This is a genomic window from Mycobacterium sp. 1423905.2 (assembly GCF_001673155.1).
Taxonomy (GTDB): domain Bacteria; phylum Actinomycetota; class Actinomycetes; order Mycobacteriales; family Mycobacteriaceae; genus Mycobacterium.
Genome location: NZ_LZLE01000130.1, coordinates 1 through 54763 on the forward strand (window position 1 = coordinate 1; position 54763 = coordinate 54763).

Annotated in this window: 59 protein-coding genes and 2 pseudogenes (1 of these 61 cut by a window edge); 33 read left to right on the forward strand and 28 right to left on the reverse strand. The window is 64.6% G+C overall.

From position 1 onward, the window contains the following. The 4 genes from A9W95_RS07120 to A9W95_RS07135 form a co-directional block, all read left to right on the forward strand. Positions 1-336, forward strand: a 336-nt coding sequence (locus tag A9W95_RS07120) for a LysR substrate-binding domain-containing protein (protein WP_253851584.1), incomplete at its 5' end; no start/stop codon positions are given. 9 nt (positions 337-345) lie between these two features. Beyond that, a complete protein-coding gene (locus A9W95_RS07125) occupies positions 346-1044 on the forward strand; it encodes a hypothetical protein (RefSeq protein ID WP_067410140.1) in 699 nt (232 codons plus the stop codon). A gap of 27 nt (positions 1045-1071) precedes the next feature. After that, positions 1072-1512, forward strand: coding sequence for a PPOX class F420-dependent oxidoreductase (locus A9W95_RS07130; RefSeq protein ID WP_067410299.1), 441 nt, complete (start codon positions 1072-1074; stop codon positions 1510-1512). Positions 1513-1521: 9 nt separating this feature from the next. Further along, a complete protein-coding gene (locus A9W95_RS07135; RefSeq protein WP_067410141.1) occupies positions 1522-2277 on the forward strand; it encodes an enoyl-CoA hydratase/isomerase family protein in 756 nt (251 codons plus the stop codon). Here A9W95_RS07135 and A9W95_RS07140 read toward each other — a convergent pair. Further along, entirely contained in the window at positions 2258-2461 is a 204-nt protein-coding gene (locus A9W95_RS07140; RefSeq protein WP_067410143.1) for a bacterioferritin-associated ferredoxin, read from the reverse strand. The two genes, A9W95_RS07135 and A9W95_RS07140, sit on opposite strands and share 20 nt — an antisense overlap. 296 nt (positions 2462-2757) lie before the next feature. On the opposite strand from A9W95_RS07140, the gene bfr reads away from it, so the two are divergent. The 7 genes from bfr (at position 2758) to A9W95_RS07175 (ending at position 9784) form a co-directional block, all read left to right on the forward strand. After that, positions 2758-3237: a bacterioferritin gene (gene bfr, locus A9W95_RS07145; protein ID WP_067410145.1), complete on the forward strand. Its 480-nt coding sequence runs from the start codon at positions 2758-2760 to the stop codon at positions 3235-3237. A 112-nt stretch (positions 3238-3349) separates the two neighbouring features. Next, positions 3350-5434 (forward strand): MDR family MFS transporter, encoded by a 2085-nt coding sequence (locus tag A9W95_RS07150; RefSeq protein ID WP_067410148.1) that lies wholly within the window; start codon positions 3350-3352, stop codon positions 5432-5434. A gap of 42 nt (positions 5435-5476) precedes the next feature. Then, on the forward strand, positions 5477-5971 hold the full coding sequence (locus A9W95_RS07155) for a carboxymuconolactone decarboxylase family protein (RefSeq protein ID WP_067410150.1): 495 nt from the start codon (positions 5477-5479) through the stop codon (positions 5969-5971). 37 nt (positions 5972-6008) lie between these two features. Next, positions 6009-7361, forward strand: coding sequence for a glutamine synthetase family protein (locus A9W95_RS07160; RefSeq protein ID WP_067410153.1), 1353 nt, complete (start codon positions 6009-6011; stop codon positions 7359-7361). Next, positions 7358-8479, forward strand: coding sequence for an amidohydrolase family protein (locus tag A9W95_RS07165; RefSeq protein ID WP_067410156.1), 1122 nt, complete (start codon positions 7358-7360; stop codon positions 8477-8479). The genes A9W95_RS07160 and A9W95_RS07165 overlap by 4 nt, the downstream gene beginning before the upstream one ends. 31 nt (positions 8480-8510) lie before the next feature. Continuing rightward, on the forward strand, positions 8511-9344 hold the full coding sequence (locus tag A9W95_RS07170) for a lysophospholipid acyltransferase family protein (protein WP_067410159.1): 834 nt from the start codon (positions 8511-8513) through the stop codon (positions 9342-9344). Continuing rightward, entirely contained in the window at positions 9344-9784 is a 441-nt protein-coding gene (locus A9W95_RS07175; RefSeq protein ID WP_067410162.1) for an SRPBCC family protein, read from the forward strand. Before A9W95_RS07170 ends, A9W95_RS07175 begins: the two co-directional genes overlap by 1 nt. On the opposite strand, the gene A9W95_RS07180 is transcribed toward A9W95_RS07175, so the two are convergent. Beyond that, complete coding sequence (locus A9W95_RS07180) at positions 9781-10236, reverse strand: limonene-1,2-epoxide hydrolase family protein (RefSeq protein WP_067410165.1); 456 nt, start codon at positions 10234-10236, stop codon at positions 9781-9783. The genes A9W95_RS07175 and A9W95_RS07180 overlap by 4 nt on opposite strands. A gap of 65 nt (positions 10237-10301) precedes the next feature. Here A9W95_RS07180 and A9W95_RS07185 point away from each other — a divergent pair. Continuing rightward, positions 10302-11206 (forward strand): annotated as a pseudogene (locus A9W95_RS07185) (dienelactone hydrolase family protein). On the opposite strand, the gene A9W95_RS07190 reads toward A9W95_RS07185, so the two are convergent. The 6 genes from A9W95_RS07190 to A9W95_RS07215 form a co-directional block, all read right to left on the reverse strand. After that, positions 11203-12525, reverse strand: coding sequence for a cytochrome P450 (locus tag A9W95_RS07190; RefSeq protein ID WP_067410167.1), 1323 nt, complete (start codon positions 12523-12525; stop codon positions 11203-11205). The pseudogene A9W95_RS07185 and the gene A9W95_RS07190 sit on opposite strands and share 4 nt — an antisense overlap. A gap of 59 nt (positions 12526-12584) precedes the next feature. Further along, positions 12585-13007 (reverse strand): lipoprotein LpqH, encoded by a 423-nt coding sequence (locus A9W95_RS07195; RefSeq protein ID WP_067410170.1) that lies wholly within the window; start codon positions 13005-13007, stop codon positions 12585-12587. A 40-nt stretch (positions 13008-13047) separates the two neighbouring features. Continuing rightward, a complete protein-coding gene (locus tag A9W95_RS07200; RefSeq protein ID WP_067410172.1) occupies positions 13048-13878 on the reverse strand; it encodes an SDR family oxidoreductase in 831 nt (276 codons plus the stop codon). A gap of 32 nt (positions 13879-13910) precedes the next feature. Continuing rightward, complete coding sequence (locus A9W95_RS07205; RefSeq protein ID WP_067410175.1) at positions 13911-14366, reverse strand: SRPBCC family protein; 456 nt, start codon at positions 14364-14366, stop codon at positions 13911-13913. Between the two features lie 57 nt (positions 14367-14423). Next, positions 14424-14834 carry a transglycosylase family protein gene (locus A9W95_RS07210; RefSeq protein ID WP_067410302.1) on the reverse strand — a complete coding sequence of 137 codons (411 nt, stop codon included), beginning with the start codon at positions 14832-14834 and terminating at the stop codon, positions 14424-14426. A gap of 117 nt (positions 14835-14951) precedes the next feature. Further along, positions 14952-15515 carry a chorismate mutase gene (locus tag A9W95_RS07215; protein ID WP_156746061.1) on the reverse strand — a complete coding sequence of 188 codons (564 nt, stop codon included), beginning with the start codon at positions 15513-15515 and terminating at the stop codon, positions 14952-14954. Between the two features lie 140 nt (positions 15516-15655). Here A9W95_RS07215 and A9W95_RS07220 point away from each other — a divergent pair, with 140 nt between their 5' ends. Further along, complete coding sequence (locus A9W95_RS07220) at positions 15656-16264, forward strand: hypothetical protein (protein WP_216638138.1); 609 nt, start codon at positions 15656-15658, stop codon at positions 16262-16264. A gap of 80 nt (positions 16265-16344) precedes the next feature. Here A9W95_RS07220 and ag85B read toward each other — a convergent pair whose 3' ends face one another. Continuing rightward, positions 16345-17322 (reverse strand): diacylglycerol acyltransferase/mycolyltransferase Ag85B, encoded by a 978-nt coding sequence (ag85B, locus tag A9W95_RS07225; protein ID WP_067410181.1) that lies wholly within the window; start codon positions 17320-17322, stop codon positions 16345-16347. Positions 17323-17855: 533 nt separating this feature from the next. On the opposite strand from ag85B, the gene A9W95_RS07230 reads away from it, so the two are divergent. Then, complete coding sequence (locus A9W95_RS07230) at positions 17856-18992, forward strand: hypothetical protein (RefSeq protein WP_067410183.1); 1137 nt, start codon at positions 17856-17858, stop codon at positions 18990-18992. A 136-nt stretch (positions 18993-19128) separates the two neighbouring features. On the opposite strand, the gene A9W95_RS07235 is transcribed toward A9W95_RS07230, so the two are convergent. From A9W95_RS07235 to A9W95_RS07245, 3 genes are read right to left on the reverse strand one after another with little or no spacing between them, the layout of a single operon-like run. Then, entirely contained in the window at positions 19129-19677 is a 549-nt protein-coding gene (locus A9W95_RS07235; protein WP_067410186.1) for a YceI family protein, read from the reverse strand. 38 nt (positions 19678-19715) lie between these two features. Continuing rightward, a complete protein-coding gene (locus tag A9W95_RS07240; protein WP_067410189.1) occupies positions 19716-20729 on the reverse strand; it encodes an alcohol dehydrogenase in 1014 nt (337 codons plus the stop codon). A gap of 22 nt (positions 20730-20751) precedes the next feature. Beyond that, a complete protein-coding gene (locus A9W95_RS07245) occupies positions 20752-22023 on the reverse strand; it encodes a cytochrome P450 (protein ID WP_067410192.1) in 1272 nt (423 codons plus the stop codon). Positions 22024-22283: 260 nt separating this feature from the next. On the opposite strand from A9W95_RS07245, the gene A9W95_RS07250 reads away from it, so the two are divergent. The 3 genes from A9W95_RS07250 to A9W95_RS07260 all read left to right on the forward strand — a co-directional run bounded on the left by A9W95_RS07250 (position 22284) and on the right by A9W95_RS07260 (position 23299). After that, a complete protein-coding gene (locus tag A9W95_RS07250; RefSeq protein ID WP_067410195.1) occupies positions 22284-22691 on the forward strand; it encodes a hypothetical protein in 408 nt (135 codons plus the stop codon). A 14-nt stretch (positions 22692-22705) separates the two neighbouring features. Next, positions 22706-22999, forward strand: a complete 294-nt coding sequence (locus A9W95_RS07255; protein ID WP_067410198.1) for a hypothetical protein — start codon at positions 22706-22708, stop codon at positions 22997-22999. A gap of 81 nt (positions 23000-23080) precedes the next feature. After that, positions 23081-23299 (forward strand): hypothetical protein, encoded by a 219-nt coding sequence (locus A9W95_RS07260; RefSeq protein ID WP_067410200.1) that lies wholly within the window; start codon positions 23081-23083, stop codon positions 23297-23299. A gap of 11 nt (positions 23300-23310) precedes the next feature. On the opposite strand, the gene A9W95_RS07265 is transcribed toward A9W95_RS07260, so the two are convergent. Beyond that, positions 23311-24441, reverse strand: a complete 1131-nt coding sequence (locus A9W95_RS07265) for a nitronate monooxygenase (RefSeq protein WP_067410203.1) — start codon at positions 24439-24441, stop codon at positions 23311-23313. 172 nt (positions 24442-24613) lie between these two features. On the opposite strand from A9W95_RS07265, the gene A9W95_RS07270 reads away from it, so the two are divergent. Beyond that, positions 24614-25354: a glucose 1-dehydrogenase gene (locus A9W95_RS07270; RefSeq protein ID WP_067410206.1), complete on the forward strand. Its 741-nt coding sequence runs from the start codon at positions 24614-24616 to the stop codon at positions 25352-25354. 18 nt (positions 25355-25372) lie between these two features. Here the strand turns inward: A9W95_RS07270 and A9W95_RS07275 are convergent, their stop codons facing one another. After that, positions 25373-26149: a hypothetical protein gene (locus A9W95_RS07275; RefSeq protein WP_156746056.1), complete on the reverse strand. Its 777-nt coding sequence runs from the start codon at positions 26147-26149 to the stop codon at positions 25373-25375. 137 nt (positions 26150-26286) lie between these two features. Between A9W95_RS07275 and A9W95_RS07280 the strand changes: the two genes are divergently transcribed. Genes A9W95_RS07280 through A9W95_RS07290 form a run of 3 tightly spaced genes read left to right on the forward strand, consistent with a single transcriptional unit; the run spans position 26287 to position 30205 of the window. Then, positions 26287-28218 carry an NAD(P)/FAD-dependent oxidoreductase gene (locus A9W95_RS07280; protein WP_067410211.1) on the forward strand — a complete coding sequence of 644 codons (1932 nt, stop codon included), beginning with the start codon at positions 26287-26289 and terminating at the stop codon, positions 28216-28218. Between the two features lie 10 nt (positions 28219-28228). Beyond that, entirely contained in the window at positions 28229-29254 is a 1026-nt protein-coding gene (locus A9W95_RS07285; protein ID WP_067410213.1) for a zinc-binding dehydrogenase, read from the forward strand. 18 nt (positions 29255-29272) lie between these two features. Beyond that, on the forward strand, positions 29273-30205 hold the full coding sequence (locus A9W95_RS07290) for a carbon-nitrogen hydrolase family protein (protein ID WP_067410216.1): 933 nt from the start codon (positions 29273-29275) through the stop codon (positions 30203-30205). Here the strand turns inward: A9W95_RS07290 and A9W95_RS07295 are convergent. Together A9W95_RS07295 and dtd are read right to left on the reverse strand one after the other, a co-directional pair. Then, a complete protein-coding gene (locus A9W95_RS07295) occupies positions 30177-31097 on the reverse strand; it encodes a class I SAM-dependent methyltransferase (protein ID WP_067410217.1) in 921 nt (306 codons plus the stop codon). The two genes, A9W95_RS07290 and A9W95_RS07295, sit on opposite strands and share 29 nt — an antisense overlap. A gap of 29 nt (positions 31098-31126) precedes the next feature. Next, positions 31127-31558 (reverse strand): D-aminoacyl-tRNA deacylase, encoded by a 432-nt coding sequence (gene dtd / locus A9W95_RS07300; protein ID WP_067410220.1) that lies wholly within the window; start codon positions 31556-31558, stop codon positions 31127-31129. A gap of 40 nt (positions 31559-31598) precedes the next feature. Here dtd and A9W95_RS07305 point away from each other — a divergent pair, with 40 nt between their 5' ends. Both A9W95_RS07305 and A9W95_RS07310 read left to right on the forward strand, forming a co-directional pair. After that, the gene (locus A9W95_RS07305; protein ID WP_067410223.1) at positions 31599-31913 is read left to right on the forward strand and encodes an MTH1187 family thiamine-binding protein; all 315 of its coding nucleotides are present in this window, start codon (positions 31599-31601) and stop codon (positions 31911-31913) included. 20 nt (positions 31914-31933) lie between these two features. After that, the gene (locus tag A9W95_RS07310; protein WP_067410226.1) at positions 31934-33217 is read left to right on the forward strand and encodes a competence/damage-inducible protein A; all 1284 of its coding nucleotides are present in this window, start codon (positions 31934-31936) and stop codon (positions 33215-33217) included. 1 nt (position 33218) lies between these two features. Here the strand turns inward: A9W95_RS07310 and A9W95_RS07315 are convergent, their stop codons facing one another. Then, positions 33219-34481, reverse strand: a complete 1263-nt coding sequence (locus A9W95_RS07315; RefSeq protein WP_156746057.1) for a sialate:H+ symport family MFS transporter — start codon at positions 34479-34481, stop codon at positions 33219-33221. A gap of 71 nt (positions 34482-34552) precedes the next feature. Between A9W95_RS07315 and A9W95_RS07320 the strand changes: the two genes are divergently transcribed. Beyond that, positions 34553-35620, forward strand: a complete 1068-nt coding sequence (locus A9W95_RS07320) for an amidohydrolase family protein (protein WP_067410228.1) — start codon at positions 34553-34555, stop codon at positions 35618-35620. A 27-nt stretch (positions 35621-35647) separates the two neighbouring features. On the opposite strand, the gene A9W95_RS07325 is transcribed toward A9W95_RS07320, so the two are convergent. After that, complete coding sequence (locus A9W95_RS07325; RefSeq protein WP_067410231.1) at positions 35648-36430, reverse strand: enoyl-CoA hydratase/isomerase family protein; 783 nt, start codon at positions 36428-36430, stop codon at positions 35648-35650. Positions 36431-36657: 227 nt separating this feature from the next. On the opposite strand from A9W95_RS07325, the gene A9W95_RS07330 reads away from it, so the two are divergent. Further along, a complete protein-coding gene (locus A9W95_RS07330; protein WP_067410309.1) occupies positions 36658-37080 on the forward strand; it encodes an anti-sigma factor antagonist in 423 nt (140 codons plus the stop codon). A gap of 42 nt (positions 37081-37122) precedes the next feature. Here the strand turns inward: A9W95_RS07330 and A9W95_RS07335 are convergent, their stop codons facing one another. After that, positions 37123-37596 carry a hypothetical protein gene (locus A9W95_RS07335; protein WP_067410234.1) on the reverse strand — a complete coding sequence of 158 codons (474 nt, stop codon included), beginning with the start codon at positions 37594-37596 and terminating at the stop codon, positions 37123-37125. Between the two features lie 141 nt (positions 37597-37737). Here A9W95_RS07335 and A9W95_RS07340 point away from each other — a divergent pair, with 141 nt between their 5' ends. Next, positions 37738-38049, forward strand: coding sequence for a hypothetical protein (locus A9W95_RS07340; RefSeq protein ID WP_067410237.1), 312 nt, complete (start codon positions 37738-37740; stop codon positions 38047-38049). Between the two features lie 10 nt (positions 38050-38059). Here A9W95_RS07340 and A9W95_RS07345 read toward each other — a convergent pair whose 3' ends face one another. Together A9W95_RS07345 and A9W95_RS07350 are read right to left on the reverse strand one after the other, a co-directional pair. Further along, the gene (locus A9W95_RS07345; RefSeq protein ID WP_067410240.1) at positions 38060-38554 is read right to left on the reverse strand and encodes an SRPBCC family protein; all 495 of its coding nucleotides are present in this window, start codon (positions 38552-38554) and stop codon (positions 38060-38062) included. Then, positions 38554-39183, reverse strand: coding sequence for a nitroreductase family protein (locus A9W95_RS07350; protein WP_067410242.1), 630 nt, complete (start codon positions 39181-39183; stop codon positions 38554-38556). The genes A9W95_RS07345 and A9W95_RS07350 overlap by 1 nt, the downstream gene beginning before the upstream one ends. A 194-nt stretch (positions 39184-39377) precedes the next feature. Here A9W95_RS07350 and A9W95_RS07355 point away from each other — a divergent pair, with 194 nt between their 5' ends. After that, positions 39378-40076: a hypothetical protein gene (locus tag A9W95_RS07355; protein ID WP_067410245.1), complete on the forward strand. Its 699-nt coding sequence runs from the start codon at positions 39378-39380 to the stop codon at positions 40074-40076. Between the two features lie 4 nt (positions 40077-40080). Further along, a complete protein-coding gene (locus tag A9W95_RS07360) occupies positions 40081-41526 on the forward strand; it encodes a class I adenylate-forming enzyme family protein (RefSeq protein WP_067410248.1) in 1446 nt (481 codons plus the stop codon). Positions 41527-41528: 2 nt separating this feature from the next. Here the strand turns inward: A9W95_RS07360 and A9W95_RS07365 are convergent, their stop codons facing one another. Further along, the gene (locus tag A9W95_RS07365) at positions 41529-42488 is read right to left on the reverse strand and encodes a nitronate monooxygenase family protein (protein ID WP_216638139.1); all 960 of its coding nucleotides are present in this window, start codon (positions 42486-42488) and stop codon (positions 41529-41531) included. Positions 42489-42496: 8 nt separating this feature from the next. Further along, positions 42497-42889: a tautomerase family protein gene (locus tag A9W95_RS07370; protein WP_067410252.1), complete on the reverse strand. Its 393-nt coding sequence runs from the start codon at positions 42887-42889 to the stop codon at positions 42497-42499. 103 nt (positions 42890-42992) lie between these two features. Here A9W95_RS07370 and A9W95_RS07375 point away from each other — a divergent pair, with 103 nt between their 5' ends. Continuing rightward, positions 42993-43874 (forward strand): LysR family transcriptional regulator, encoded by an 882-nt coding sequence (locus A9W95_RS07375; RefSeq protein WP_067410255.1) that lies wholly within the window; start codon positions 42993-42995, stop codon positions 43872-43874. Between the two features lie 58 nt (positions 43875-43932). Here the strand turns inward: A9W95_RS07375 and A9W95_RS07380 are convergent, their stop codons facing one another. The 3 genes from A9W95_RS07380 to A9W95_RS07390 are packed head-to-tail and all read right to left on the reverse strand — an operon-like array spanning position 43933 to position 46179. Further along, on the reverse strand, positions 43933-44379 hold the full coding sequence (locus A9W95_RS07380) for an SRPBCC family protein (protein ID WP_067410257.1): 447 nt from the start codon (positions 44377-44379) through the stop codon (positions 43933-43935). 45 nt (positions 44380-44424) lie between these two features. Then, the gene (locus A9W95_RS07385) at positions 44425-45429 is read right to left on the reverse strand and encodes a zinc-binding dehydrogenase (RefSeq protein WP_067410260.1); all 1005 of its coding nucleotides are present in this window, start codon (positions 45427-45429) and stop codon (positions 44425-44427) included. A gap of 39 nt (positions 45430-45468) precedes the next feature. Beyond that, complete coding sequence (locus A9W95_RS07390; protein WP_156746058.1) at positions 45469-46179, reverse strand: hypothetical protein; 711 nt, start codon at positions 46177-46179, stop codon at positions 45469-45471. A gap of 48 nt (positions 46180-46227) precedes the next feature. Here A9W95_RS07390 and A9W95_RS07395 point away from each other — a divergent pair, with 48 nt between their 5' ends. After that, positions 46228-46947 (forward strand): MBL fold metallo-hydrolase, encoded by a 720-nt coding sequence (locus A9W95_RS07395; RefSeq protein ID WP_067410264.1) that lies wholly within the window; start codon positions 46228-46230, stop codon positions 46945-46947. An 88-nt stretch (positions 46948-47035) separates the two neighbouring features. Then, positions 47036-49336 (forward strand): isocitrate lyase ICL2, encoded by a 2301-nt coding sequence (gene aceA, locus A9W95_RS07400; protein ID WP_067410267.1) that lies wholly within the window; start codon positions 47036-47038, stop codon positions 49334-49336. An 8-nt stretch (positions 49337-49344) separates the two neighbouring features. Here the strand turns inward: aceA and A9W95_RS07405 are convergent, their stop codons facing one another. Further along, entirely contained in the window at positions 49345-52278 is a 2934-nt protein-coding gene (locus A9W95_RS07405) for a PPE family protein (RefSeq protein WP_067410270.1), read from the reverse strand. A gap of 541 nt (positions 52279-52819) precedes the next feature. Between A9W95_RS07405 and A9W95_RS27465 the strand changes: the two genes are divergently transcribed. After that, positions 52820-53245 (forward strand): hypothetical protein, encoded by a 426-nt coding sequence (locus A9W95_RS27465; protein WP_067410272.1) that lies wholly within the window; start codon positions 52820-52822, stop codon positions 53243-53245. A gap of 137 nt (positions 53246-53382) precedes the next feature. Continuing rightward, a pseudogene (locus tag A9W95_RS07415) lies at positions 53383-54554 on the forward strand (LLM class flavin-dependent oxidoreductase). A 38-nt stretch (positions 54555-54592) separates the two neighbouring features. On the opposite strand, the gene A9W95_RS07420 reads toward A9W95_RS07415, so the two are convergent. Next, positions 54593-54763: the end of a hypothetical protein gene (locus A9W95_RS07420; protein WP_156746059.1), read on the reverse strand. Its footprint extends 336 nt past the window's final position; the window shows 171 of its 507 coding nt (coding positions 337-507); its start codon lies beyond the right edge, outside the window; the stop codon is at positions 54593-54595.

The following is a 54763-nucleotide window of genomic DNA, read 5'->3' on the forward strand; positions in this document are numbered from 1 at the left end:
CACTGCCTGCGAGACCAGGCCCTGGATGTATGCCACAAAGCCGGGGTGCGCATCGACCTTGCCGACACCCGGGCCGCCTCACTGGCGACCGCCGTTCAGTGCGTCATGGGCGGGCTAGGGGTGACCCTGATACCGCAGAGCGCGGTGCCCGTGGAGGCGGTCCGAAGTCGCATTGAACTGGCGCAGTTCGCCGCGCCGCGGCCCGGGCGGCAGATCGGTCTGGTCTTCCGCGCGTCCAGCAAGCGCGATCAAGCCTATCGACGATTGGCCGGCATCATCGGCGACGCGATCGGCGCCGAACAGCCGGTCCGACCGGTAATGGAGGGCACACGTTAAGTTCGGCTCATGGAGAAGGTGATCGCCGTGCTGATGCGCGCCGAGCCGGACGACGAGTGGTGCAACCGGCAGCGCGGCGAAGTCGCCGATGCGCTGTTGGCGCTCGACGTTCCCGGCCTGGCGGTCAATGTCCGGGACAGCGCGGTGCGTGACTCGTTGATGACTTTGACGACGTTGGACCCGCCGGTCGCCGCGGTGGTCAGCCTGTGGACGCAACAGAGCTATGGCAGCCAAATGGCCGCAGCGCTGCGAACGCTGAGCCAGGAGTGTGATCGGCTCGCCGCATATCTGGTGACCGAGTCGGTGCCGCTGGCCCCGCCGGTCACCGAACCCGGCGCGCGGACAACCGGTTTGGCGAACGTCGCGTTGCTGCGACGGCCTCCCGAGCTAGACCAGACCACCTGGCTCAACCGCTGGCAGCTCGACCATACGGCGGTCGCCATCGAGACCCAGGCGACGTTCGGTTATACCCAGAACTGGGTGGTGCGGGCCCTCACCGCCGATGCTCCGGGAATCAGCGGCATCGTCGAGGAGTTGTTTCCGGCCGACGCGGTCACCGACTTGAAGGCCTTTTTCGGGGCCGCCGACGACGACGATCTGCAGGACCGGCTGACCCGGATGGTCGCCAGCACCAGTGCATTCGGCGCCAATACCAACATCGACACCGTGCCCACCAGCCGCTACTTCTACCGGACACCGTTTGGATAAGCGAGGGACTTGCCGATGAGCACATCGATGGCACTGCGCGATGCAGTGAGGCTGAGCGCGACCGAAAGCGGACTGGCGGTCGTCTCGACCGTTCGCGCCGACGGGACCGTGCAGGCCTCGTTGGTCAACGTGGGCCTCTTGGCGCACCCGGCCAGCGGCGAGCAAGTGCTCGGATTCACCACGTACGGCAAGGTCAAGCTCGCCAATCTGCGGGCGCGCCCGCAACTTGCGGTCACCTTCCGTTCCGGCTGGCAGTGGGCGACCGTCGAAGGCCGCGCCGAGTTGGCCGGTCCGGAGGACGCGCAGCCCTGGCTCACCGATGCCGATCAGCTGCGGCTGTTGCTGCGCGACGTCTTCACCGCGGCGGGCGGCAGCCACGACGACTGGGACACCTACGACCGCGTCATGGCACAGGAGCGTCGCGCGGTGGTGCTGATCGCGCCGACTCGCGTCTACAGCAACGGTTAGGCTCCATCCGTGACGCTGCTGATCGAGGACCTCAACCGCGTACGCACCCTCACCCTGAATCGGCCCCAAGCGCTCAATGCGTTCAACGAAGCCCTGTACGACGCGACCGCGCATGCGCTGCTTGACGCCGCCGATGACCCGCACGTCGCCGTCGTCCTCTTGACCGGATCGGGCCGTGGTTTCAGTGCCGGCACCGATCTCGCCGAGATGCAGGCACGCATCACCGACCCCGACTTCGCGCCGGGCAAGTTCGGGTTCCCGGGGCTCATCGACGCCCTCAGCGCCTTCCCCAAACCGCTCATCTGCGCGGTCAACGGCGTCGGTGTCGGCATCGGCGCCACCATTCTCGGCTACGCCGACTTGGCGTTCATGTCCTCGACGGCGCGGTTGAAATGCCCGTTCACCAGCCTGGGCGTGGCGCCGGAGGCCGCCTCGTCGTACCTGTTGCCGCAGCTGGTCGGCCGGCAGAACGCCGCCTGGTTATTGATGTCCTCGGAATGGATCGACGCCGACGAAGCCCTGCGGATGGGGCTGGTCTGGCGGGTGTGCGAGCCCGACGTGTTGCTGGCCGAAGCCCGTCGGCACGCCGAGATTTTGGCCGCGCGGCCGATCCCGAGTCTGATGGCGGTCAAGCACACGATGGTCGAACCGGTGCGTCCGGAGATCGCCGCGGCGACGAGCCGGGAGAACGCTCACTTCGTCGAGTTGATGGGCGCCCAAGCCAACGCGGCGGCGTTGGAAGACTTCAGCAGACGGCGTCGGTAGCTTCTCGCAACTCGGCGGTGTTGCCGGCCGCGGCGGCGATGATCGCGCGGATCGTGCGTCGGCACCGCCCGCAGTCGCCCCCGGCTCCGCACGCCGCAGCGATCTCTTTCGACGTCGAAGCGCCGCGAGCGACGATGTCACACACGGTCTGGTTGGTCGCTCCAACACAGAGGCAGACGTACATCAGCAAACCCCCATGCCCTGTCGGCCTACCGGCGAAGCGCATCCATCCATAGACCGCATATTAGCCGAGTCTAACCTAAGTTCGTTAGCGCAGTCTAACCTAACTCCACCGCTAACGGCCGTCGACCTGATTTCGAAAGACGCGCCGACGGTCCTGGACCGAATGCCCGCAGAGCCCTGTCCTGCACTAGATTTAGACGGCCAGCAAAAGGTGCTGCTAGAAGCGCGCGGGTGAGCTCCAGCCCAGCCACCCGAGGCGGTTCACGATGACAGCCTTCACACCCCCGAGGAGCGATCATGCAAGGCGATCCGGATGTTTTGCGCCTGCTCAACGAACAACTGACCAGCGAGCTCACCGCCATCAACCAATACTTCCTGCACTCGAAGATGCAGGACAACTGGGGTTTCACCGAGCTGGCGCAGCACACCCGCGCGGAATCCTTCGACGAGATGCGGCACGCCGAGGCGATCACCGACCGAATTCTGTTGCTCGACGGCCTGCCGAACTATCAGCGCATCTTCTCGTTGCGCATCGGCCAGACGCTGCGCGAGCAGTTCGAGGCGGACCTAGCTATTGAGTACGAGGTGCTGGACCGGCTCAAGCCGGGCATCATCTTGTGCCGGGAAAAGCAGGACAGCACCAGCGCCGTGCTGCTCGAGAAGATCGTGGCCGACGAGGAACTTCATGTCGACTACTTGGAGACGCAACTCGAGTTGATGGACAAGTTGGGTGAGGAGCTGTACTCCGCGCAGTGCGTCTCCCGCCCACCGAGCTGAAACCATTTCGGTCGCGGACCGGTCGACAGCTAGCCGCTGCCGTGTGATTGCCGTTGGCTCACAGAGGGCACTCGTCAGGATCTGACGCCCACCAGGGCCGAGAAAGGCAGGCATGACAAGCGCGACACCATCAGCCGTGACGGCGGCCCGTCCCGCCGACATGGCGCTGAGTAGCACGCTGATCAGCCCGCAACGGCGGAACCTGATCTTCCTGGCGATCGTGCTTGGCATGTTGTTGGCGGCGTTGGACCAGACCATTGTCGCGACCGCGCTGCCGACCATCGTCGCCGACTTGGGCGACGCCGGACGTCAATCGTGGGTGGTGACCAGCTACCTGCTGGCGTCGACGATCGTCACCGCGCTGGTCGGCAAGCTCGGTGATGTCTTCGGTCGCAAGCGGGTGTTCCAGGCTGCTGTCGTGTCGTTCGTCATCGGTTCGGTGTTGTGCGGGCTGGCCCAGTCGATGGCCATGCTGGTCGGGGCGCGCGCGCTGCAGGGCATCGGCGGTGGTGGGATCACCGTCACCGCCAGCGCATTGATCGGCGAGGTGGTGCCGCTGCGCGAACGCGGTCGTTATCAGGGCATTCTCGGCGCCGTATTTGGGGTCACCACGGTGGTCGGACCGCTGCTCGGCGGCTACTTCACCGACTACCTCACGTGGCGATGGGCGTTCTGGATCAACCTTCCGGTGTCGGTGGTGGTGATCTTCGTGGCCGCCGCGGCGATACCCGCGCTGACCGCAACCACCAAGCCGGTCATCGACTATGCCGGGATCGTGTTCATCGGCTTGGGTGCCGCCGCACTGACCCTCGCCACCAGCTGGGGCGGGACGCGGTACCCGTGGGGTTCGACGACGATCATCGGGCTGTTCGTCGGTGCGGTGGTAGCACTGTGCGCGTTCGTGTGGGTGGAAAACCGCGCCACCGAACCGATATTGCCGATCCGGCTCTTCAGCAGTCCGGTGTTCACCGTGTGTTGCGTGCTGTCTTTTGTCGTCGGCTTCGCGATGCTGGGCGCGATGACGTTCCTGCCGACCTACATGCAATACGTCAACGGCGTCTCGGCGACTACGTCGGGCTTGCGCACCCTGCCGATGGTCGTCGGCATGCTCATCACGTCGACCGGCAGCGGCACGCTGGTCGGCCGCACCGGCCGGTACAAACTCTTCCCTGTCGCGGGCACCGCCATCATGGCCACGGCCTTCGTGTTGATGTCGCGCATGAACCCGTCCACCTCCGCCCTCGTGCAGTCGCTGTACTTGCTGCTGTTGGGCGCGGGCATCGGCTTGTCCATGCAAGTCCTGGTCCTCATCGTGCAGAACACCTCTAATTTCGAGGACCTCGGCGTCGCCACCTCCGGTGTGACCTTCTTCCGCACCATCGGAAGTTCCTTCGGGGCAGCGATTTTCGGATCGTTGTTCGTCAACTTCCTCAATCGCCGAATGGGTCCGGCGCTGGCGGCCAGCGGTGCGCCACCCGATGCGGTCAGTTCCCCGGCGGCCCTGCATCGGCAACCACACAACGTGGCCGCGCCGATCGTGCAGGCTTACTCCGAATCACTGAGTCAGGTTTTCCTGTGGGCCGCGCCGGTGGCTGCCGTCGGCTTTCTGTTGGCGTTGTTCCTGCGCGAGGTTCCGCTGCGCGACATCCACAACAGCGCCGTCGACCTCGGCGACGGCTTCGGGATGCCAAGCACCGATACACCGGAAAGCTTGCTGGAGAACGCCATCGCGCGAATGCTGCGCGGTGACCCGGGTGTCCGACTGCGTAGCATCGCGATGCGGCCCGATTGCCGACTCGACGTCGCCGGCCTCTGGGGCGTCATGCGGGTCAACCGCTTCGGCCAATTCTTCGGCACCGCTCGGCTGACCGATATCGGCGACTATCTGCGGGTGCCCTTCGAAGTGCTCGAACCCACCTTCACCCGCCTAGCCGCCACCGGTTACATCCTGCGCGACGGCGACCGCATGTGGCTGACTCCCGCGGGCGTAGCCCAAGTGGAGTACGTGTACTCGCTGCTGCTGGGCTGGATCATGGACAAGCTGGAGCGTTCGCCCGGCTTCGCGGGTCGCCCGGACCGCCGCAGGGTGGAGGAGGCCCTGCAACATGTCGCGTATCGGCTTCTGGTGCAACGTGATTGGGGCGGCGACGCGCCGACCATGGCGATCGCCGGACCGCACGCCAAGGCGGCGACCTGACCGTTCGCCGGTGCCCGCTGGGCTCGGGCGTACCATCTCGCCATGAGCCGAATCGGAACCTTTCCTGACGACGACGTCTATGGCTGGATCCTGAAGTCTCCCGATCTGGGCGGTGCGATCGCCAACTTCAGTCAGGCGGTCTACACCAAGAACCGGCTGCCGTTGCGCACCCGCGAACTAGCGCGCGCCGTCATCGCCGACAACAACGAATGCGTCGTGTGCGCCAACACCCGCGACGCCGATGGACCGGCGGCCGGCGTCGACGAAGACCTCTACGAGCATGCGTCGCAGTGGCGCACCTGGCCCGGCTACAGCGAACAGGAGCGGCTGGCCGCCGAGTTCGCGCACCGGTTCTCCACCGAGCACACCGCCCTGCGCGACGACGAAGACTTCTGGGCCAGGGCGCAACAACACTTCTCCGAGGAGTTGCTTGCCGACTTGGCGCTGTCGTGTGCCCTGTGGGTCGGTATGGGCCGGGTCTTGCGCACCTTGGACATCGGTCAAGCCTGCAAACTCACCTTGCCCAGCCGCGCTTGAGAACACGCGGCTGACACCCGCGCTGCACAATGCTGCCATGACAGCCACTCCGCTTGCCGCCGCGGCGATCGCCCAACTGGAGGCCGAGGGCGTCGACACCGTCATCGGCACGGTGGTCAATCCCGCCGGATTGATCAACGCCAAGACGGTGCCGATCCGGCGGACGAACACCTTTGCCGATCCGGGGCTGGGCGCCAGTCCCGTCTGGCATGTCTTCGCCATCGACCAGAGCGGAATCGCGTTCACCGAGAATCTCAGCGTCGTAGGCGATCAACGGATCCGGATCGACCTGTCGGCGCTGCGCATCATCGGTGAGGGCTTGGCGTGGGCGCCGGCATCGTTCTTCGATCAGGACGGCGAGCCCGTCGCCGCCTGCAGCCGCGGAACGCTGCACCGCGTCGAAGCCGCGCTCGCCGATGCCGGCATCGAGGCCGTCGTCGGCCACGAGGTTGAGTTCGTTCTCGTCGGACCGGACGGGCAGCAGTTGCCCTCGACCTTGTGGGCACAGTACGGGCTGGCCGGCATCCTGGAACGGGAAGCATTCGTCCGTGACGTCATCGGCGCCGCCACGTCGGCCGGGGCGGCGATCGAGCAGTTCCATGCCGAGTCGGGGGCCAACCAGTTCGAGCTGTCGTTGGCACCGCACGCACCGGTGGCCGCTGCCGATCAGTTGGTGCTGATGCGCATCATCCTCGGGCGTGCGGCGCGCCGGCAGGGGTTGCGCGTCAGTTTCTCCCCGGCGCCGTTCGCCGGCAGCGTGGGATCGGGTGCGCACCAACACTTTTCGTTGTCCACCGCGGACGGTCCGCTGTTCTCGGGCGGACCGGGTCCGGGCGGCATGACCGCGGCCGGACAAAGCGCGCTGGCCGGCGTGCTGCGCGGACTGCCCCAAGCCCAGGGAATATTGTGCGGGTCGATCGTGTCGGGGCTGCGGATGCGGCCGCGCAATTGGGCGGGAGCGTACGCGTGTTGGGGCGTCGAGAACCGCGAGGCTGCTCTGCGCTTCGTCGAGGCCAACATCGGCAATCCGCGCGGCGGTAACGCCGAGGTCAAGATCGTCGATCCGTCCGCGAACCCCTACCTCGCATCGGCAGCGATCCTGGGGCTCGCGCTCGACGGCGTCCGGTCGCAAGCGGAGCTGCCGCCGGAAACAACCGTGGACCCCGCGCAGCTCTCCGAATCCGACCGCGTCAGCGCCGGAACCGTGCTGCTACCCGAATCACAGCGGGAAGCTCTTGCCGCACTGGAACATTCTCAACTGATGCGGTCCATCCTCGGCGATGCCGCAGTGGACTCGGTCGTCGCGGTCCGACGCATGGAAGACGAGCGTTACGGCGACCTGGATCCGGCGGCTCTGGCCGACAGATTCCGGATGGCTTGGAGCGTATGACCGGGCTGAAGGAATGCTCGGCGCTAGGGGAGCACATCGGGTCACTGCTGCTGGTCGATCAGCACATGCACGGCTGCTGGTTGACCGCGGGGGACCGGCAACGCTTCGAGAACGCCCTGAACGAGGCCAACACCGAGCCGCTGGCCGACTTCGACTCCGGCTTCGACACGCAGCTCGGTTTTGCCGTGCGCGCGCATTGCGGCCGCCTTCTCGGCTTACCGAAACATGCGGACCCGCAAGCCTATTGGGCGCGCCGCAGCATGTTCGACGAGGTCGAGTTGGCGCGCCGCTTCCTGCCGGCCGCGGGGGTGAGCAACTGGTTGGTCGACACCGGTATCGGATCGGATGTCACCGGGGTCGCCGAGCTGGCCGATTTGTCGGGCGGACCGGCGCACGAGGTGGTCCGCCTCGAACAAGTCGCCGAGCAGGCCGCGCAGGCCGCTGGGGACTACGCCTCGGCGTTCCAGGACATTCTCCAGCGTCGCACGGCCACCGCAGTCGGCACCAAGTCGATCCTGGCATACCGCGGGGGGTTCGACCGGGACCTGGCCGAGCCGGCGCCCGCCGAGGTGTCGACGGCCGCCCAGCGGTGGCGTGACCAGGGCGGGGTCGGCCTACACGACCGCGTCCTGCTCAGCTTCGGGTTGCACCAAGCGTTGCGCCTCGGCAAGCCGCTGCAGTTGCACGTGGGACTGGGCGACCGCGATTGTGACCTGCACAAGACCAATCCGCTGCATTTGCTCGACTTCTTGCGCCAGTCGGGTGATACCCCGATTGTCTTGCTGCACTGCTATCCCTACGAACGCGAAGCCGGGTACCTCGCCCAAGCGTTCAACAACGTCTACGTCGACTGCGGTCTGAGCGTGAACCACCTGGGGGCCAACGCGCCGGCGTTCCTTGCCCGAATGCTCGAGCTCGCGCCGTTCCGCAAGATCCTGTACTCGTCGGACGGGTACGGTCCCGCAGAGTTGCACTTTCTGGGTGCAGCGTTGTGGCGCAATGGAATTCATCGCGTACTGCAACGATTCGTCGACAGTGGCGACTGGAGCGAGCGCGACGCCGTCCGGGTGGTGGATCTCATCGGCCGGGATAACGCCGCCCGCATTTACCGCGTTTGACCACCGCCGACACCGGGGTATATAGGCGATCATGGCCACCCTCGGGGATGTCTTGGACTGGGCCCGCAAGCAAGTCGTCTCGCGGGTCCCCAAAGCCGACCTCGATCAGCGGGACCCGGACTACATCCGCGACCAGCTGCCGGGCACCTGGCTGCTGGCGTCGCTGTACTTCCGCGCGGACGTCCGGCACCTGGACCGGATACCCGCCGACGGACCGGTGCTACTAGTGGGAAACCACAGCGGCGGCAACGTCCCGCCCGACACGTTTGTGTTCACCCTGGCGTTCTGCTCCTATTTCGGCGTCGAGCGTCCCTTCTACCAGTTGGCTCACAACTTGGTGGTATCGGCGCCGCCGCTGGGCTGGCTACGCAAGTTCGGCACCGTCGCCGCCAATCATGACAACGCCCGATTGGCGCTGGAATCCGGCGCGGCGTTGCTGGTCTACCCCGGTGGTGACTACGAGGTGTTTCGCCCGTCGTGGGAGCGACACAAGGTCGACTTCGGGGGGCGCATGGGTTACGTGCGATTGGCCCGGGAGGCCGGCGTGCCGATCGTTCCGGTCGCCAGCGTCGGCGGGCAGGAGAGCGCATTGTTCCTCGACCGCGGCCAATGGCTGGCCAAGCTCTTGATGACCGATAAGTTGTTGCGGCTCAAAAGCATACCGATTTCACTGGCCTTACCGTGGGGTGTGAACATCAGTGACTTGGCGGGGCACATACCGCTTCCCACCAAGATCGTGATCGAGGTGCAAGATCCCATCGAGGTCGACGGTGATGATCAGGCGGTGCACGACAAGGTGCTGGGCAGCCTGCAGGCAGGTGTCGACCGCCTGGCCGCCGAGCGTCGGTTCCCGGTGATCGGCTGATGCGCGTCGAACGCCGTTGCGTGATCGACGCCGATCGCGACGAGGTCTGGAAGACGGTCAGCGACCCGGACTGCTACCCGTCGTTCATGAGCAACCTGGAGCGCTGGGAGGCGGCGAATGACCACCCGCCGGGCGTAGGTGCCCGCTATACCGTGCACTGGAAGATCGGTTCGGTGCCCGTTGGCGGCCTGATCGAAGTGGTCGAGTTCGACGAGGGACGCGACCTGGCGTTCGTCGGCATCACCGGGGTTACGCTGCGGGGCCGGATCCGGCTACGCGATGCCTCCGATGGCCGGACCAAAGTGACGTTTCGGATGTCGTATCAGGCACCGGGCGGCTTACTGGGGTATATCGCCGATCGCATTGCCGTGCGTCAGGTCGGGCGCACCCTGTCAGACACCCTCAAGCGCCTCAAGGGGCTCACCGAGACCGGCGCCTAGACGACGCCGGTAGCGTCGAAAACCCAAGAGGTGTCGACGGCCAGGTTCTCGAAGTGACTGGGCGGGGCGAAGGCCACCAGGCTGTTGAAGTCCCAATAGTCTTTCCACAGCGCGATTTTCCCGTCGAGCACCTTGTGTACCGTGACGAATCTGAGCACACCCTGCTCGCCGGTTTCGAAGGTCCACGTCTCGGAGTGCTCGTACATCACGTCGGCGCCGTTGGACAGCAGCAACCCGTCGTGATTGTCGTACCCGGCCAGCGGTCCGAGCCCGATCTTGAGTCGCGTCACGATGTCATCGGGTCCGCGTGCCGACACCGCGGGCACCGGCATGTCGACATACAGGCAGTCCGCGGCCAAGAACGTCTTGACTGCATCCCAGTCGCGGCGAGAAAGTGCACCCCAGAGCCCGAGCACGACCTCCTCGGCCGTGCTCGTCGAAACGTCGGTCATAGCGGTCAATTAACGCGGTCGACGAGCAGGTGTCAACCACAGCCAACGCGCGCATACTCACCAACGTGACCTCGCTACACCGCTACATCGCCGAGGAGATCGCGGCTGACCACATCGACGGTCTGCTGAACCGCCGAGAGGCCCTGCGGCGGCTGGCGTTACTCGGGGTTAATGCGGCGGCCGCGACCACCCTGATCGCCGCCTGCGCCACCCGAAAGGGCTCAGCGCCGATGCCGGCGGGTTCGGCGCCGTCATCTGTTACCTCGGTGGCACCGCCGGGGATGGCCAGCGCACTGCCGACCGAGCCGATCAGCTGGCGCGGACCGCAGGGAACGTTGCAAGCGGCATGGGCGCAGGCACCCCATGCCAAAGGCGCCGTGCTGGTGGTCCACGAGAACAAGGGCCTCACCGATTGGGTGCGGTCGGTGGCCGGGCGCCTCGCCGGAGCGGGCTATTCTGCCCTGGCCGTCGACCTGCTCTCCGAGAAGGGCGGGACGCAGGCGTTTTCCGATCCCGCCCAAGCAACCGCCGCGTTGGGTTCGATAGCACCCGAGCAGTTCATTCACGACCTGGACTCCGGTGTCGAGCAATTGCGGGTGCGCGCCCCGGGGCAGAAGGTGGCCGTCGTCGGCTTCTGCTTTGGTGGTGGGCTGGTATGGCAACTGCTGAAGGCCGGCGGACTCGGGTTGTCCGCCGCGGTCCCGTTCTATGGGCCGCTGCCCGACAACCCCAGTTTCCGCGGCGCCAAGGCCGCGGTGCTGGCCGTCTACGGCGCCCTCGACGCGCGAGTGACCGGGTCGCAGCCAGCGGCCAAGGCAGCGCTGGACAGTGCCGGACTGGCCAACGACTTCCTCATCGAACCGGCGCCGACCACGCATTCTTCAACGACACCGGCCCGCGCTACAACGCCACTGCGGCGGCCGATGCGTGGCAGCGGCTGCTGGACTGGCTGGGGCGATACCTTTCCTAGGACGTCACCATGGAGTGCGCCGGGCCCAGGCTAACCGGCAGGGTCGACCAACCGCGTAAGACTCGCGTGGGTCGCCGACTTCCGGTTCCGGCGGAGCGCGCCTGAGGGAAGCGGTCAAAGAAGGTGCGCAGCCCGACTTCGCCCTCGGCGCGGGCCAGTGCCGCACCCAGGCAGAAATGCCGGCCGCCGGAGAATGCAAGATGCCTTCCCGCGTTTGTCCTTTCGATGTCGAAGCGGTGCGGCTCCGGGAACACGGCGGGATCCCGGTTGGCAGCGGCCAGATAAACCACCACCATCTCCCCGCGCTCGATGGTGGTGCCCGCCACTTCGACGTCCGTGCGGGCCACTCGGGCGGTCAGCTGAACCGGAGAGTCCAATCGCAGGATCTCCTCCACCGCGTTGGGCCACAGCTCGGGCCGGTCGCTTAGCGTCCGCAAGTGATCGGGCCGGTCCAAGAGCATGCGGATACCGTTGCCCAGCAAGTTCACCGTGGTCTCGAATCCCGCCGCCAGCACCAAGCCCGCCAGGGCCTCGAGTTCGGTACGGCTCAATTGCGTTTCTGCCGAACCACTTTCGGCGGTCTGAAGCAACTGACTCATGAGGTTCTCGCCGGGGTTGCGGCGCAGGTGGTCGAGATGTTCGGTCAGCCAGGTGTTGAAGCCGGCAAGTCCCTGCTGCACACTGCGGTACTGGCGCCAGGGCAGGCCGATGTCCAGGCTCGGGGCGGCCAGCTCACCGAACTCGAGCACTCGCTGTCTTTCGCGCGCGGGCACTCCCAGGATGTCGCTGATGATCGCGACCGGAAGCTGAGCACAGTACTGGTCCACAATGTCGACCACGGCGGTGTTCGGCAGGCCGGCCAGCCGATCCAGCAGCTCGATCGCGGTCTGCTCCACTCGATCTCGCAACGCGGCGACGGCTCGCGAGGTGAAGACCGCCGACACGGTCTTGCGATAGCGGGTGTGGTCGGGCGGCTCGACGGCCAGCAGCGAGGGCGCACGCAGCGGATGCAGCAGGTCGTCTCGGGTACGCCGCTCCAGCCAGCGCACCGGCGCGGGCAAGTTCGCCCCCATGATCAGCACTCGGAAGTCGTCGGAGCGCAGCAGTTCGTGTGCCACTCCATGATCCACGGCCAGATAGTTGACCCGGGCCCGGACCAGGGGACCGAGCCGCCGTAGTTCGTCATAGAACGGCACCGGATCGGCGACCACTGCGGGATCGGCGATCAGCCGGGACTGGACATCGCCGCGCCGGACCCCGATGGCCGCGACTGCGCGGATGAACCCGTGCATCGCCAGCCAGTGCAGCGCTTCTTTCAAGGCTCCTCCATTGGTCGACGGGCCACCCGGTCTTGCTCAGGGTAGGCCGACCTCAGAGGTCAGCACTCGGCGGTGAGCTTGAAATCCTCAGTGATTGTCTTGTTGGGGTTGCTGCTGTTGATGCCGTAGGCACTGCCGGTGATGGTGTAGCTGTTCTTGTTCAGGTCGACGTGGGCGTCACCGACCCCGCCCTCGTAGTAGCTACCGGTGAAGCCGTTGATGTTCTGAATCTTCACCCACTGGGGAATCGCCCGGTCGCCACTGAGCATCACCACCGCCTGCACCTGCCCCTCGCGGTCGCGGATGTCGATGGTTCGGTAGGACTGCACTTGGCTGCAGGCGGGCGGGCGGGTCGTATGGGTGTTGCCGTCGAGCGTGAATCGCGCGGCCTTGCGCGGCACCGTCTGAACCTGTCCGCATCCGGAGACGCCGGCAACAACCGCCAGCGCGGCTCCGGTGACCGTAACCAACCGCTTTCCCACTAGCGACCTCCATGTCGACGTGAGCGTTGTCCAGGAGACATTACTGCCGTTCGGGCCCCAATGTGGGCAAGCTCTTCAGGATGCGACCGCGCACGAATTCCGGACTGACTCCCTTGAGTCGGTCGATCCAGCGGATGCCCTTGGGGACGTACCAATGCAACCGGCGCGGGTGGTGGTAGGCCCGCCAGGCCGCCTCGGCGACGCTGGATGCCGGCATCAACCGAAACATGCCTTTCTTCGGCGCGGTGGCGCGCAGCTCGTCCGCCGACATGGTCGCCGCTCCGGGCGCGGAGTGGTTGGGAGTGGAGGTCAGAATCGCGGTGTCGATCAGGCCGGGTAGCACGTCGGCAACGCGCACTCCGTGTCGCTGCCACTCCACGCTCAGCGCTTCGGTCAGTCCCTTGACCGCGTGCTTGGTCGCCGAGTAAACCGCCAAGCGCGGCATCCCATAGGTACCTGAAGACGATGAGGTCGAGAACATCAGACTCCCCGGCGCCCTCTTGAGGTAGGGGAGCGCAGCATAAGCCCCGTTGAGGACCGCTTTGAAGTTCACCTCGACCACCCGCATGGCGGCGTCGTACGGGACGTCCTCGAACCAACCGCTCTCGCCCACACCGGCGTTGTTCCACATCATGTCGAGCCCGCCGCCCGGGTTGCCGGCGCAGAAGTCGCGCAACGCGCCGTCCAACGCGGCCTTGTCAGTCACGTCGACGGTACGGCTCCACAGGCCAGAGCCCAGGTGCGCGCTCAGGGACGCGAGCCCTTCCTCGTCGCGGTCCACTGCGCCGACCCGCCAGCCTCTGGCGTGAAACAACAGTGCGCCTTCGCGGCCCATGCCGCTGCCGGCACCGGTGATGAATATCGACTTCATCTCGCCCTCAAACGATCGGATCGAGCCGCCCCTCAGCTAGCTTCGACCACGTCTTTGATGCGATGCAGCGTCTTGGTCATGTCTCTTATATTGCGACGTTTACGTAGAAAACCTCCTAACAGCCAATAGATGGGAACCCATGGGAGGTCATTGAGCCGGAAGGACTCGGTCACGTCGGTGCCGTCGCCGGCTGGCACCAGTTGGTAGTGCCAGTTGTTCACGGGTCGATCGCCGAGGAACACAGCAAACCCGAATTCACGTCCAGGCAGGCAGCCGGTCACCTCGCACACTGACCAGTAGACCGGTCCGACTTCGTTGCGGCGGACGTGGCCGCGGAAGCGGGCACCCAGCTCAGGGCCGGTAGCGTCGCCCAACCACTCCGCCTCGAACGTTTCGGGCGAGAATCGTCCGGTATTGCGAATGTCGGCGATTAAATCCCAAATTTTGTCGGCGGGCGCAGCCATATGAACGGTCACCGAACCCTGCATTTCACATTCCCTACGTGCAGACTGTAACGAAACGGAAAGTCGAAACGATATTCTTACTTACGGCGTGAAGGCGTCGATGATGCCGGCCACGGCGTGCTGCAGGGAGCGAGCGGGTTTCGGCAACGAGGCGGGGACCGGTGCCATGCCGCCGGCACTGCTGCACTTCGGCCACGCGGCAGGTCCCTGGCCGGCCAGGACGCGGTTGGCTACGGTGATTTGTTGCTGCTTAGAGGCTTTTGCCGGGTTTCCCACCCCACCGTATTCCTCCCATGTGGCTTGCTTGAACTGCAGGCCGCCGTACTTGCCGTTACCGGTGTCGGCCGCCCAGTTGCCATTGGATTCGCATTGCGCGACGGCCTCCCAGTTCATGGCTTCGGCCTGCGCGACACCCGCACTGAGCGACATCGATGCTGCGACGAAACCGGCGGCCAGGGCGGATTTGATGAGGGGCTTAGTGATGTTTGTCATGTCCGGCATTTCGCCGGCCGTGTTCGAAGTGTTACCGATTAGAAAAAGTTGTGAGATCAGAAATCTATCGCACCGAGATTGGTGCGAAGTGAAGCAAATAGTGTCCTATTGCACGAATCAGGCGGGTGCTGCGGACGAGCAGAACGAGCCGGTGGCGCTGGTAAGCGCCCGTTGGTAGAGGCTGTCGAGTAGACGTCTCCGTATCGTTTCGCGCACGGCGGCAGCCAGCTGCGGCCGGCAATCCGGTGCCTCCAGCAAACTTCGATTAAGAGCGATCTGAGACATAATCTTAGTGTTCAGCGAGTCGATCGCAGACCGCGGTACCGACAGATCCGGCGGCGCGGAAGGCACGGTCGCCGGGTTGAGCTTCCAGTCGGCGAACCGGGTGTACTCGATCGCGTCGATCGCGTCGATCTGATCGCGAAACACCCGGGCGACATAGTCCGGGTCAATACCTTGCGCGCGGGCCTCGTCGCCGAGCGTGGCCAGCTCTTGCTGTTCGCGTTCGGGATCCTCGATGGCGCGCTGGGCACTCCACTTATAGGCGGCCACCGGCTCGGCGGTGGCCAACCGTTGCGCGGCGGCGTCGACGAGTTCAGCCAGCGGGTTCGTCGAGTCCCCAGTCGCCGGGGGTGAGATACCAACCAGGGCGGCTGCTAGAGCTGTCAACCCGGCTTGCAGGAGCCTCGACGCCGACCTTGGTGCTCGTCTACCCACATCAGCGATTACAGCGCAGCGCAGTGAATCTTTCCGGCCGACTGCCCGATCGGCTATCCTTCGGGGCACTCGGCGACCGCCTCCAGAAGTTGCGTACACACTGCATGCGAGAAGACGACCCACTGCGTCAGAACAGTTCTCAACGACGCGCGTGGCTGCGCACGCCGGCGGCCCGAACACTGATCGCTGCGACCCTGTCTCTGTGTCTGTTGTTGAGCGTCACGACGATCGTGGTGGGACGGCTGCACCCCGGCCCTGGTGACACACTGGACAATCCAGGTGATCGGGCCAGCGACGCCGCGAGCCTGGCTCAGGTCATCACCTCCGCCAAGCAGGTCGTCGGCGTGGCCGATCTTCGCGCTATCACCGCCGGCTATTCCTTAGTGTCCTGCAAGGACCAGGACGCGCCGCCGTATCAAGGTGCCATCTACATGAATTTCGCTCTGCCCGCCGACGCGCACGCCGACGGCTACTTCGGTTTCGTCGCCGCGAAGTTGGTCGGGCAAGGCTGGACCGAAGGGCGGCCGACCACTCAACATGTCTTCGGCAAGGCCGTCGCCAAAGACGGTGTCACCGCGCTGATCTACCCGGACCACACCGACCGCCCCATCGGTGTCCTTCGGCTTTACGGTCAGTGCCGAAACATGAACAACCATCGCCGGGACGCGGCCGTGTGGACCGATGTCACCGGCGAGTTCACTCGCAATCCCTGAGTATCACCGGCGCACAAAGCACTACTGCGCTTGACGGCAATGCCGTCAAGCGCAGTAGTAACAGTGTTGCGGTGGTCTGCTCAGCGAGCGCCCAAGGCGCCCTGCAGGTCAGGCTTCATCGCGCTGAGCTGGGCTCCCCAGTACTCCCAGCTGTGAGTGCCGTCGGCGTCGAAGTTGAACACCGCGTTGTGGCCACCGGCACCGTTGTAGGCATCCTGGAACTTGATGTTGCTGCTGCGCACGAAGTTCTCCAGGAATTCTGCGGGCATGTTGGCGCCACCCAATTCCGAGGGCTTGCCGTTACCGCAGTACACCCACAACCGGGTGTTGTTGGAGACCAGCCTCCCGATCTGAACGGTAGGGTCGTTACGCTGCCAGGCCGGGTCACTCGACGGGCCCCACATGTCCGAGGCCTTGTAGCCACCGGCGTCACCCATGGCCAGACCGATCAGCGACGGGCCCATGCCCTGCGAGGGGTCCAGCAGCGCCGACAGCGAACCCGCGTAGATGAACTGGTCGGGGTGGTATGCCGCCAGGATCATGGCCGACGAACCGGCCATCGAGATGCCGACGGCGGCGCTGCCGTTGGGCTTCACGCTGCGCTGGGACTGCAGGTACTGCGGCAGCTCACTGGTGAGGAACGTTTCCCACTTATAGGTAGTGCAGCCGGCCTTGCCGCAGGCGGGGTTGTACCAGTCGCTGTAGAAGCTGGACTGTCCACCGACGGGCATGACCACCGACAGACCGGACTGGTAGTACCACTCGAACGCGGGGGTGTTGATGTCCCAGCCGTTGTAGTCGTCCTGGGCCCGCAGACCGTCGAGCAAGTAGACGGCGGGTGAGTTGTTGCCGCCGCTCTGGAACTGCACCTTGATACTGCGGCCCATCGCTGCCGAAGGAACCTGCAGGTACTCAACCGGAAGCCCGGGCCGCGAGAATGCTCCCGCTGTTGCGCCCCCGCCGGCGAGTCCGATTAGACCCGGGAGCGTCGCGGCCGCGGCCGCGCCGACTAGGAGCCGGCGGCCCCAGGCCCGTATCTTCCCGCTCACGTCTGTCATACCTGTGCCCCTGTCCTTAATTACTCATGCTCCCGGCAGAACTTACCGTGTGAGTAGGTGAAATGTCGATCTGGCCGCGAACTTATTCCAGTTCTGTATCGGTTCCCGCCGGGGATATAGCAGCTGTGCTATACGGTCCCGCCGGAATTACCGGATTCGATATAACCCCCCCAATGCGCCCATTCACGACACACACGCCCGTGCGTTATGCACGCGTTATGCACTTGCAACCGGGCAGATGACAACTCGTTTCGGGCGACGAGTACGACGCAATTGCGGCCGCGCCTTGGGCGCCCCGAGCAGAGTGCCTCCCGGGGCGGGCCGCGGCCGGACCGGTTTCTTCGGATTACCTGCGGGTTCACCGACCGGGGGAGCCGCCGTCGCGCGGACCGCGTAGGCTCGCTGCGAACAATCCGATGGAGATCATGCTGTCCCGGTCAGTTCCGCGCTCCCGCACCACCGCACCCAGGCCCCTAGGTGCGAATTCTGCTGGGCGAGGACGCAGGTTCGGGATCGATAGAGGTGCGGAAGTTTTGGATACGGTACTCGGGCTGTCGCTAACGCCAACCACCGTCGGGTGGGTTCTTGCTGAAGGGCACGGCGCGGACGGCACCATTCTCGACCATCGCGAAATGGCATTGCCCGGTGGCCGCGGGGTGAGTGCCGTGAAGACCGCAGTACAGGTCGCAGAGGAAGTAATGGGCGTCGCCGATGAGGCTGCGGCGCACGAGCAACGACTGCGGCTAATCGGCGTGACCTGGAACGACGAGGCTTCCGCTCAGGCAGCGCTGCTCATTGAAGCCCTGACCGATGCCGGTTTCGACAATGTGGTGCCGGTCCGGCAACTCGATGCCGTCGAGACGTTGGCCGAAGCGATCGCTCCGATCATCGGATACGACCGCACCGCGGTGTGCATTCTCGAGCACGAGTGGGCGACGGTGGTCATGGTCGACACCAACGATGGCGGAAGCCAAACTGCGGTCAAACATGTCCGAGGCGGATACGATGGGCTGACGTCATGGCTGACCGGAATGTTCGACCGCAGTGCCTGGCGGCCGGCCGGCGTGGTCGTCGTCGGATCGCATTCCGACATCAACGAATTCTCTTGGCATCTGGAGAACGTGCTGCCGGTGCCGGTTTTCGCCCAAACCATGGCGCAGGTGACCGTGGCGCGCGGCGCGGCTCTGGCCGCAGCTCGCAGCACCGAGTTCACAGATGCGCAGCTGGTCACCGAAACCGTCGCGGCGCCCGCCGTTCGCGCGCGCTCGATGCAATACACCGGTGCCGCAGCGGCGTTGGCCGCGGCCGCGGTGACCTTCGTGGCCTCGCTGTCGTTGGCCGTAGGCCTGCAATTGACCCCTGATAAGCACTCCGGAGCAGCACAGCATGCGGTGCGCACGTCTGCGCCTCCGGTCGCAGAAAGCCAGGCGCCTCTTCCCGTTCCGGCGCAGGTGAGGTCGACGGCGCCGGCGGCAGCACCCCAGGCGCCGGAGCAAGAGGAGCCGGTGCGTCTGACCTCTGGCGGCCAGGTGACTCAACCGAAACCAGGGGGCCAGCCCAGCAGTGCCGCGCCGCAATCGGATCCCAATGGCGGGCCGCTTCTGCTGACGCGAGTGCTGGAGCACATTCCCGGCAGTTTCGGCGAAACGAGTACTCGACCGCCGGAGTAATTAACGGCTTTGTTGGCCGACGTCACTACGGGCTCGGAATCGACGTCGTGGTAATTCTCGGCTAATGGTCCATGACGTCCCGATGAATTGGTTGCCGGTGACGCCGGCTATTCGAATGCCGGTCCTCGTTGGGTCGCTATTCACCTGTAGCGCGCACGGCGCTGAAGGAAACGGTCACGTCGTCGGCGACCCGCAGTGAGCCCATCAGCAAGGAGTAGGGCTTGACCCCGAAGGCGGACTGTCGGACGACGGACTCGGTGGACATGCGCCATGTCCCGTCCCGACGCTTGGTGTGCAGGATGACTTCATGCGGGCGCGTTTTTCCCCGGATCCGCAGCGTTCCGCTCAGCCGGTAGCTGTCCTCGACCGCGGCGATGGCCTCTGTAGTGAAGCTGATCTCCGGGAAGCGGCCGACGTTGAGGGCTTTCAACGCGTTTGATCGCACTACTGCCTTCTCTGGACCGGACAGGCCTTTGACACCGCCCTCGCCGCGCAGCACTACCAGGGAGTCGACGTCGACCACCAGTTCGGCGGCGTCGGGTGCCCCGTCGGTCCATGTCACTTGCGCGTGCCAGCAGGTCAGCCCAATGGTGAGCCGATGACCCATCCGCGCTGCCGGCCCGGCCACCCCGGTGTGAAGTGTCAACTCACCGTCGGAGGAGTCCAGTTCCCAGACGTCGGTCACAGAGCGACTGTATGTGTCGATTGAGACGGCGTTCCGGCTCAGATGGTCAACACCGTGCGGTAGCGGGTGCGGCCTTGCTCCATCGACGCGTAGCCGTCGGCCGCCTCGGACAGGGGCCGCTCCTCGATCCAGGTCCGCACACCGGACAAGACCGCGAAATGCATCGTCTCTTCAACGTCTTTGGCGGTGCCCGAAGGATGACCCGTCACGCTGAGGCCGGGTGTGATGAGTTGCACCGGGCTGATCGGCAGCGGCTCGGGCGTGACACCGATGGCGACCAATTCACCTTGCGGCAACAGTCCACCGACAGTTTCCGCCATGGCCTTGGAGTTGCCCGCAGTGCCAAGCACGACCGTCGCACCCCCCAGTGTGCGAAGTGCTTCGGCGACGTCACCGGCCGTCGAGTCGATGTAGTGGTGGGCGCCCAATTGGCGTGCGTCGTCGGCTTTTTCGGTGCCGCGGTTGATCGCGATGGTCTCGAATCCCATGGCGCGCGCGAATTGGATTCCGAGGTGGCCCAGGCCGCCCACCCCGAGAATGGCGACCCGGTCACCGGGCAATGCTTTGGTGTGCCGCAGCGCGTTGTATGTCGTCACACCGGCGCAGCCCATCGGTGCGGCTTCCGCATCGGACAGTTCGGGAGGTATCCGAGCCAGCGCATTGGATGGCACTGTCACTGATTCGGCGTACCCGCCGGGGTACTGCCAGCTGGGAACCTTGATGTTCGCGCAGTAGATGAAGGTGCCTTTACGACACGGATCGCAGCGGTTGCAATTGCCGCCGAACCAGCCGACGGCGACACGGTCGCCGACCGCGAAGTTGTCGACTCCTTCGCCGAGTTCGGCGATGGTTCCGGCGATTTCGTGTCCGAGAGTCAGTGGCCACGTCATGTTGGGAAAGCCGCCGTTGACGAAGGCCCGGTCGGTGCCGCAGATACCGCACGCGGTCACCGTTATGCGTACCTCGTCGCGGCCAGGAGGTGGCGTTGGCACCTCGACCAGTTCCATGGGCGCGCCCGCGGACTGGATCTGAACAGCCTTATGGGTGGGCATTTGCCTCCTCGGCGTGCGATCTCTAATGCGCCACAGGGCATTTGGCCGCCCCGTTGCTGTGGTAGTCGACCTGCCAGTGCTTGATTCCGTTGAGCCAGCCCGACCGCAGTCGCTCGGGCTGACCGACCGCTTCCACGTCCGGCATGACGTCGGCGATGGCGTTGAACATCAAATCGATCGTCATCCGGGCGAGGTTGGCGCCGATGCAGTAGTGCGCACCGGTGCCACCGAACCCGACATGTGGATTGGGATTGCGCAGGATGTTGAAGGTGAACGGGTCGTCGAACACTTCTTCGTCGAAATTGGCTGAGCGGTAGACCATTACCACCCGCTGACCTTTTTTGATCTGCACGCCGGACAGTTCGTAGTCCTCGAGGGCGGTGCGCTGGAACGAAGTGACCGGGGTGGCCCACCGCACGATCTCATCGGCCGTGGTTTCGGGTCGTTCCCGTTTGTACAGCTCCCACTGATTCGGGAAGTCGGTGAAGGCCATCATGCCCTGGGTGATCGAATTGCGCGTGGTTTCGTTTCCGGCGACCGCCAACAGGATCACGAAGAAACCGAACTCGTCATCGGAGAGCTTGTGCCCGTCGATGTCGGCCTCGATCAACTTGGTGACGATGTCTTCGCCAGGATTCTGCGCCCGGTCGGCAGCCATCTGCATGGCATACATGATCAGGTCGACCGAGGCGGTGATGGCGTCGTTGGTCGCAAATTCCGGATCCTGGTCGCCCACCATCTGATTGGACCAGTGGAACAACTTCATCCGATCTTCCTGCGGCACCCCGAGTAGTCCGGCGATGGCCTGCAGGGGCAATTCGCAGGACACCTGTTCGACGAAGTCGCCAGATCCTTTCGCCGCGGCTTCCTCGACGATGTGTCGAGCCCGGGTTCGCAAGTCGTCGCGGAGACGCTCGACGGCTCGCGGAGTGAAACCGCGAGAGATGATCTTGCGGAGCCGAGTGTGCTGGGGAGCGTCCATGTTGAGTAGCACGAACTTGCCCCGCTCGACCTGCTCGCCGTCTGCGCCGTCCTTGTAGCGGGGCAGGGCGGTCTTCTCCAGGCTGGAGAAGACGTCGCTACGTCGCGAGATTTCCTTGACGTCCTTGTGCTTGGTCACCACCCAGAAGCCGCCGTCGTTGAACCCGCCGGCTCCGATAGGTTGCTCGTTCCACCAGATCGGTGCGGTGCGACGCATCTCGGCGAGTTCTTCCACCGGCAATCGTTCGGCATAGATGTCTGGGTCGGTGAAATCGAATCCCGGAGGTAAGTTGGGTGTCGGCAGGGTTGGCATGGCCCACTCCTCGGTATGACTTGGAAATTAAGACACCTCGTGTCAATAAACCACTGCCGCACTCAATTGGGAAGCACCCAACCAAGATTGCCTCAGGTAGAACGTGTTCAGTTTTCCTGTCTGTCAGCCAGCGGCGAGTTTCGCTGCATCGTCCGAGCGACCTGAGACAGCATCGCCGCTGCCCCACTCAGCAAACGGGCTTGTGGTGCGGGCCACAATAGATATGCTTTGGGAAATTGGGGTCGATGGAGGGGTGCACCATGATTCGCGAGATGCTCAGCGCTGCTGCCGTCGCGGGCGCCGCAATCGGATGCGCACCGATCGCGGGTGCTGACAACGGGCATTACGAGGGCGATGTGCCCGGGATGAATTACGACGCGTCCCTCGGCGCGCCCTGCGACAACTACGAACGCTTCATCTTCGGACGCGGCCCCAGCGGTCAGGCGGAAGCCTGCCACTTCCCGCCGCCCAACCAGTTCCCAGCAGCAACCACCGGGTACTGGGTCGTTTCCTACCCCCTACGCGGCGTTCAACAGATCGGTGCGCCGTGTCCTGGTCCGCAGGTTGCGGCGCAGTCGCCGGCCGGGTTGCCGATGCTGTGCTTGGGAGCGCAGGGGTGGCAAGAAGGATGGTTCACCGGAGCAGGCTTCTTCCCGCCCGAGCCGTGACCGGCTGACCAGCGATGAGTGGCTCCGCCGCACCAGCGGTATCGCCGATCCCACGGTGGTTGCGCTTCGTGCTGGCGTCTGACCGTGCCGGATCGGCGTGGTACATCGGGACCGGGTTCTTCTTCGCGCCCGCGCTTGCCCTGTTGTCGCCTTGGCCGGCAGTCACCGCCGTGCTCTGGTGGATCATCGGCCTGGCCGGCTTGTGGCTCGGCGTGCTGGGCATCGCGATGGCCATCGGATTGGCGCGAATCTTGCGGTCCGGCAACGAGATCCCCGAATCATACTGGCGCACGCTGGTCGATTACTGACTGCGCAAGTCGATCACCGGACCGGCCCGTCTACAGTCATAGCAACCGTTCGCCACCCAATGCCAACGTTAGGAGATCCCGATGGGCTTCAATCCGAGAGACGCGGTCGACGCGGTCCGGGACATCGCCACCAACGCAGTCGAGAAGGCGTCTGACATCGTCGAGAACGCCAGTGACATCATCCGCGGCGACATCGCCGGCGGCGCGAGCGGCATGGTGCAAAGCGGCATCGAGATCGGCACCCATGCCGTCGACCGGGTGAAGGAAGTCTTCACCGGCAGCAACGACGACCTGGATTAGCCGGGCGTCGCTCAGACGGTCGCGGCCGCGTTCAACTCGTCGAGCCGCGTGGTCGCCTCGAGGTATTCCTGCACCCACCGCTCGATGACGGTTGACGTCTTCTCCACCTTCTGGAATTGACCGACCACCTGGCCGACGGGGTTGAACGCCACATCGACCGACTCGTTCGGGTACCGGTTCGTGGCCCGCACCGCCATGCCCGAGACCATGTATTGCAGCGGCATACCGAGCGGCTTCGGGTTGTCGGGCTGCTCCCAGGCTTCCGTCCAGTCATTGCGCAGCATCCGGGCCGGCTTGCCGGTGAACGACCGGCTGCGCACGGTGTCACGGCTGCTCGCCTTGGCGTATGCGGCCTGCTGCACCGGAGTGTTGGAGGCTTCCTCCACCATCAGCCACTGCGAACCAGTCCAGGCGCCTTGAGCACCCAACGCCAACGCGGCAGCGATCTGCTGGCCACTTCCGATTCCGCCGGCCGCCAGCACGGGAACGGGAGCGACCTCCTTGACCACCTGCGGCCACAAGACGATCGAGCCCACTTCGCCGCAGTGCCCGCCGGCCTCGCCGCCCTGGGCAATGATGATGTCCACCCCGGCGTCGGCGTGCTTACGGGCCTGCGAGGGTGAGCCGCACAGCGCCGCGACCTTGCGGCCTGACTCGTGGATGTGCTTGATCATCTCGGCCGGAGGGGTTCCCAGCGCGTTGGCAATCATCGTGACCTTGGGGTGCTGTAGCGCCACTTCCACCTGCGGTGTCGCCGTCGCCTCGGTCCATCCCAGCAGTTGCAGGCTGTCCCCGTCGCTGTCCTCGACCGGAACTCCGTGATCGGCCAGGATTTTCTTGGCGAAGTCGAGATGTTCTTGGGGCACCATCGAGCGCAGCGTGTTGGCCAACTCCTCGGCAGACAAGTGCGAATCCATGCCCTCGTATTTGTTGGGGATGACGATGTCTACCCCGTAGGGGTGGTCACCGATGTTTTCGTCGATCCAGTTGAGTTCGATCTCCAACTGTTCGGGGGTGAAACCGACGGCGCCGAGTACCCCGAAGCCGCCGGCTTTGCTGACGGCCACGACGACATCGCGGCAGTGGGTGAAAGCGAAGATCGGAAACTCGATACCGAGTTGGTCGCATAGGGCGGTGTGCATGCCTGCTCCTGGGGCGCTCGCCGAACTGAAACGTGTTCTAGTTTAGTACGACCGTTGCCGATGTGGCCAGCCAGGTCGTCAGCCTCGCGACTACGGCCCATCATCGTCGCGGTCGCGGTTGAGCTAGCAGGACACGTTCGACCGCAGAAACGCTGAGGTAGCGTGGCGCGTCATGGGACGCGTGGACACCAAAGTCGCATTGATCAGTGGCGCCGCCCGCGGCATGGGAGCCTCTCATGCGCGACTGCTTGTCGCAGAAGGCGCGAAGGTCGTCATCGGCGACATCCTCGACGACGAGGGGCAGGCACTGGCCGCCGAACTGGGCGCGGCGGCCCGTTACGTGCATCTCGATGTCACCCAACCCGAACAGTGGGCCGCCGCTGCGGCCACGGCGGTGCAGGAATTCGGGAAGCTCAACGTCCTGGTCAACAACGCCGGGATAGTCAACTATGGTCCGCTCAAGACCTTCGACCTAGGCAAGTGGCGGCAGATCCTGGATGTGAACGTCACCGGCACGCTGTTGGGGCTGCAAGCCGTCGTCGACCCGATGATCGCCGCCGGAGGTGGGTCGATCATCAACATCTCGTCGATCGAGGGCCTGCGCGGCGCCGCGTGGGTGCATGGGTATGTCACCTCGAAGTGGGCAGTACGCGGGCTGACCAAGTCCGCGGCTTTGGAATTGGCGCCCAACAACATTCGGGTCAATTCCATCCATCCCGGGTTTATCCGCACGCCGATGACCGAGAAACTCCCCCAAGACTTGCTCAACATTCCGCTGGGACGGCCGGGGGAGCCACAGGAAGTGTCGATGTTCGTGTTGTTCCTGGCCAGCGACGAGTCTTCCTATGCGACGGCAGCAGAGTTCGTGATGGACGGCGGGTTGGTGGCCGACGTCTCGCACAAGTCACAATAGCCGCCGGAAATCGCTCTCCTACAAAGACATTCGCGGACGGCCTCGGATCGCCCGGTAAACCACCACACCGATGCCGACCAACACGGCAAAGAGTAACGATTGAATGCCGTCGACCAGGAAGCTGTTGACGTCATAGGACCCGGCATCGCTCACACATTGAAATGCCACACTCGTGCCCGATTGTCCCGGCTTATAGCTGTACTGCGAAGTGTTGTAAGCCAACTCATGCGGGCTACTGCAGACGATCGGACTCATCCACAGCGCACTGGACGGGAACACCGCCGTCAATGCGGCCGCGCCACCGACGCACATACCAAGTACCCCGATGAACGCGCCGACCATTCCTCCCAACCGGTGCAACGTTGGCCGGAAGCGGGCAGTACGGAATTGTCCGAAGTCCTGCGGGTCCGGCGAGTGATACACGAGCGAAGACCCATGCCGCACGGTCACATTGGCATGCTGCAGAGCACCGTCGAGCTGTTCTTGTGACATGCCGGCATCGGCAGCGGCTCTCCGCAAAGCGTCTCGAAGTCGAGTCACTTCCTCCGCGCGAGGCCCCTCGAGCCCCGGCGACGCACCGGTGCGCATGCCCTCCAATAACTCATCGGCGAACTGCCGCGCGCGTTCGTCGTCAACCGGCGTGTGCGCTCGCGAGCCGTCGACGCTTTGGACCCGGTGCTGACCCGCCGCCGCTTTAGCCTCGGCCAGCTCGCGTTCCAGCTCTGCAATACGGCGTTCGTTCGCCAGCTGACGCTCCAGTTCGGCGATGCGCTGCTCGGGGTCGTCGTCGTTCATCAGCAGATAGTCCCACGACGGCGTCACGCTGACGAGACGCCCAACCCTCTTGATCCGCCTCAGCGGTCGGGGTAGCGTTAGCCGCGGCAATTACGACACCAGCAGTAGCGTAATTAGCTTTCGTCGAAGGGGAGTGCATGCGCAGCGTTTACGCCGGCCTGCCGTTCACCACCTCCACACCAGAGATCGCTGCCGCACTTGCCGATGTCAGCATTCCGACCCTGTTGTTGTCGCTCGTGCACATCACCGGAGACCCGCGATACATCCGCGACTTCAAGCAGATGGGCGTCTTTCTCAATGAGATTCAGGGTTTCATGTCTGAGGAGGACAAGGCGCGTGCACGGGCCACCGCGGTACCCATCATCGCCGACTATCGTGACCGAGGCTGCCCGGAAACGGAGCCGTTGAGCGCTGAGCTGATCAAGGAGATGATCGACTGGGCGGCCTGCGAGCAGGTTCCGGACCCTTATCTGCCGCTGGTCGAAGAAGAGATGGACCTGGCCGGGGTGGATCCTCGCCGACCATCACCGCTGCCGGCGCAACCCGCCTCCCAACTGCCCGTCGTGGTGATCGGCTGCGGCGAGTCCGGCATACTCGCCGGAATTCGCCTACAACAGGCCAACATTCCGTTCACCATCGTGGAGAAGAACGCCGGGCCCGGCGGCACGTGGTGGGAGAACACCTATCCAGGCGCCCGCGTCGACGTCGCCAACCACTTTTACTGCTACAGCTTCGAACCCAACCACGACTGGACCCATTTCTTCGCCGAGCAGTGGGAGCTGCGCGACTACTTCACCCGGGTTCTGGACAAGCACGGGCTGCGCGAACACGTGCGGTGGAACACCGAAGTCGTTGCCGCTGAATGGAACGACGACGACGGCGTCTGGATGGTGTCACTGCGCCACAACGACGGCCGTACCGAGACGGTGGCGGCGCGAGCCGTCATCACCGCCGTCGGGCAGCTCAACCGCCCCTCTCTCCCCGATTTCGAAGGCGCAGCCTCCTTCGAGGGCCCGTCGTTTCATTCCGCGCGGTGGGATCATTCCGTCGACCTGAGCGGTAAGCGTGTTGCTCTCGTCGGCGCCGGTGCCAGCGGTTTCCAGATCGCACCGGCGATCGCCGGAAAAGTCGAAACTCTCACGGTGTTTCAGCGCACCGCGCAATGGATGTTCCCGAATCCGATGTACCACGACGAAGTCGGTCCCGGCATGCGCTGGGCGATGCGGCACCTGCCGTTCTATGCGCGGTGGTACCGGTTCCTGGTGTTGTGGCCCGGCGCCGACAAAGGCCTCGATGCCGCGCGCGGCGATCCGCAGTATGCCGACCAGGACTACGCCGTCAGTGACATCAATGCCGCTGCCCGAATGATGTTCAGCCAGTGGATCACCAGCCAGATCGGTGAAGGCGATGAGCTGCTGGCCAAGGTGATGCCGGACTACCCCGCCACCGGCAAACGCACTCTGCAGGACAACGGCAGCTGGCTGCAAACCCTGCAACGCGACAATGTCGAGCTGGTGCGGACGGCGATCGAACGGATCACTCCGCGCGGCATCGTCACCGCCGACGGCGTGCACCACGACGTCGATGTCATCGTCTATGCAACCGGCTTCCGGCATACCGACGTGTTGTGGCCATTGAACATCCGGGGTCGCAACGGGATTGACCTGCGCGCCGAGTGGGGGAGTAGACCGTACGCCTACTTGGGAATCACCGTTCCGGACTTTCCCAATCTGTTCCTTCTCTACGGGCCCGGCACTCATCTTGCGCACGGAGGCAGCCTGATCTTTCAGTCTGAGTTGCAGATGCGCTACATCGACCAATGCCTCAAGCGGCTGGCGGAAGAAGACCTGCTGTCGATGGAACCGACGCGAGAAGCAGCAGCCGAGTGGCATCAGCGGACACAGGCCGAGATCAAGAAGATGGTGTGGTCACATCCGGCCGTCAAGCACTCCTACTTCAAGAACGCCGACGGCGAGATCCACACCGTCAGCCCGTGGCGCCTCGACGAATACTGGTCTGCGGTGCGCGAACCCGATTGGGACAAATACGTTCTGCGACAGAGGAAGTGAGCCCTGCACCATGCGCACCGTAGTCATCGACGCGCCGCGCAGTATCCGGGTCGAGCACCACCCAGACCCGGCACTGCCTGGCCCCGACGGAGCCGTCGTCGCCATCACCGCCGCGGCCATCTGCGGTTCTGATCTGCACTTCTATGAAGGTGACTATCCATTCAGCGAGGCGGTCGCGCTCGGTCACGAAGCCATCGGCACCGTCGTCGCGGCCGGACCTCAAGTGCGCAGCGTCGAGGTCGGCGACTCGGTCCTGGTGTCGTCGGTCGCCGGGTGCGGCGCCTGCCCGGGATGCGCCACGCGCGATCCGGTCATGTGCTTCTCGGGCTTGCGCATCTTCGGGTCCGGCGCTCTCGGCGGCGCTCAAGCCGATCTGCTCGCCGTGCCGGCCGCCGACTTTCAGTTGCTCAAGATCCCGGACGGCATCACCACCGAGCAGGCGCTGCTCCTCACCGACAACCTCGCCACTGGGTGGGCGGCGGCCCACCGGGCCGACATACCCTTCGGCGGCACTGTGGCGGTGATCGGACTGGGAGCCGTCGGTCTATGCGCGCTGCGAAGCGCCTACCTGCACGGTGCCGCAGAGGTGTTCGCGATCGACCTGGTGGACGGACGCCGACAGCGGGCGGCCGACTGGGGCGCCACGCCGATCACATCCCCGGCGGCCGAGGCCATCCTGGCCGCTACCGGCGGGCGCGGTGTCGACGCGGTGATCGATGCCGTGGCGACGGATGCGTCCTTGACCGACGCGCTCAACGCCGTGCGGCCCGGCGGCACCGTTTCGGTGGTGGGCGTGCACAATCTGCAACCTTTCCCTCTTCCGGCGCTATCGTGTCTGATTCGCAGCATCACGCTGCGGATGACCACTGCTCCGGTACAGCGCACCTGGCCGGAGCTGATCCCGCTGCTCAGGTCGGGCCGCCTGAACGTCGACGGGATTTTCACCACGACACTGCCGTTGGCCGAAGCCGCGAAAGGCTACGCCCTCGCCGAGTCGAGGACCGGTACGGACGTGAAGATACTGCTCACTCCGTAACCGTGCCAGCATGGTCGTATGCGTTGCGCCGCAATTCAGCTCAAGGCCGTGCCCGCCGATGTGGACGCCAACCTGGCCGCTGTCGAACGGCTCGTCGAACAGGCGGTTGGCGCGGGTGCCGAAACCATCGCGTTGCCCGAGTTCTTCACCACCGGCATCGGCTTCTGGCCGGAACTTGCCGAGGCCGCCCTGCCTCCCGATGGCAAAGCGACTGAGCTGCTGAGAAGCCTGGCCCGGCGGCACGGGGTGGTCATCGGCGGATCCTTACTGGTGCGGGACCCGGATGCGAATGTGCGAAATGCCTACCTGGTCGTCACAGCAGACGGCATCGCCGGCCGCCACGACAAAGACCTCCCGACCATGTGGGAGAACGCGTTCTACGTCGGCGGGCACGACGACGGCCTGATCGACGTGGCCGGCCTCACCGTCGGCGCCGCCGTGTGCTGGGAATTGATGCGCACCCAAACGGTGCGTCGGCTCCGTGGCCGCATCGATCTGGCAATGACCGGTTCGGGTTGGTGGTCGATTCCCAGCTGGCGACCGCGCGCCGGTTTCCGCCGGTTGGAGGCGCGCAATGCCTCAACCGCGTGGCGAGCCGCCGCATCCTTTGCAACCTACGTGGGTGCTCCGGTGCTGCACGCCGCGCACGTGGGCCCCTTGCGCTGCCGCATGCCCGGCTTACCGCTGAACTACCACGGCCGGTTCGAAGGCGGCACGATGATCGTCGCCGCCGACGGCACCATCGTCGGCCGGCGGGAAGCCGACGCGGGCGAGGGTGTCGTGGTCGCCGACATCGAAGTCGGCCGGCAGTCACCCACCCGGGAGCTTCCAAATGGATTCTGGCTGCACCCGCGCGGAGCAATCCCCGCCGCCGCGTGGCACTTTCAACGGCTACATGGCCGCCGGTATTACCGCCGGCGGGTCAACGCTGGGCAGTCCGTGTCGCCGTGATGTATTGCGAGCGCATGAAACTGTCGATCTTGACGTCGACTTCGGCCGGAGTCATGCCGTAGCCCGCCTGTAACTCCGGATTGGAGCGGACGGGCAGCACGTTCCACCCGTGTGCGGCCAGCCATTCTGCGGGATCGGTTTTGGTGTCATAGGTCAGCGCCGAAAAGTCGACAGTGCCCGACATGTCCACCCCAGGATGGCTGGTTTCCAGCGCGGCCAACTGCTCGTGGTCCAACCGCGATCCGAGCGCGCCGATGGCAAGCCGGCTGCCCGGGGCGCACAACTCGCTGATCCGATCGAACAGGGCACTCTGCGCATCGTCGGTCAGATAGGGCAATATCCCCTCCACCGACCATGCGCTGGGTGTGCGCGGGTCGAACCCAGCGCCTTTCAATGGCACCGACCAGTCGGTACGCAAGTCCGCTGCGACCTCACGCCGGATCGCATTCGGCGTTGCGCCGTGCTCATCGAGCACCCGGGCTTTGAATTCCAGCACCTTGGGTAGGTCCACCTCGTAAACCGTTGTCCGCGAAGGCCATGGCAGCCGATAAGCCCGCGAGTCGAGGCCCGCGGCGACGATGACCGCCTGAGAGATACCCGCATGGCCGGCGACGGTGAAGAAGTCGTCGAAGAACCGCGTCTGCACGCCGTACAGCCGGGGAAAGGTCGCCTCGTCCTCCGACGTTGCGGGGTTGGCCAACAGTCCGGTCAGATACGGGTCACCTGAGGCGTTGATGAAGAGCTTGGCGTATTCGTCGCGAACCAGCGGTTGTTCGCTCACCGCATGCAGCGCACGCCATCCCGCCACCAGCAGCGCGGTGTAGCCCACGCTGCTGACAATGTCCCACTGGTCGTCGTCGGAACGCAGCGAGCCGAACTCAGGTGTGGTCATCACTGCCAACCTACCCCCAGCGCCACGGCTCAGAGCTCCAGTAATACCGTCACCGGCCCGTCATTGACCAATGCGACTTGCATGTGCGCACCGAAGACCCCGGTTTCGACTTGTGCACCGAATCCCCGCAGTGCGTCGGCGAACACCGCGACCAGCGGCTCGGCAATGGCACCGGGCGCGGCCGCATTCCAGGACGGCCGCCGGCCTTTCGCGGTGTCGGCGTACAAGGTGAATTGGCTGACGACCAATATCGGTGCGTTGACATCCGATGCGGATTTCTCATCGGCCAGAATCCGCATCTTCCAGAGCTTCTCCGCCAGTCGCTGAGCCTGCTGAGCCTGATCGGTATGGGTGACACCGACGAATGCCAACAGACCTTGCCGCTGCGGCCGGATCGCACCGACCACATGCCCGTCGACCGACACCGCCGCCGATGAGACCCGTTGCACCAGAACCCGCATGGAGCTCGATGCTGCCAGGTCTAGTAGATAGGCTTATCGAGTGTCCTTGCTCGTCGCGTTCTCTGTCACGCCGTTGGGTGTGGGCGAGGGCGTCGGTGAGATCGTTGCCGACGCCGTGCGTGTAGTCAGAGAGTCCGGTCTGCCCAACAAGACCGATGCCATGTTCACCGTCATCGAAGGTGACTCCTGGGAAGAGGTCATGGGCGTGGTGCAGCGCGCCGTGGCCGCCGTGGCCGCTCGCGCGCCACGAGTGAGCACGGTGATCAAGGCAGACTGGCGCCCATCGGTCACCGACGCGATGACGCAGAAGGTGCAGTCCGTCGAGCAGCACCTGGCCACACCGCCGAACGCCTGAAAGCTGCCCTGCGTAGGCTCATGCCAGTGAGCGCACGCGCGGGGATCGTGGTCACCGGAACCGAAGTCTTGACCGGTCGTGTTCAGGACGCGAACGGTCCCTGGCTCGCCGATCGGCTACTCGAACTGGGCATCGAGCTTGCCCATATCACCATCTGCGGTGACCGCCCAGCCGACATCGAGGCTCAGCTGCACTTCCTGGCCGATCAGGGCGTGGATTTGATCATCACCAGCGGAGGACTGGGGCCTACTGCCGACGACATGACCGTTCCGGTGGTGGCACGGTTCTGCGGTCGCGAGTTGGTGCTGGACGACGAACTGGAGAACCGGATCGCCGAAATCCTCAAGTCCTTGATGGCTCGCAATCCGGGCTTCGACCCGGGAAACTTCGACTCGGTGCGTGCCGCTAACCGAAAACAGGCCATGATCCCGGCAGGAGCAGAGGTGATCGACCCGGTAGGCACCGCCCCCGGCGTGGTGGTTCCGGGCAAGCCCGCGGTGATGGTGTTACCCGGTCCGCCGCGTGAACTGCAACCGATGTGGAAAACGGCGATCCAGACACCGGCGGCTCAGCAGTCGATCGCCGGCCGGACGACCTACCGTCAGGAGACGGTGCGGATGTTCGGCCTGCCCGAGTCGGGACTGGCCGAGACGTTGCGCGCCGCGGAGGCCGCCATCCCGGGCTTCGATTCCCTCGAGATCACCACCTGCTTGCGGCGGGGAGAAATCGAGATGGTCACCCGATACGAGCCCGACGACGCAGCGGTGTACGCGGAATTGACCCAACTGCTGCGTGACCGCCATGGCGAGCAGGTGTTCTCCGAAGACGGCGCCCGGGTGGACGATCTGGTCGCGCGACTGCTGGCCGGCCGGCGCATCGCGACCGCCGAATCGTGTACCGCGGGACTGCTGGCGGCACGATTGACCGACCGGCCCGGGTCATCCGAATACGTGCTCGGCGGTGTGGTGTCCTACTCCAACGATGCCAAGTCGCAGCTGCTCGGAGTCGACCCGGCGCTGATCGAGGCCCACGGCGCGGTTTCGGAGCCGGTGGCCGACGCGATGGCGGTGGGCGCGTTGCAACGCTTCAGCGCCGATACCGCGGTGGCGATCACCGGGGTTGCCGGACCGGGTGGCGGGACCGCCGAAAAACCCGTGGGCACAGTGTCTTTCGCGGTCTTGTTGGACGACGGCCGCAAAGTCACCCGGACGCTGCGGCTGCCTGGAAATCGCTCCGATATCCGCGAACGCTCCACCACCGTGGCGATGCACTTGCTGCGGCGCACTCTGACCGCTCCGCGCTGAGTCACGTCGCTTGGGTTGGCAGGAAAGCGGTTTGGTCGGTGCCGAACCGGATTCCGGTGGCATCCCGGCCGACGAACGTCAATAAGGCGACCATCAACAACACTGGCACGATGGTCGCAGCCAAGGCGAACGGGTAGCCGTGAGATTCGGCCAGCCGCTCCTGTATCGGTAAATTGAACGCCGCTAGCAGATTTCCGAGCTGGTAGGTCACCCCGGGATAGAGACCTCGGATGGCGTCCGGAGACAGCTCGGTGAGATGCGCCGGAATCACGCCCCAGGCACCCTGGACGCAGACCTGCATCAGGAACGAGCCCAGACATAGCATCGCCGCACTGTGCGAATAGGCAAACAGCGGCACGATCGGCAACCCCAGCAGGGCGCAGAACACGACGGTGTAACGACGGCTGAACCGCTGGGAAAGCGTGCCGAAGAACAAGCCGCCCACGATGGCTCCGACGTTGTACACCAACACAATCCATTTAGCGGTCGCACTGGACAAACCGGCGCCGTGATTCGCGGTCGCGGTCAAGAACGTGGGGTAGACGTCCTGGGTGCCGTGGCTCATCCAGTTGAAGGCGGTCATGAGCAACACCAGGTAGAAGAACCGGCGTACGATCGCCCCTTCGCGCAGCACGTCCCGGATCCTGGTTTTGGTCAGTTCCATCCGGTTCTGCGCGGCTTCCCACACCTCGGATTCTTCGACCCGGTAACGGAGTAGCAGGCTGATCAACGCCGGAATGATGGAGAGGCCGAACAACCAGCGCCAGGACAGATTCAGCCAGTTCATCACCACCAGCGACGCCACCGTCGCCAGCAGGTAACCGAAGGCGTACCCCTCCTGCAGCAGACCGGAGAAGAAGCCGCGGCGCTGTGCGGGCACTTTTTCCATTGCCAGCGCCGCGCCCAGCCCCCATTCCCCGCCCATGCCGATGCCGTAGAGCAGCCGCAGAATCACCAGCACCGTGAAGTTCGGCGCGAAGGCGCACAGAAAACCGACCACCGAATAAAAGGCCACGTCGACCATCAGCGGGACCCGCCGACCGACCCGGTCGGCCCACAGTCCGAACAGGAGAGCGCCCACTGGACGCATGGCCAGGGTGGCGGTGGTGACGAAAGCGACTTCGGTCTTGCTGTGGTGGAAGGTCCTGGCGATGTCCGCGTAGACCAGCACCACGAGGAAATAGTCGAATGCGTCCATCGTCCAGCCCAGGAAGGCCGCGACGAACGAATTGCGTTGATCACTGGTCAACCGCTGTGTTGTCACGTCGACATCGTGCAGTACCCGATGGCGCAAGGCGACCCGGGGGGCCGCCGGCGGGAGTAAGTTGCGAATGCATGCGAATCATCGATGCCGATGGGCACGTCGCCGAGAATCCGACCCTGGCGATCGAAGCACTCCAGCGTTGGCCCGACCATGTCAAGCCCAGTACGGATAGACGGCTACGGCTGATGATCGAGGGCCGTAACTATCCCGAAGACCGCGGACCTGGCGCGGGTTGTCCGCCCGAGCACGGCATCACCAAGGCCCCGGACATTCACTGTTCGACCCCCGAAGGCGTGCTGGGCGACGCTGACCGCGACCACATCGACACCATGGTGCTGTATCCCAGTTTGGGTCTATGCGTCCCCACCCTCGAGGACCCCGACTTCGCGGCCGGATTCGCACGTCTCTACAACCAGTGGATTGCCGATTACTGCGCTCCGACCAACGGCAGGTTGCGTGGGGTCGGGGTGACCCCGATCGAACACGGCGAGGTGGCGATCGACGTCATGCGCGAAGCCAAGGGTCTCGGCCTGGTTGCGACGCTGGTGCCGCCGGCCCTTAAGACCCGCAACCTCGACCACCCCGACCTCGACCCGTTCTACGCGGCCGCTGTGGAACTGCAGATGCCGCTTGGCATTCACGGCGCGCCAGGCATCCACCTGCCCAAGATCGGAGTCGATCGCTTCACCAACTACATCCAGGTGCACTGCATCAGTTTTCCCTTCGATCAGATGACGGCGATGACCGCTCTGGTATCCGGCGGCGTCTTCGAGCGCCATCCGCAACTGCGGGTGGCCTTCCTCGAAGCGGGCGCGGGTTGGGTCCCGTTCTTCATCGATCGCCTGCACGAGCACTACGAGAAGCGCGGCGACTGGATCGAGCGAGGCTGGCGTCGCGATCCGCATGAGTATCTACAGGCGGGCAATATCTGGGTGACGTGCGAACCCGAAGAACCCATCTTGCCCGGAGTGATCGACGTGCTCGGTGACGAATTCATCATGTTCGCCAGCGACTACCCACACTGGGACGGCGAGTGGCCGGAGAGCACCAAGCATCTGCGTAATCGGCAAGACATCACCGAGACAGCGCGCGAGAAGATCGGCGGGCTGAATGCTCAGCGCTTCTACGCTCTGAATTGACTCCAGCGGCGCACTCGTCGACGGAAGCTAGCGCCCCTGCCAGCGGGGCGGCCGCTTCTCGGCGAACGCACGGGGTCCCTCTTTGGCGTCCTCGGTGGTGAAAATTCGGTCGCTGTGCCGGGTCTCGTTGACATAGGCATCCTCGAGGTCCAGCGCAAGGCCCTCGACGGCTGATTGCTTGGTGGCGAAGACCGCCAGCGGTGCGTTGGCCGCGATGCGCTCGGCGTAGTCGTAGGCGGTATCCAACAATTGGTGCGCGGGAACCACCTGGTTGATCAGTCCCATTGCCAGCGCCCGCTGCGCGTCCACCATGTCGGCGGTCAACAGCAACTCCATCGCGAGCGCATACGGCAGCTGCCGCGGCAGCCGCACGGTGCTGCCACCACCGGCGAATAGACCGCGCTTGGGTTCCATCACCGCAAAGCGCGCCTCGGGCACTGCCACTCGGATGTCGGTGCACCCGAGCATCTCGAAACCACCCGCGACACAAAACCCGTTGACCGCCGCCACAATCGGCTTGTACACCGGGAACCGGTGCAACACGGCGTGTATCGCATCCTCTTTGTCCCAGCCTTCAGGCTGCGGCAGCTCACCGGTCAACTCGGGAATGAACTTCTTGAGATCCGCACCGGTGCAGAAATCCTGCCCGACGCCGGTGACGACCGCGACCCACGCATCGTCGTCGTCGCGGAATGCGGCCCACGCGCGCGCCAGATCGCGAAAGTGCTCCATGTCAAGCGAGTTGCGCGCTTGGGGCCGATTGATGGTGATCGTGACAATGTGCGCACTCTTGGTGTAATCAATGCTCACGAGATTTGTCCGTTGTCGTCCATTTCGCCCAATTACGGTCGCCGGTTAGGTCACAATGTGTTGCCGTAGGGCCTTTGACGAGGCCGTCATTGACACCAGAAAGTCGTTGTCCACAGATGAGAATTGTCGTTTGGACATCCTAGGTTGTCAGGGACTGTTAGACATATGCTTAGTAACACGGGCTCATCGGCGATCACCGAACTCCTCGACGACGGGACATGCAGAACATGAAAACTGCCGCGGTCGGAACAACTTCGAGTCCACCGAGCAGGCGGCCCGGTTCGCAGCCCAGCGACCCGCACAGCGGTCTGCGATCGGTCACCGAGACCACCGGTTCTGCAGTCGTCGTGCATGTCGGTGGTGACGTCGACGCCAGCAATGAGGCCGTGTGGCGGCGTCTGGTGACCCGGAACGCGTCCGTCGCCATCGCGCCCGGCCCCTTCGTCGTCGACATCCGCGACGCCGAGTTCCTGGGCTCGTGCGCGTACGCCGTTCTGGCGCAGGAGTCGGTGAAGTGCGGCCGACGCGGCGTGAGTTTGCGCCTGGTTACCAGTCAGCCGATCGTGGCGCGGACCATCGCCGCGTGCGGACTGCGCCGGCTGCTGCCGATGTATACCTCTGTCGAGACCGCGCTGGCCCCGACCGGCTGATCGTCAGCAACTGACCGACGCGGCGCACCTCGCCAAGGCCACTCAGGGCACGTGCTGGCCGGTCGGGCCGAGCAGTCCGTTCAAGGCGCCGAGGTTCGCCTGCAATTGGCCACCCGCGGCCGGTCCGGGCAGCTCTGCGGGCGCCGGGGCGTCGGTGATCTGCCACGGCTGACAGCCGTCGGTCTTGAACGCCTTGTCGGTGGCCTCGATCTGCACGGTCTGGGGTTTCTTGCTGAGCGAGTTGTCGATGAGCGCGCCGTCCGGATTGCCCAGCCGCTTCCAGTAGCAGGTGCCGTTGGCGACGGGACCCGCGGTGCTGTAGGTACCCGGCGCGATGTCGGTGCCCACCGCGAACGTGCCGTCGTGATCGATCAGTGTCTTCGGCGCCGGAGAGGGAGTGGGCGCCGGCGTCGGATCCGCACTCGCCACACCCGCAGTCCCCGCCACACAACCAGCCGCGATCATGGCCGCGGCAGCGCCCCGGCCCGCAATCGAAGCCACTTCGGTTATGCGCATAATCCGTAGCTTACCTAGCTCAGCTTCCCTTTTCATACGGGTTCATATGGGTTCAGAAGGACAGCTAGGGCACTGCGCCGTTTTCGCGGCGACACAGGATGGGTAATACGCCGTGTAGACGGCGGCTCGTAAGGAGACATAATGCTGTGGCTGGCCATAACGCTGCTGGTGGTAAGCGTGGTGTCGTTCGCTTTGGGCTTGGTGCTCTTCACCAACGGCACCGGCGTCGCGCCGCATCGCCGGACCTCCGAGGATCCGACCGGGGTCAAGCGGGCCGCTGACCGAGTCGCCTGGCCGACTGTGTTTCGCCGGATGCCCAGCAGCCTTGCGGTCTTGATGAGTGAGAAGTCGGCGCGCCACGAGCGGATCGCCGCCGCCGGATCGCTGTGTGTGATGATCGCCGTGATAGCCGCAGTTGTTGCGGTACTGGCCTTGCTGGCGGCATTCGTCTGAGGAATTCCGGTCAGGTCAGCCGACGTACTTGACCGGCATAACCGAGGGCATGTTCGTACGTTTCGAGATTGTCCCGGGAGATCTTCGCGTGGACTGGACGTTCCAATAAGAATCGCAGCACCGGGTTGTAGGCGTGATATGTCTCGTGGAACGTCAAAACGGTGCTGCCGTCGGGCTGCTCGTCGAGCCGGTGATATCCCTCGGCGCGCGACCACAACGGTTTGCCGATCGCCACATACCGCGACAACTGGTTGAGCCGAGCTTCGGTGACGGTTTCCCACGAACGCCCGATTCCGCCGGAGAGCAGGTACTTGGGCACCGGGAAGACGCAGGTGCGAACCAGGCCTTCGCCGGCTTCGTCGCCCTCGTTCAGGATTTCCATGCTGCCCGTCGGCCACTTGAGGACACGCGGCCGTGGCGAATTGGGCGGCGCCGGTGGGTGCAGGACTTGCCACACCTTCTTCGGGGGCGCGTCGACGTGGAAGCGCACGGTATAGGACTGCATCAGCGTTCTCCCCAGCTATCCCAGTAGGTGATCGTCTCCGCCGGCGGGCGCGTGGCCGGCCGGAAGTCTGTGCCGAGTGTGTACGCCACCGGAAACAGCGCGGCTTGGGTGACCGTCGGGGGGATGCCGAGCAACTCGCCGACCTCGCGCTCCTTGGCCAGATGCATCGTCGTCCATACCGAACCCAGCCCGCGTGACCGTAACGCAAGCAGAAAGCTCCAGCCGGCCGGGATGATCGAGGCCCACGCCGAGGCAGACACCACAAGATTGCTCTCGTCAATGCGGCGATTCAGGCAGGGAATGACGTGCACGGGCACCTGAGCCAGGCGCTGACTGAACTCCATAGCGCTTTGGTAGACGCGTTTGGTCTGCGGGTCCGAAGCGGTGTCGGCGGCGTGGGCAAGATATTGCGCGCCGATGCCGCGGTAGATGTCACCGATAGCCGCGCGTTTGTCGGCGTCGGTGATGATCAGCCATCGCCAGTCTTGTGCATTGGACGCGGTGGGCGCCTGCATAGCCAGCCGGATACATTCGAGGATCACCTCCCGACTTACCGGCCGAGTGAGGTCGAGTCGTTTGCGTACCGACCGCGTGGTGCTGAGGAGTTCGTCGACCGAATCGATGTCCACTTGTCTGTTCCCATTCGTCAACCCGCTGCCTGCTACCCCGGGTTACCTAGACGAGAGAACCAGACGCCCGAGTCCGTTGTCCAGGCTGCCAATTGCGCACGTGTACACCCTGGCGCCGACACCAAGAACGGCCGAGATAACGTTCAGTGAACGTGGGCGTTCAGAAAAAAGCGTCCCCAAGGGAGGTTCTCGGCGTGCTGTTCCTGCACGAGGTACACAAAGTGCGCGGGCGCGCTGAAGAAGAGTTCGAAGCGGCGTTCCGCAAAGGCTGGATGCCGCTGCTGGCCGGCGGCAACGACGCTCGCTTGCTGTGGTACGCACACCACGCCCAGGGCAGCGGTCCCTCCTACACCGTGCTGACCGTCACCGCCATCAAGGATGGGGCGGCTTGGGAGCGTTTGGCGTTGCGGGTGCAAAAAGGCGACCTGCACGAGTGGATGCGCGGCGTCGACGAACTGCGCCACGAAGTCCACGCCAAGCTACTGATGCCGCTGCCCTGGTCGCCGATTCAAGACGTGGCTTTTGCAGACATCCCCGTGGACGGACGAGAGCACGAGTTGAGCTTGTACATGGAAGACACCATGTGGCCGTATCAGGACAAGTTCGACGAATACATCGGGCGCTGCGGGGAGGTGTACGCCCGCAGCATGGAGCGCTCGTCGTCAATGCTGAAGATCGAGGCGGCGTTTCAGCCCGCGCTGGGCAGTTACCAGCGCCGCGAGGTGTCGTTGATGCAGCGCATCAACCGGCCCGAAGCGCTGCTCGACTTGCTGCGCACTCACATGGCCCCCGAACATCGCACTCCCGGCACGTGGATGTACGACGCGTTGGACCTGCGCGATCAGTGGACCAGCCGCCTGTTGCGCACCTCGGCGTGGTCACCGCTGTACTAGACCTATGAACATCGGCACGCTTATCGACGCCGCGGCCTCCGGCGACCCCGCTCGGACCGCGCTCATCATCGACGGCCGCGAGATCAGTTACGGCGAACTCAGCGAGGCGGTTCATCGGTGCGCCGCCGAGTTGGCCAACAAAGGCGTCGGCGAAGGTGATCGCGTCGCGGTGATCGACGCGGGCAGTTTGCTGTCGATCGCGACGGTGTTGGGGGCGGCCCGCATCGGAGCCGCAGCGGCGCTGTTGAATCCGGCGCTTACCGCGCCGGAACTGCGCGGGCTGCGAGCCAATGCCCGTTGTTGCGGGGTCGCCGTAGCCGGTGACGCCTACCTCGACCGGGTGGCCGCGTCGGGCGCACCAACCGTACTGGCCGAAGCGGACCTGCTGGACAACGGCGAAGCGCCAGAAGTCCCTGCGGCCCCGGACGATGACGCGAGAACGGCCCTGTTGCTGTTCACCAGCGGCACGACCGGCCTCCCTAAAGCGGTGGACATCGCCAGTCGACAGCTCACCATGCGGATTGGCCGGATGTCGCTGCCCTTTCATCCTGAGACACCCCCGACCATCGGAATGATGTGCGTCCCGTTCTTCCACATCGGCGGGGCCATCGGCCTGCTCGGCAGTCTGTACTCCGGCAATACCGTGGTGATACAGCAGCGGTTCGACGCTGGGCAGTGGTTACGCCTGGTGTCGCACCATCGAGTGACCGGCATGTTCCTGGTGCCGACGATGTTGCAACGCATCCTCGATCACCCTGACTTCGCCACTACCGACCTGACATCGCTGGCGGCGATCGCGTACGGAGCCGCGGCCGCACCCATGGCCCTGGTGCATCGTGCAATGGCCGCGCTGCCGAATGTCGCATTCGCCAACGTGTTTGGGCAGACCGAGACGCTGGGCGCTTACACGACGCTGCTGCCTGATGAACACCGCGACCCACTACGAGCGGGTTCTGTCGGAAGGCCTCTTCCAGGAGTGCAAGTGCGGGTGGTTGACCCCGAGACGGGCGTCGACGTCGCGGCCGGCGCGGTCGGCGAACTGTGGGTCAACACCAGTCAAAACGCCGTTGCCGGTTGGGTGCACACCGGGGATCTTGCCCGCCAGGATGCGGACGGCTACATCTATCCGGTCGGGCGGATGCGAGACACCATCAATCGCGGTGGGGAGAAGTTCGGGCCCATCGAGGTCGAGGAGGCGCTGGGTTCACATCCTGCGGTCCGCGACGTCGCCGTTGCCGGAATCGCCGACGAGGAGATGGGTCAGCGAGTGGGCGCCGCGGTGGTGGCACGCAGCCCGGTGACACTTGCGGAGTTGCGCGAGCATTGTCGTGCGGTGATCGCGTATTTCAAGCTGCCTGAGCGGCTGGCGATCGTCGACGAAATACCCTATAGCGCCACCGGGAAGGTGAATCGCGAGCGGATCGCCGCACTGATCACCGGCACCGCCTGAGGTCAGCGATTCAAGATCTTCGCGGCGTCGCGGACCATCTGACTGATGATGTCGGCTGTCGGGCGAACATCGCGCACTCGGCCTATCGCCTCGCCAACCAGCATCGTCACCACATCGAAATCCTCAGCCGCAACCGCCTTTTGGTAAGCGGCGAGGGTCGCCGGCAACTGGTCCAACAGTTGCGCCTCGTTGTCATGCCAGGTGTCGATCAGTGCGTTGCGCACAAGTCGGGCGTTGTAGGGCGCCGACCAAGTGCGTTGCCGGACCACGTCGTACACCGTTGTGCGAATTGTGTCGTCGCCGCTGGCCAGGAGGGCCCGCTGCTGAGCGCGCGGCGACACCAGCGCCTCGGCGCTGGCCCAGAATCGGGTGCCAACCAGGGCGCCGTCGGCCCCCAGCGCCAGTGCCGCCGCGAGGCCACGGCCATCGGCGATGCCACCGGCGGCGACCACCAGCGTTTCCGGGAAGCGCTCGGCGACAAGGTCAACGACATCTGGTACCAGCGTGAAGGTGGAGCGCACACTCATCCCATGCCCGCCCGCCTCGGTCCCTTGCGCGACAACAATTTTCGCGCCGGCGGCCACCGCCTCACGGGCTTGACCGAGCGTTTGCACCTGTGCCGTGAGCGGAATACCGGCCGCGTGGATGCGGTCGGCGAACGGGCGCAGGTCACCGAACGACAGCATGACGGTGGCCGGTTGCTGCTCCAGGGCGAGCTCGAGCAAGTCGGGATGCTCGGCGAGACTCCAAGTGATGAAGCCGTATCCGACGCGCGCGCCGCCGGTTTCACCGATCTGAGCGGTGACCCAGTCGCGGTTGCCGTACCCCCCGCCGATGAGGCCCAGCCCGCCCGCTGCGGTTACCGCGGCGGCTAGCCGACCGCCCGCGACTTCGGCCATCGGTGCCAGCAAGATCGGTTGTTCGATCCTGAGATATTCCGTGAGACGGGTCGACAGGGACACAGACGGACTCACTTGAGTTCTCCGGTCAGGAATTGCGCTCGGCCATGTCCGAAAGACCAATCCTCGTCACCGTTTTCGGTGACCGAAATGATGAGATCGGCTGGGTCGAGGCCGCACCGCTCGGCCAGATTGGCGGCCACGAGTTTGTAGAACCGCTCCTTGAGCTCCTTGCGGCGGCGCCTGCTCACCACGTGCACGATGACCAGCCGCGCGGAACGTTGGATGCCCAAGCCGGTATCCAAGGCGACGACCTCGTGTGCTGGGTGGGTGCGCACTACCTGGTAACGGTCCCGGTCGGGCACTCCGAAGGCTTCCACCACGGCGTCGTGAACCGCGTCCAGCAACACGCCCACCTCCGCCGGCGTTCGGCCCTCGATCAAATCGACATACAACAGCGGCATTGTGCCACCTCCAGGTCTTTCGTTCGATGTCTGCACCACCGACGTTAGGTCCGTCTTGGACGGGTGTGAAATGCCCGTTGTCATGCATCTATGCTTGTCAGGCATGGACGGTAGTCACAGTGGCCGAATCGAGCTGCGGCACCTTCGAGTGTTCGAGACGGTGGCGCGAAATCGGTCATTCACCCTGGCGGCCGCCGAGCTCAACATCACTCAGCCCGCGCTGACCCGAACCATTCAGCAACTGGAAGACGCGTTGTCGGTCAGCTTGCTGGAGCGCAGTTCGCGGCGCGTGGAGACCACTGCCGCCGGGCGCACGTTTCTCGACCATGTGGAACGGGTTCTCGCTGAGTTGCAACGCGGCTTCGACGCGGTGCGTAACCAGGCGAGCATCCGCCTTGGCTTCAGCTGGCTGTTGCCCGACCCGTGGGCACAGGACACCGTCGCCCGATTCGAACAATCCACCGGTATCCGGGTCGTTCTGGTCCGCACTGACGATGCGTTGGGTGCGGTGCAGCAGGGCAAGGTCGATGCCGCGGTGGTACGCGGGCAGATCACCTCCACAGCGGTGCGCATCGTCCACCTCTTCGACGAGTCGCGGGTAGCGGTGTGTTCCGTGCACTCGCCGCTGGCCGGCGAGCGCGAACTGCACTGGTCTGAGGTGCCCAACTGGCCGCTGGTGGTCAACACCACCAGCGGCACCACAGGACCGTGGTCCTGGCCTACCGAGGGCGGGCCGCAAACCGTGGTCGAGACAACGAATTTCGACGAGTGGATCGAGTCCGTCGCCGCCGGCCGCGGCATCGGCGTCATTCCCGACGTCGCAGTCCGGCGCAACATCCATCCGGGAGTTCGATTTATTCCTTTGCGTGGGGCGCCCAAAAGTGCTGTAGTGCTTGCCTTCTTGCCGCGTGCGCACAACGCCGTGTTGCGCCGCTTCGTCGAGGCGGCGGTAAGCAGCGTGAATGCGTATGCGAGCGAGTCTTAAGGCACCACCATAGGCGCCGATCCGTCTGGGGCCGGTGTGAGTGAGGCGAATTGCCGCGCTAACTGGCGCCTTTCTTCACCTTCAAAACCCGCTTGCGCAGACCCTCCGTGGCAGTGTCCATCAGCCCCTTGGAGCCTCTCTTGATCAGGAACCCCGGAACCGGCACGGTCGGATCGACGGTGAGCTCGAAGCGCACCCGGGTGGCGTCGCCTTCCGGGGTCAGCGTGTAGCGACCATCTTGTGCGCGTTGCTGTTTGGCGCTTACCAGTGTCCAGCTGACCCCGTCGTCATGGACCGTGTAGTCCAGCACCTGCTCGTCACTGACGCCCACGATCTTGACGACTTGGCGGGACTTGGTCGGACGACCCTGGTCGTCGCGTTCCAGTATCTCGATTTTCTGATGCGCCGAAGACCACTCGGGCAGCGCTTCCAAGTCGAACAAGACGTCCATGATCTCGTCGGGGGTTGCTTCGATGACGACTTCGCGGGACTCGGTGACAGCCATGCCGGAAACATAACCCGGGCCGCCGGAGCTGAAACCATCGGTCCGCTACGGCACCAGCACGACTTTGCCGATGTTCTCCCGCGCCGCCAAGATCCGATGCGCCTTCGGTGCCTCGGCAAACGGCACGGCCGCATGGACCAGGGGAGAGACCGTGCCGTCGTTGAGTGCTTCGGATAGCGGCGTGATCCACGGCTTCAGCGTGCCGCGGTCGTCCCAGAGTCGCAGCATGTTGAGGCCGATTACGGTCTTCGACTCCTGAAGTTGGTCGAGCAAGCTGAACCCTCGCAGCATCGCCAGGGCATGGGGAGTGGCCGTGCGCAAGGAGCGCTTCTCGCCCTGCTGCATATTCGAGATGCCGTAGCCGACCAGCCTGCCGCCCGGGCGCAGCAGCTGATAGGAGCGGCGCAGCGACGTCCCGCCCAGCGCGTCGAGAACGACGTCGTATGGGTCCAGGCCCTTCCACCAGCCGTCTCGGCGGTAATCGATCGCCCGGTCCACACCGAGTTCGGCTAACTTGGCATGCTTTGCCGGCGACGCCGTGCCGTGCACTTGGGCGCCGGCGGCCTTCGCGAATTGAATCGCAGCGATCCCGACCCCACCGGCCGCCGCGTGGATCAGCACCCGCTCGCCGGCGCGCAGCGACCCGTAACCGTGCAGCGCAGCCCATGCCGTCGCGTAGTTGACCGGAACTGCTGCGCCTTGCTCGAAACTCATCGCGTCGGGAAGGGCTACCGCATCGGCCGCGGCGACGTTGACTTTTTCGGCGTAACCGCCGAATCTCGTTCCGGCAAGCACTCTTTGACCGACGTAATCCCCGTCGACATTGTCCCCGACGGATTCGACCGTCCCCGCGACTTCATAACCCACTACGGCGGGCAGCTTTGGTGCGTCTGGGTAGAGCCCCACCCGCGCCAGGTGGTCAGCGAAGTTCACTCCGGCAGCGCGAACGGCGATGCGCAACTGCCCGCGACCGGGTGGCGGCGGCTCAGGGCGCTGCTGCACCTGCAGGACCGACGGGTCACCGTGCTTGGTGATCACGACTGCGCGCATACCTTCTCCTTCACCGCGGTGCACACCAAAGTGGTTGTGTTACTTGCCGGCAAACCACGCCGTCACGACCGAACGCGTCTCCGGTGGGGGCAGGTGCGGCTCGCCGGAACCAAGCGATCCGATCTGCACGGTCCACAACGCCCGTGATCGATCAATTGCCGACGCCTTGCCATCCGACCTGACTGGGACCAGAACGGCCGGGTTGTCGTCGGGGCAACCATAGGCGCCGACGAGGCCGTCGTCGCGGCCGCCCCAGGCGCCCCCGTTGCGGAGCCGACATTGCGTGCCATCGTCCAGCAAGAGCGCGAAGGGCGAGGGTGTCGACGGCGGCTGCGCCCGCCCGAGAGGGGCGGTGGTCACCCGATGCAAACCCCTCGCCCATGGGTCGTTGACACACAACAGTGATCCCGGCGTCGACGGCCAACACACGTCGGCGGCCGCCGCGCTGGGTGCGCACGCATAGATGTCGGCGGCTACCGCCGCCGGCGACTCAACACATCCGAAGACGTCGGCGACGTTGGCCGGGGCCGACGAGAGTTCCTGGTAGCCGTTGGCCGGTTTGCCCGTTCCATCCACTGCCACCACCGTGATGATCTGCGTTCCTTTCGGCGCAACCGACGGGCTGACAGTCGGTGGTGCGGCGACCTGACCACCGGTCACGCGCCAATGCAGAACAGACCAGGTCGTTGCCAGAATGATGAGGAGGACTCCGACCGCCATGCCGACCCACCGCCAGGATCTATGCGCCATGGCCGAATCGTACTGACCGCTTCTACCAGAGCGGTTACGTTCTGGCTTGTGCGATACCGGTGGGAGCAGCTAGCCGACGGCGTTCATCGTTGTCGGCTGGCGTTCTGTGATGTCACGGTCGGTCTGGTCTGGGGAAGCACTGGGGTGCTGTTGATCGACACCGGCAGCGCACTCACCGAAGCCGCCGCGATCGACGCCGATGTTCGGCAGCTAGCTGGCCGTGCAGTGACCCATGTTGTGTTGACTCACAAGCATTTCGACCATGTACTGGGCTCCTCGCAGTTCACCGACGCGGAAATATATTGCGCGCCAGAGGTTCTCGACTACCTCGTGTCGGGCAAAGACGAGTTGCGCGCTGATGCATTGCGCCACGGCGCGGACGCGACCGAAGTCGACCGGGCCGTCGCGGCGCTGCAGCCACCCAGCTGCGGGGTGCAGGACGCCGTCGTCGACCTAGGCGGCCGGACCGCCCGGGTGACCCATCCGGGCCGGGGCCACACCACATCCGACCTGATTGTGGTCCTACCCGGCCGGCGCCTGGCGAACGAGCCGACGGTGGTGTTTACCGGTGATCTCGTCGAAGAGTCCGCCGACCCGTGTGTCGACGAGGACTCCGATCTGGCGGCCTGGCCCGCAACGCTCGATCGGATGTTGGCAACCGGCGGCAACGAGGCGATCTACGTCCCGGGCCACGGGCGAGCCGTGGACGCGAGTTTCATTCGTTCTCAGCGCGATTGGCTAGGCGGCCTAGGGACTTCGGATAACTGACCCGCGGCCGGTAGGGTGATTTAGCTCACTTGATCGGGGCTACACTCGGTCAGTCAGGGGAATCGGGGCGAAGAAGGAGCGTAGGGCCATGGCCATCGCCGAAACGGACACTGACGTCCAATCACCCTTCGAGCAGCAATTTCAGCGGGACGTGGCCGCCACGCAGGAATACTTCGACAGCCCACGCTTCGACGGGAAAATCCGGCTTTATACCGCCCGCCAAGTCGTCGAGCAGCGCGGCACGATCCCCAACGACTACACCGTGGCTCGTGAAGCGGCAGGTCCGTTCTATGAGCGTCTGCGCGAACTGTTCGCGGCCGGCAAGAGCATCACCACCTTCGGCCCGTACTCACCGGGTCAGGCCGTGACCATGAAGCGGATGGGCATCGAGGCCATCTATCTGGGCGGGTGGGCCACCTCCGCCAAGGGCTCAACCAACGAAGATCCCGGACCGGACCTGGCCAGCTATCCACTCAGCCAAGTGCCCGATGATGCCGCGGTGCTGGTGCGTGCGCTGCTCACCGCCGACCGCAATCAGGAGTATCAGCGGCTGCACATGAGTGAAAGCCAGCGTGCCGTGGTGCCGAATTACGACTTCCGGCCGTTCATCATCGCCGACGCGGACACCGGTCACGGTGGTGATCCGCACGTGCGCAACCTGATTCGCCGCTTCGTCGAGATCGGCGTGCCGGGGTATCACATCGAAGACCAACGTCCGGGCACCAAGAAGTGTGGCCACCAAGGCGGAAAAGTGCTGGTGCCTTCCGATGAGCAGATCAAGCGTCTGAACGCCGCCCGTTTCCAGCTCGATGTCATGCGGGTGCCGGGCATCATCGTCGCCCGTACCGACGCCGAAGCGGCCAACTTGCTTGACAGCCGTGCCGACGAGCGCGACCAGCCCTTCCTGCTCGGCGCCACCAACCTCAACATTCCGTCCTATAAAGCCTGTTTCCTGGCGATGATGCGGCGGTTCTACGAGTTGGGTGCCAAAGAACTCAACGGTCATCTGCTTTATGCGATGGCCGAAGACGAGTACGCCGGCGCCACTGCCTGGCTCGAACGCCAGGGCATCATGGGCGTGATCTCCGACGCGGTCAACTCTTGGCGAGACAACGGCCAGGAGAACATCGACGACTTCTACGACCAGGTGGAGTCCCGGTTCGTGGCGGCCTGGGAAGACGACGCCGGATTGATGACCTACGGCGAGGCTGTCGCCGACGTACTGGCGTTCGGGGAGAGCGAAGGTGAACCGGTCGGCATGAGCGCCGAAGAGTGGCGGCAGTTCGCCAGCCGGGCCTCGTTATTCTCCGCTCGCCAGAAGGCGAAGCAGATGGGCGTCGATCCGGGATGGGACTGCGAGTTGGCCAAAACTCCCGAGGGCTACTACCAGATCCGCGGCGGCATCCCGTATGCCATCGCCAAGTCGTTGGCTGCGGCACCGTTTGCCGACATCCTTTGGATGGAGACCAAGACCGCCGATCTGGCCGACGCGCGCCAGTTCGCCGAGGCGATCCATGCGGAGTTTCCCAACCAGATGCTGGCATACAACCTGTCACCGTCGTTCAACTGGGACACCACCGGCATGACCGACGAGGAAATGCGCCAGTTCCCCGAGGAATTGGGGAAGATGGGCTTCGTTTTCAACTTCATCACCTACGGCGGGCACCAGATCGACGGTGTTGCCGCCGAGGAGTTCGCCGGCTCGCTGCGCCAAGACGGCATGCTCGCGCTGGCACGTCTGCAACGCAAGATGCGCCTGGTCGAGTCGCCGTATCGCACGCCGCAAACGTTGGTCGGCGGGCCGCGTAGCGATGCGGCGCTGGCGGCCTCTTCGGGCCGGACGGCGACGACCAAATCCATGGGCAAGGGCTCGACTCAGCACCAGCACCTGGTACAGACCGAGGTGCCCAAGAAGTTGCTGGAGGAGTGGCTGGCGCTGTGGAGCGATCACTACCAGCTGGGCGAGAAGCTGTCGGTGCAGTTACGTCCTCGCCGCCCTGGCTCGGATGTGCTCGAATTGGGGATTCACGGCGCTAACGGCGAGCAGCTGGCCAATGTGGTCGTCGACCCGATCAAGGACCGGCATGGGCGCAGCATTCTGCAGGTGCGCGACCAGAACACCTTTGCCGAGAAGTTGCGCCAGAAGCGGCTGATGACCCTGATTCACCTCTGGTTGGTACATCGATTCAAGGCCGATGCGGTGTATTACGTATCGCCGACCGAGGACAACTTGTATCAGACCTCAAAGATGAAGTCCCATGGCATTTTCAGCGAGGTGTACCAGGAGGTCGGTGAAATCATCGTCGCCGAGGTGAACCGCCCGCGGATCGCCGAGCTGCTGACTCCCGACCGCGTGGCGCTGCGCCGGCTGATCACCAAAGAGGATTAGCGCCGCGGCTACAACGTCGTGCCGCGGAGGAACAGGCCCGACAGGTTGTGGCCGATGTTGGCGAACCCGGATACGAAGCTTTCCACGGGGAAAGGTAGGACACCGGCGTTGGCGAATCCGGAGACGCCGCTGCCCAGATTCGAGAAGCCGGACAGGACTCCGCCGTAGTTTTGATAGCCCGAGCCGCCGAACAGACCGACCGGGTTGGTGTTGAACCAGCCGGACAGACCGGCACCGTTGTTGGCAAAGCCGGAATTGCCGCCTACGCCAGTGTTGAAGAAGCCGGAGGACGGTGCTGTGCTCGAGTTCAGCAAGCCTGGGCCCGCGGGCACGTCGAATCCGCCGAGGACTGTTGCGGGCAAGTGAATACTCGGGATGGTCAGCGGCGGCGTGGTGAATGCCGACAACCCGATCGGCGGAATGCTGAACGGCGGCAGGGTGAACGGCGCGGTGGTGACGTCCGGTAACGAGAACGCGCTCAGGCCGATCGGATCAATCCTCAGGCCCGGGAAGGTGAACTCCGGGACGGTGATGTTCGGCAACGTGAAGCCCGCGACCCCAATCGGATCGATGGTCATCGGGGGAGTTGTGATCGACGGAGTAGTGATATCGGGCAGGGTGAAGCCACTGACGCCGATCGGATTGAGCTGCAGTGCCGGAGTGCTGAACGCTGGGGTGACGATGTCGGGCAGCGTAAATCCGCCCGCGCCAATCGGACCGATAGTCAAGGCCGGAGTCGTGAATGCGGGCGTCATGATGTCGGGCAGGGTGAACACGCCCGCACCGATCGGGCCGATGTTCAACGGCGGAGTCGTGAACGCCGGCGTCGTGATATCCGGCAAGGTGAAGCCGTTGACATGGATGGGGTCGACGGTGATGCCGGGAACGGTGAAGCTGGGCAGGGTGAACCCGTCGACCGCTAGGCGGGGCAGCGAGAAGCCGAATCCGTTGATCTGTCCACCGCCGATGGTGATGTTGCCGGTGCTGACATAGGCCGGGGTGCTGTCGTAGATCGGGGGGAACGGAGGAAGCCACGCCACAATGCGAGTTCCACCGATCTGCGGGTAAACGTCGATGATGCCCGTCTGCAGTGCGGCGAAGTTGTTGGGGAGGAACAGAACCAAGTCGGATATCGAGATGCCGTTGAGCGTGAACGAGGGCAAGGTGATCACACCGGAGTTGGCCACTGTGGAGATGCCCGGCGTGAAGAAGGTGCCCGTGGTTATTCCACCAACGGAAATCGGCGGGGTGTGTAGTCCAGGCAAATCGAAGGCGCCCAACGCCGTCCCGGCCGGGATCGACACCGATGGAATCGTCACTGAGGGGATGGTCAACGCGGGCAGGTTGAACGCACCCAACACCGTGCCCGCCGGAATCGACACCGACGGAATCGACAACGGCGGAATGCTCAACGCCGGCAGATCGAACGCACCCAACACCGTCCCCGCCGGAATCGACACCGACGGAACCGACAACGAGGGAATGCTCAACGCCGGCAGGCTGAACGCTGGGATGGATGTCCCGGGTATCTCGAGGGGCGGCAAGGTCAAGTCCGGTGTGGCAATGGTGAAGTGCAGGTTGCCTTGGCCGACGCCGCGGTAGAACACCCCATTGTTCAGGTCGCCGGTGTTCAACACGCCATTGTTGCCGGTGCCCGTATTGAGGGCACCCGTGTTGAGATCACCGATGTTGAAGACCCCGGTGTTGGCGTTGCCGGTGTTGAACTGACCGGTGTTCGACGCGCCCGGATTGAAGTCCCCCATGTTGAAGCTGCCGACATTGAAGCTGCCGGTGTTGGCGTTGCCGACGTTGCACAGGCCGGTGTTGAAGGAACCGGCGTTGAGGAACCCGGTGTTGCCGTGTCCGGAACTGACGAAACCGGTGTTGAAGTCACCGGCGTTTCCGATGCCGAAGTTTCCGTTACCCGAGTTGAAGAATCCGATATTCCCGTTCCCTGAGTTGAACAGTCCCAGGTTGCCGCTGCCCGAATTGAGTCCTCCGATACCGATTTGGCCGTTGCCGGTGAGACCGATGCCGACGTTGTTGCTGCCGGTATTTCCGAACCCGAAGTTGCCGATTCCCGAGTTGGCGAAGCCGATGTTCGACGTTCCTGCGTTGCCGAAGCCGAAGTTGCCCACGCCGAGGTTGCCAAGACCGAAGTTGATGTTGCCGAGGTTGGCGAAGCCGACATTCGAGCTCCCGGCGTTGCCGGAGCCGAGGTTGAGACTGCCGAGGTTTCCGCTGCCGAGGTTGATGGACCCGACGTTGGCGTTGCCGATATTGGCACCGCCGACATTGCCCAGACCGAGGTTCACCGCGAGGACACGGCCTGCGGTCAGGACCGGCGTGGCTGCCGCCGTCGGGCTGGGTTCGAGCAGACCGGCGGGCGCGCCCGCCAGTGGTGCGGCCAATCCGGCCAGATGCGGGAGCGGTTGGGTGAACGGCGTCAGCGCCGAGACTATCGTCGAGGCTCCCGAGTGGTATGCGGCCATGGCCGCCACATCCAGCGCCCACATCTCCTCGTAGAGACCCTCGGCTGCGGCGATCGCCGGCGCGTTCTGCCCGAAGAGGTTCGTAACGACAAGGGAGACAAGCGAATCGCGATTGGCCGCCACCACTCCCGGGTGAACCATCGCAGCTTGGGCAGCCTCGAACTCCGCCACCATCGCCTGGGCCTGGGCAGCTGCGTGTCCGGCATGAGCGGCCGAGGCGCTGAGCCACCCCGCGTAGGGAGCAGCCGCGGCTGCCATCGCCGCTGCCGCTGGTCCCTGCCACGCGCCATTGACAAGTCCGGAAGTTACCGACACGAAAGACGATGCGGCTGAAGCTAGTTCATCGGCGAGCCCGTCCCAGGCGGCCGCGGCTGCCAGCAACGGTTGGGATCCCGCGCCGGTGAATATCCGCGCCGAATTGGTCTCAGGGGGCAGCGCAAGAAAGCTCATCGCACAACCTCTCTCGGGTCTGGCAGCACGCCAGGTGGCATCGGACGACAACCGGCCGGTCCGCGTTTGTCGGCCTTGAGCCAAGCTGATCTGTAGCGCACAAGCTACGTGCCGAACGTGATTGCAAAAAAGCAGCTTTATTGACCCGAGATAGAACCGTTACCGGACCGTGATAAAAGCAGCTACCTGATGCCTAAACGGTTTACATTCCACAAATGGAGCGTGTGATCCGCGCTCAATGTCAACATTGGATATGCGCGAAATCCGACATGCCCATGTGGGACAAAAGATTCAACCGGCCGGCCGCCTCGCAGCATTCGCAGTTGACGTCCAAATCTTTGACAACGGCTAGGCGGTCATATTCAGCTCACGAATTGCCCCAGCGAGGCCGTGAAATAACAATCCTCCCGGAAAGGCGGACGTGCACGGGCGCGCGGCGCGACCGCATTGGCAGGCACTTCGCCTCGCCCGTTTCCGTCTACCACCAACCGGGTATCAGGACAGGTACCCCTGCGACGTCCAGTGGAGATTGGTGAATCTGATGAGATCTGAAGCCAGGACAACCTTCGCGCTTCTGGGTGGCGGCGCCATGCTTGTCATGGCCGTAGCTTGTGGCGGTGGCGACAACAAGGGTCCTAGCAGCAGCACAACCCCGACGACCACAACTACGACACAAACCGCACCCTCTAGCGTCGGCCCGTCCGAGACCGCACCGGGCACCGGCGGCGGCGGTGCGCCCGGCGGTCCTTCCGGTGGCGGTGGACCCGGTGGCGGCGGCGGCGGCGTGCCCGGCGGACCGACCGGTGGCGGCGGGCCCGGTGGCGGCGGCGGCGGCGTGCCCGGCGGACCGACCGGTGGCGGCGGACCCGGCGGCGGAGGCGGCCAGATTCCTGGGGTCGGCGGCGGCGGCGGCGGACCAGGCGGTGGCGGCGGCTGCGTGGGCAATATCTGCGGCAGCATCCCGTGATCGAGCGAGCTCGTCGATAGAACTTCCAACGCCGATGGGGCCGGGGCTTGGGCCGGCCCCATCGGCTGCGGCGGTCCTGACCTGGAAGCGATCTTCAGGGGTTAAGGTCGGTCAAGCCGATCGCAAGGGAGCCCCGCATGGCCAAGCTGAGGTTCGGATATTTCATCGCTCCGTTTCACCGCGCCGGCACCAACCCGACGTTGGCCCTCCAACGAGATCTGGAATTCATCGAACACCTCGATGCATTGGGCTTTGACGAAGTGTGGCTGGTGAACATCACTCGGCGGGCAGCGAGATCATCAGTTCTCCGGAGATATTCATCGCGGCGGCGGCGGAAAGGGCCAAACGCATCCGCTTTGGCACCGGCGTCATTTCGCTGTCGTACCACAACCCGCTTTGGGTCGCCGATCGGCTGATGTTGCTCGACCACCTCACCCATGGTCGCGTCATCGGGGGAGTTGGCCCAGGATCGCTGCCCACCGATTCAGCGATGATCGGGCTGACTCCCACCGATACCAGGGAGTTGCTGGAAACCAACCTCGACATCGTCGTGCGGCTACTGGCGGGGGAAACGGTGACGGCGAAGACCCCGACGCACCAACTCTTCGACGCGCAGCTACAACTCGCGCCGTACAGTGACGGGGGAATCCCACTGGCTGTTGCGGGGGTCGCGTCGCCGACCGGAGCCCGGTTGGCCGGCAAGCACGGCATCGGCCTGCTTTCCATCGGGGCGACCCTGGTTATCGAAGGCTTCGATGCGCTCGCCTACCACTGGAACATCGTCGAAGAGCGCGCGGCTGCGTTCGGCACACACGTCGACCGGAAGAACTGGACGCTGGTGGGACCATTTCACGTCGCTGAGACCGAGGCCCAGGCACGCGCGGACGTCAAATTCGGGATTGCCCCCTGGTTCAACTACTTTCAGAAGGTAGCGGCCTTCCCCCAGATGACCATGCCCGGCGACCAACTCGACGAGATGATTGACGTCATCAACGGAAACGGGGCGGGGGTGATCGGTACGCCGGAACAAGCGCGCGCGCAGGTGCAGCGTTTGTGGGATCAGTCCGGCGGTTTCGGCTGCATGCTGCAAATGCACCATGAATGGGCCAATCCGGCGGCCACCAAACGGTCGGCTGAACTGTTCGCCGCCGAAGTGATGCCGCACTTTCAGGGTCTGGCCCAACCGACGCTGGATGCCGCTACGCGCGCCGGTCAAGCTCGCGACCAGCTGGCGCAGACCCAGCTGCAGGCTATCGAGCACATGACCCAGAAGTATGAAAGCGAGAAACAGCCCAGTAATCCCGTTTGACCTCGGCGAGCGAAAGCCTCCTCGCAGCGCTACAGCCCTCAGGGGTTTTCCGTGGTTACCGGGTTCGGGGTGGCCGGATTTGTCACACCGGGAAGTTGTCCCGGCCACGGCGGCAGCCCCTCATTCGGTTCAGATACCGGCGCAACTTCCAGCGGGACACATTTTTTCGAGGTGAGCGCGTTCTTCCACGCGCCAGGCGGGTTCGGCGC

Excerpts from the sequence above, each read along its gene's own strand:
- A9W95_RS07240 (WP_067410189.1), bottom strand. The coding sequence starts at position 20,729 with ATGCCCACCCATAAGGCTGTTCAGATCCAGTCCGCGGGCGCGCCCATG.
- A9W95_RS07290 (WP_067410216.1), top strand. The coding sequence starts at position 29,273 with ATGCGTTGCGCCGCAATTCAGCTCAAGGCCGTGCCCGCCGATGTGGAC.
- bfr (WP_067410145.1), top strand. The coding sequence starts at position 2,758 with ATGCAAGGCGATCCGGATGTTTTGCGCCTGCTCAACGAACAACTGACC.
- A9W95_RS07265 (WP_067410203.1), bottom strand. The coding sequence starts at position 24,441 with ATGCACACCGCCCTATGCGACCAACTCGGTATCGAGTTTCCGATCTTC.
- A9W95_RS07125 (WP_067410140.1), top strand. The coding sequence starts at position 346 with ATGGAGAAGGTGATCGCCGTGCTGATGCGCGCCGAGCCGGACGACGAG.
- aceA (WP_067410267.1), top strand. The coding sequence starts at position 47,036 with ATGGCCATCGCCGAAACGGACACTGACGTCCAATCACCCTTCGAGCAG.
- A9W95_RS07140 (WP_067410143.1), bottom strand. The coding sequence starts at position 2,461 with ATGTACGTCTGCCTCTGTGTTGGAGCGACCAACCAGACCGTGTGTGAC.
- A9W95_RS07130 (WP_067410299.1), top strand. The coding sequence starts at position 1,072 with ATGGCACTGCGCGATGCAGTGAGGCTGAGCGCGACCGAAAGCGGACTG.
- A9W95_RS07330 (WP_067410309.1), top strand. The coding sequence starts at position 36,658 with ATGAAAACTGCCGCGGTCGGAACAACTTCGAGTCCACCGAGCAGGCGG.
- A9W95_RS07275 (WP_156746056.1), bottom strand. The coding sequence starts at position 26,149 with ATGAACGACGACGACCCCGAGCAGCGCATCGCCGAACTGGAGCGTCAG.
- A9W95_RS07170 (WP_067410159.1), top strand. The coding sequence starts at position 8,511 with ATGGCCACCCTCGGGGATGTCTTGGACTGGGCCCGCAAGCAAGTCGTC.
- A9W95_RS07180 (WP_067410165.1), bottom strand. The coding sequence starts at position 10,236 with ATGACCGACGTTTCGACGAGCACGGCCGAGGAGGTCGTGCTCGGGCTC.
- A9W95_RS07270 (WP_067410206.1), top strand. The coding sequence starts at position 24,614 with ATGGGACGCGTGGACACCAAAGTCGCATTGATCAGTGGCGCCGCCCGC.
- A9W95_RS27465 (WP_067410272.1), top strand. The coding sequence starts at position 52,820 with ATGAGATCTGAAGCCAGGACAACCTTCGCGCTTCTGGGTGGCGGCGCC.
- A9W95_RS07295 (WP_067410217.1), bottom strand. The coding sequence starts at position 31,097 with ATGACCACACCTGAGTTCGGCTCGCTGCGTTCCGACGACGACCAGTGG.
- A9W95_RS07155 (WP_067410150.1), top strand. The coding sequence starts at position 5,477 with ATGAGCCGAATCGGAACCTTTCCTGACGACGACGTCTATGGCTGGATC.
- A9W95_RS07165 (WP_067410156.1), top strand. The coding sequence starts at position 7,358 with ATGACCGGGCTGAAGGAATGCTCGGCGCTAGGGGAGCACATCGGGTCA.
- A9W95_RS07205 (WP_067410175.1), bottom strand. The coding sequence starts at position 14,366 with ATGCAGGGTTCGGTGACCGTTCATATGGCTGCGCCCGCCGACAAAATT.
- A9W95_RS07250 (WP_067410195.1), top strand. The coding sequence starts at position 22,284 with ATGATTCGCGAGATGCTCAGCGCTGCTGCCGTCGCGGGCGCCGCAATC.
- A9W95_RS07320 (WP_067410228.1), top strand. The coding sequence starts at position 34,553 with ATGCGAATCATCGATGCCGATGGGCACGTCGCCGAGAATCCGACCCTG.
- A9W95_RS07175 (WP_067410162.1), top strand. The coding sequence starts at position 9,344 with ATGCGCGTCGAACGCCGTTGCGTGATCGACGCCGATCGCGACGAGGTC.
- A9W95_RS07340 (WP_067410237.1), top strand. The coding sequence starts at position 37,738 with ATGCTGTGGCTGGCCATAACGCTGCTGGTGGTAAGCGTGGTGTCGTTC.
- A9W95_RS07390 (WP_156746058.1), bottom strand. The coding sequence starts at position 46,179 with ATGGCGCATAGATCCTGGCGGTGGGTCGGCATGGCGGTCGGAGTCCTC.
- dtd (WP_067410220.1), bottom strand. The coding sequence starts at position 31,558 with ATGCGGGTTCTGGTGCAACGGGTCTCATCGGCGGCGGTGTCGGTCGAC.
- A9W95_RS07360 (WP_067410248.1), top strand. The coding sequence starts at position 40,081 with ATGAACATCGGCACGCTTATCGACGCCGCGGCCTCCGGCGACCCCGCT.
- A9W95_RS07245 (WP_067410192.1), bottom strand. The coding sequence starts at position 22,023 with ATGCCAACCCTGCCGACACCCAACTTACCTCCGGGATTCGATTTCACC.
- A9W95_RS07380 (WP_067410257.1), bottom strand. The coding sequence starts at position 44,379 with ATGGCTGTCACCGAGTCCCGCGAAGTCGTCATCGAAGCAACCCCCGAC.
- A9W95_RS07370 (WP_067410252.1), bottom strand. The coding sequence starts at position 42,889 with ATGCCGCTGTTGTATGTCGATTTGATCGAGGGCCGAACGCCGGCGGAG.
- A9W95_RS07405 (WP_067410270.1), bottom strand. The coding sequence starts at position 52,278 with ATGAGCTTTCTTGCGCTGCCCCCTGAGACCAATTCGGCGCGGATATTC.
- A9W95_RS07210 (WP_067410302.1), bottom strand. The coding sequence starts at position 14,834 with ATGACAAACATCACTAAGCCCCTCATCAAATCCGCCCTGGCCGCCGGT.
- A9W95_RS07150 (WP_067410148.1), top strand. The coding sequence starts at position 3,350 with ATGACAAGCGCGACACCATCAGCCGTGACGGCGGCCCGTCCCGCCGAC.
- A9W95_RS07375 (WP_067410255.1), top strand. The coding sequence starts at position 42,993 with ATGGACGGTAGTCACAGTGGCCGAATCGAGCTGCGGCACCTTCGAGTG.
- A9W95_RS07345 (WP_067410240.1), bottom strand. The coding sequence starts at position 38,554 with ATGCAGTCCTATACCGTGCGCTTCCACGTCGACGCGCCCCCGAAGAAG.
- A9W95_RS07310 (WP_067410226.1), top strand. The coding sequence starts at position 31,934 with ATGCCAGTGAGCGCACGCGCGGGGATCGTGGTCACCGGAACCGAAGTC.
- A9W95_RS07220 (WP_216638138.1), top strand. The coding sequence starts at position 15,656 with ATGCGAGAAGACGACCCACTGCGTCAGAACAGTTCTCAACGACGCGCG.
- A9W95_RS07280 (WP_067410211.1), top strand. The coding sequence starts at position 26,287 with ATGCGCAGCGTTTACGCCGGCCTGCCGTTCACCACCTCCACACCAGAG.
- A9W95_RS07385 (WP_067410260.1), bottom strand. The coding sequence starts at position 45,429 with ATGCGCGCAGTCGTGATCACCAAGCACGGTGACCCGTCGGTCCTGCAG.
- A9W95_RS07160 (WP_067410153.1), top strand. The coding sequence starts at position 6,009 with ATGACAGCCACTCCGCTTGCCGCCGCGGCGATCGCCCAACTGGAGGCC.
- ag85B (WP_067410181.1), bottom strand. The coding sequence starts at position 17,322 with ATGACAGACGTGAGCGGGAAGATACGGGCCTGGGGCCGCCGGCTCCTA.
- A9W95_RS07200 (WP_067410172.1), bottom strand. The coding sequence starts at position 13,878 with ATGAAGTCGATATTCATCACCGGTGCCGGCAGCGGCATGGGCCGCGAA.
- A9W95_RS07285 (WP_067410213.1), top strand. The coding sequence starts at position 28,229 with ATGCGCACCGTAGTCATCGACGCGCCGCGCAGTATCCGGGTCGAGCAC.
- A9W95_RS07255 (WP_067410198.1), top strand. The coding sequence starts at position 22,706 with ATGAGTGGCTCCGCCGCACCAGCGGTATCGCCGATCCCACGGTGGTTG.
- A9W95_RS07335 (WP_067410234.1), bottom strand. The coding sequence starts at position 37,596 with ATGCGCATAACCGAAGTGGCTTCGATTGCGGGCCGGGGCGCTGCCGCG.
- A9W95_RS07260 (WP_067410200.1), top strand. The coding sequence starts at position 23,081 with ATGGGCTTCAATCCGAGAGACGCGGTCGACGCGGTCCGGGACATCGCC.